Origin of the sequence: Streptosporangium longisporum (assembly GCF_039534895.1) — a bacterium.
In the GTDB taxonomy this organism is placed as follows: domain Bacteria; phylum Actinomycetota; class Actinomycetes; order Streptosporangiales; family Streptosporangiaceae; genus Streptosporangium; species Streptosporangium longisporum.
Genome location: NZ_BAAAWD010000015.1, coordinates 687,888 through 744,287, shown reverse-complemented (window position 1 = coordinate 744,287; position 56,400 = coordinate 687,888). Strand labels below are relative to the sequence as shown.

General features: G+C 72.4%; 51 protein-coding genes and 2 pseudogenes (2 of these 53 running past the window's edge). 32 read left to right on the top strand and 21 right to left on the bottom strand.

All coding sequences use genetic code 11. The features are described from left to right. The 3 genes from ABD832_RS29560 to ABD832_RS29550 all read right to left on the bottom strand — a co-directional run. Positions 1–955: the start of a DEAD/DEAH box helicase gene (locus tag ABD832_RS29560; protein WP_344901374.1), read on the bottom strand. 1,976 nt of this gene lie to the left of the window's left edge; only the first 955 of its 2,931 coding nucleotides appear in the window; its start codon is at positions 953–955; its stop codon lies beyond the left edge, outside the window. 791 nt (positions 956–1,746) lie between these two features. Further along, a complete protein-coding gene (locus tag ABD832_RS29555) occupies positions 1,747–2,556 on the bottom strand; it encodes an ABC transporter permease (protein WP_344901371.1) in 810 nt (269 codons plus the stop codon). Continuing rightward, positions 2,553–3,521 carry an ATP-binding cassette domain-containing protein gene (locus tag ABD832_RS29550; RefSeq protein ID WP_344901368.1) on the bottom strand — a complete coding sequence of 323 codons (969 nt, stop codon included), beginning with the start codon at positions 3,519–3,521 and terminating at the stop codon, positions 2,553–2,555. The genes ABD832_RS29555 and ABD832_RS29550 overlap by 4 nt, the downstream gene beginning before the upstream one ends. Before the next feature lie 270 nt (positions 3,522–3,791). Between ABD832_RS29550 and ABD832_RS29545 the strand changes: the two genes are divergently transcribed. Together ABD832_RS29545 and ABD832_RS29540 are read left to right on the top strand one after the other, a co-directional pair. Next, a complete protein-coding gene (locus tag ABD832_RS29545; RefSeq protein ID WP_344901365.1) occupies positions 3,792–4,400 on the top strand; it encodes a PH domain-containing protein in 609 nt (202 codons plus the stop codon). Further along, positions 4,397–6,445 (top strand): PH domain-containing protein, encoded by a 2,049-nt coding sequence (locus ABD832_RS29540; protein ID WP_344901362.1) that lies wholly within the window; start codon positions 4,397–4,399, stop codon positions 6,443–6,445. Before ABD832_RS29545 ends, ABD832_RS29540 begins: the two co-directional genes overlap by 4 nt. 1,114 nt (positions 6,446–7,559) lie before the next feature. Here the strand turns inward: ABD832_RS29540 and sepH are convergent. Together sepH and ABD832_RS29530 are read right to left on the bottom strand one after the other, a co-directional pair. After that, a pseudogene (gene sepH / locus ABD832_RS42335) lies at positions 7,560–8,636 on the bottom strand (septation protein SepH); the annotation flags it as partial. A 743-nt stretch (positions 8,637–9,379) separates the two neighbouring features. After that, on the bottom strand, positions 9,380–10,708 hold the full coding sequence (locus ABD832_RS29530; RefSeq protein WP_344901356.1) for a D-arabinono-1,4-lactone oxidase: 1,329 nt from the start codon (positions 10,706–10,708) through the stop codon (positions 9,380–9,382). A gap of 276 nt (positions 10,709–10,984) precedes the next feature. On the opposite strand from ABD832_RS29530, the gene ABD832_RS29525 reads away from it, so the two are divergent. After that, complete coding sequence (locus ABD832_RS29525) at positions 10,985–12,223, top strand: lytic murein transglycosylase (RefSeq protein ID WP_344901353.1); 1,239 nt, start codon at positions 10,985–10,987, stop codon at positions 12,221–12,223. A 32-nt stretch (positions 12,224–12,255) separates the two neighbouring features. Here ABD832_RS29525 and ABD832_RS29520 read toward each other — a convergent pair whose 3' ends face one another. Beyond that, a complete protein-coding gene (locus tag ABD832_RS29520) occupies positions 12,256–13,218 on the bottom strand; it encodes a ferrochelatase (RefSeq protein WP_344901350.1) in 963 nt (320 codons plus the stop codon). Between the two features lie 76 nt (positions 13,219–13,294). Between ABD832_RS29520 and ABD832_RS29515 the strand changes: the two genes are divergently transcribed. Both ABD832_RS29515 and ABD832_RS29510 read left to right on the top strand, forming a co-directional pair. Beyond that, positions 13,295–15,334 (top strand): S9 family peptidase, encoded by a 2,040-nt coding sequence (locus ABD832_RS29515; RefSeq protein WP_413224690.1) that lies wholly within the window; start codon positions 13,295–13,297, stop codon positions 15,332–15,334. Between the two features lie 145 nt (positions 15,335–15,479). Then, complete coding sequence (locus ABD832_RS29510; RefSeq protein WP_344901345.1) at positions 15,480–16,304, top strand: inositol monophosphatase family protein; 825 nt, start codon at positions 15,480–15,482, stop codon at positions 16,302–16,304. Between the two features lie 86 nt (positions 16,305–16,390). Here ABD832_RS29510 and ABD832_RS29505 read toward each other — a convergent pair whose 3' ends face one another. After that, positions 16,391–16,555, bottom strand: a complete 165-nt coding sequence (locus ABD832_RS29505) for a hypothetical protein (RefSeq protein ID WP_344901342.1) — start codon at positions 16,553–16,555, stop codon at positions 16,391–16,393. Positions 16,556–16,774: 219 nt separating this feature from the next. On the opposite strand from ABD832_RS29505, the gene ABD832_RS29500 reads away from it, so the two are divergent. From ABD832_RS29500 to ABD832_RS29480, 5 genes are all read left to right on the top strand, one after another. After that, positions 16,775–17,428: a response regulator transcription factor gene (locus ABD832_RS29500; protein WP_344901340.1), complete on the top strand. Its 654-nt coding sequence runs from the start codon at positions 16,775–16,777 to the stop codon at positions 17,426–17,428. Further along, positions 17,425–18,837 carry a sensor histidine kinase gene (locus ABD832_RS29495; protein WP_344901338.1) on the top strand — a complete coding sequence of 471 codons (1,413 nt, stop codon included), beginning with the start codon at positions 17,425–17,427 and terminating at the stop codon, positions 18,835–18,837. Before ABD832_RS29500 ends, ABD832_RS29495 begins: the two co-directional genes overlap by 4 nt. Positions 18,838–19,109: 272 nt before the next feature. Further along, positions 19,110–19,409, top strand: coding sequence for a DUF4193 domain-containing protein (locus tag ABD832_RS29490; protein WP_344901336.1), 300 nt, complete (start codon positions 19,110–19,112; stop codon positions 19,407–19,409). 82 nt (positions 19,410–19,491) lie between these two features. After that, on the top strand, positions 19,492–20,301 hold the full coding sequence (locus tag ABD832_RS29485; RefSeq protein ID WP_344901334.1) for a hypothetical protein: 810 nt from the start codon (positions 19,492–19,494) through the stop codon (positions 20,299–20,301). Positions 20,302–20,356: 55 nt separating this feature from the next. After that, entirely contained in the window at positions 20,357–21,733 is a 1,377-nt protein-coding gene (locus ABD832_RS29480; protein ID WP_344901331.1) for an alpha,alpha-trehalose-phosphate synthase (UDP-forming), read from the top strand. Positions 21,734–21,888: 155 nt separating this feature from the next. Here the strand turns inward: ABD832_RS29480 and ABD832_RS29475 are convergent, their stop codons facing one another. Then, positions 21,889–22,185: a DUF4235 domain-containing protein gene (locus ABD832_RS29475; protein WP_344901328.1), complete on the bottom strand. Its 297-nt coding sequence runs from the start codon at positions 22,183–22,185 to the stop codon at positions 21,889–21,891. Positions 22,186–22,264: 79 nt separating this feature from the next. On the opposite strand from ABD832_RS29475, the gene valS reads away from it, so the two are divergent. The 7 genes from valS (at position 22,265) to ABD832_RS29440 (ending at position 29,778) form a co-directional block, all read left to right on the top strand. Further along, positions 22,265–24,901, top strand: a complete 2,637-nt coding sequence (valS, locus tag ABD832_RS29470) for a valine--tRNA ligase (protein WP_344901325.1) — start codon at positions 22,265–22,267, stop codon at positions 24,899–24,901. 488 nt (positions 24,902–25,389) lie between these two features. Then, positions 25,390–26,730, top strand: coding sequence for an AI-2E family transporter (locus ABD832_RS29465; protein WP_344901322.1), 1,341 nt, complete (start codon positions 25,390–25,392; stop codon positions 26,728–26,730). Between the two features lie 40 nt (positions 26,731–26,770). After that, the gene (locus tag ABD832_RS29460) at positions 26,771–27,322 is read left to right on the top strand and encodes a PaaI family thioesterase (RefSeq protein ID WP_344901319.1); all 552 of its coding nucleotides are present in this window, start codon (positions 26,771–26,773) and stop codon (positions 27,320–27,322) included. Beyond that, positions 27,319–27,762 carry a dUTP diphosphatase gene (dut, locus tag ABD832_RS29455; RefSeq protein WP_344901316.1) on the top strand — a complete coding sequence of 148 codons (444 nt, stop codon included), beginning with the start codon at positions 27,319–27,321 and terminating at the stop codon, positions 27,760–27,762. The genes ABD832_RS29460 and dut overlap by 4 nt, the downstream gene beginning before the upstream one ends. A gap of 202 nt (positions 27,763–27,964) precedes the next feature. Then, the gene (locus tag ABD832_RS29450; protein ID WP_344901313.1) at positions 27,965–28,642 is read left to right on the top strand and encodes a DUF3710 domain-containing protein; all 678 of its coding nucleotides are present in this window, start codon (positions 27,965–27,967) and stop codon (positions 28,640–28,642) included. 50 nt (positions 28,643–28,692) lie between these two features. Continuing rightward, complete coding sequence (locus ABD832_RS29445) at positions 28,693–29,085, top strand: OB-fold nucleic acid binding domain-containing protein (RefSeq protein ID WP_344901310.1); 393 nt, start codon at positions 28,693–28,695, stop codon at positions 29,083–29,085. 30 nt (positions 29,086–29,115) lie between these two features. Beyond that, a complete protein-coding gene (locus tag ABD832_RS29440; protein ID WP_344901807.1) occupies positions 29,116–29,778 on the top strand; it encodes a DUF3159 domain-containing protein in 663 nt (220 codons plus the stop codon). Between the two features lie 62 nt (positions 29,779–29,840). Here the strand turns inward: ABD832_RS29440 and ABD832_RS29435 are convergent, their stop codons facing one another. Beyond that, the gene (locus ABD832_RS29435; protein WP_344901307.1) at positions 29,841–30,515 is read right to left on the bottom strand and encodes a potassium channel family protein; all 675 of its coding nucleotides are present in this window, start codon (positions 30,513–30,515) and stop codon (positions 29,841–29,843) included. Beyond that, positions 30,515–31,180: a potassium channel family protein gene (locus tag ABD832_RS29430; protein WP_344901305.1), complete on the bottom strand. Its 666-nt coding sequence runs from the start codon at positions 31,178–31,180 to the stop codon at positions 30,515–30,517. The genes ABD832_RS29435 and ABD832_RS29430 overlap by 1 nt, the downstream gene beginning before the upstream one ends. Before the next feature lie 114 nt (positions 31,181–31,294). Here ABD832_RS29430 and ABD832_RS29425 point away from each other — a divergent pair, with 114 nt between their 5' ends. Together ABD832_RS29425 and ABD832_RS29420 are read left to right on the top strand one after the other, a co-directional pair. Further along, positions 31,295–33,334 carry an APC family permease gene (locus ABD832_RS29425; RefSeq protein WP_344901302.1) on the top strand — a complete coding sequence of 680 codons (2,040 nt, stop codon included), beginning with the start codon at positions 31,295–31,297 and terminating at the stop codon, positions 33,332–33,334. 65 nt (positions 33,335–33,399) lie between these two features. Next, positions 33,400–34,653 carry a class I SAM-dependent RNA methyltransferase gene (locus ABD832_RS29420; protein ID WP_344901299.1) on the top strand — a complete coding sequence of 418 codons (1,254 nt, stop codon included), beginning with the start codon at positions 33,400–33,402 and terminating at the stop codon, positions 34,651–34,653. Between the two features lie 95 nt (positions 34,654–34,748). Here ABD832_RS29420 and ABD832_RS29415 read toward each other — a convergent pair whose 3' ends face one another. Continuing rightward, positions 34,749–34,958 (bottom strand): hypothetical protein, encoded by a 210-nt coding sequence (locus tag ABD832_RS29415; RefSeq protein WP_344901296.1) that lies wholly within the window; start codon positions 34,956–34,958, stop codon positions 34,749–34,751. Between the two features lie 228 nt (positions 34,959–35,186). On the opposite strand from ABD832_RS29415, the gene ABD832_RS29410 reads away from it, so the two are divergent. The 5 genes from ABD832_RS29410 (at position 35,187) to ABD832_RS29390 (ending at position 38,854) form a co-directional block, all read left to right on the top strand. Then, positions 35,187–35,552 (top strand): YbaB/EbfC family nucleoid-associated protein, encoded by a 366-nt coding sequence (locus ABD832_RS29410; protein ID WP_344901293.1) that lies wholly within the window; start codon positions 35,187–35,189, stop codon positions 35,550–35,552. Beyond that, positions 35,549–36,457, top strand: coding sequence for a WXG100-like domain-containing protein (locus ABD832_RS29405; protein ID WP_344901290.1), 909 nt, complete (start codon positions 35,549–35,551; stop codon positions 36,455–36,457). Before ABD832_RS29410 ends, ABD832_RS29405 begins: the two co-directional genes overlap by 4 nt. 7 nt (positions 36,458–36,464) lie before the next feature. Next, positions 36,465–36,824 carry a hypothetical protein gene (locus ABD832_RS29400; protein WP_344901287.1) on the top strand — a complete coding sequence of 120 codons (360 nt, stop codon included), beginning with the start codon at positions 36,465–36,467 and terminating at the stop codon, positions 36,822–36,824. An 83-nt stretch (positions 36,825–36,907) separates the two neighbouring features. Further along, entirely contained in the window at positions 36,908–37,687 is a 780-nt protein-coding gene (locus ABD832_RS29395) for a TRADD-N-associated membrane domain-containing protein (RefSeq protein ID WP_344901284.1), read from the top strand. Positions 37,688–38,239: 552 nt separating this feature from the next. After that, entirely contained in the window at positions 38,240–38,854 is a 615-nt protein-coding gene (locus tag ABD832_RS29390; RefSeq protein WP_344901281.1) for a dihydrofolate reductase family protein, read from the top strand. 39 nt (positions 38,855–38,893) lie between these two features. Here ABD832_RS29390 and ABD832_RS29385 read toward each other — a convergent pair. Next, positions 38,894–39,942: pseudogene (locus tag ABD832_RS29385) on the bottom strand (IS630 family transposase). A 154-nt stretch (positions 39,943–40,096) separates the two neighbouring features. Beyond that, the gene (locus ABD832_RS29380) at positions 40,097–40,303 is read right to left on the bottom strand and encodes a hypothetical protein (RefSeq protein WP_344901278.1); all 207 of its coding nucleotides are present in this window, start codon (positions 40,301–40,303) and stop codon (positions 40,097–40,099) included. 743 nt (positions 40,304–41,046) lie between these two features. On the opposite strand from ABD832_RS29380, the gene ABD832_RS29375 reads away from it, so the two are divergent. Continuing rightward, a complete protein-coding gene (locus tag ABD832_RS29375; RefSeq protein ID WP_344901275.1) occupies positions 41,047–41,403 on the top strand; it encodes a VOC family protein in 357 nt (118 codons plus the stop codon). Positions 41,404–41,465: 62 nt separating this feature from the next. Then, positions 41,466–42,377, top strand: coding sequence for an oxidoreductase (locus tag ABD832_RS29370; RefSeq protein ID WP_344901273.1), 912 nt, complete (start codon positions 41,466–41,468; stop codon positions 42,375–42,377). 219 nt (positions 42,378–42,596) lie between these two features. Here the strand turns inward: ABD832_RS29370 and ABD832_RS29365 are convergent, their stop codons facing one another. Then, a complete protein-coding gene (locus ABD832_RS29365; protein ID WP_344901270.1) occupies positions 42,597–43,256 on the bottom strand; it encodes a response regulator transcription factor in 660 nt (219 codons plus the stop codon). A gap of 13 nt (positions 43,257–43,269) precedes the next feature. Continuing rightward, positions 43,270–44,496: a sensor histidine kinase gene (locus tag ABD832_RS29360; protein WP_344901267.1), complete on the bottom strand. Its 1,227-nt coding sequence runs from the start codon at positions 44,494–44,496 to the stop codon at positions 43,270–43,272. Between the two features lie 157 nt (positions 44,497–44,653). Between ABD832_RS29360 and ABD832_RS29355 the strand changes: the two genes are divergently transcribed. After that, positions 44,654–44,893: a hypothetical protein gene (locus ABD832_RS29355; protein WP_344901263.1), complete on the top strand. Its 240-nt coding sequence runs from the start codon at positions 44,654–44,656 to the stop codon at positions 44,891–44,893. Positions 44,894–44,936: 43 nt separating this feature from the next. Here the strand turns inward: ABD832_RS29355 and ABD832_RS29350 are convergent, their stop codons facing one another. Further along, the gene (locus ABD832_RS29350; RefSeq protein WP_344901260.1) at positions 44,937–45,983 is read right to left on the bottom strand and encodes a helix-turn-helix transcriptional regulator; all 1,047 of its coding nucleotides are present in this window, start codon (positions 45,981–45,983) and stop codon (positions 44,937–44,939) included. 63 nt (positions 45,984–46,046) lie between these two features. Here ABD832_RS29350 and ABD832_RS29345 point away from each other — a divergent pair, with 63 nt between their 5' ends. After that, the gene (locus ABD832_RS29345; protein WP_344901257.1) at positions 46,047–47,162 is read left to right on the top strand and encodes an epoxide hydrolase family protein; all 1,116 of its coding nucleotides are present in this window, start codon (positions 46,047–46,049) and stop codon (positions 47,160–47,162) included. 149 nt (positions 47,163–47,311) lie between these two features. Here ABD832_RS29345 and ABD832_RS29340 read toward each other — a convergent pair whose 3' ends face one another. Both ABD832_RS29340 and ABD832_RS29335 read right to left on the bottom strand, forming a co-directional pair. Next, complete coding sequence (locus tag ABD832_RS29340; protein WP_344901255.1) at positions 47,312–47,746, bottom strand: DNA-binding protein; 435 nt, start codon at positions 47,744–47,746, stop codon at positions 47,312–47,314. Positions 47,747–48,378: 632 nt separating this feature from the next. Then, entirely contained in the window at positions 48,379–49,302 is a 924-nt protein-coding gene (locus ABD832_RS29335; RefSeq protein WP_344901253.1) for a hypothetical protein, read from the bottom strand. A 226-nt stretch (positions 49,303–49,528) separates the two neighbouring features. Here ABD832_RS29335 and ABD832_RS29330 point away from each other — a divergent pair, with 226 nt between their 5' ends. Further along, a complete protein-coding gene (locus ABD832_RS29330) occupies positions 49,529–50,182 on the top strand; it encodes a C39 family peptidase (protein WP_344901250.1) in 654 nt (217 codons plus the stop codon). A 60-nt stretch (positions 50,183–50,242) separates the two neighbouring features. Here the strand turns inward: ABD832_RS29330 and ABD832_RS29325 are convergent, their stop codons facing one another. From ABD832_RS29325 to ABD832_RS29315, 3 genes are all read right to left on the bottom strand, one after another. Then, positions 50,243–50,482, bottom strand: a complete 240-nt coding sequence (locus ABD832_RS29325; protein ID WP_344901247.1) for a hypothetical protein — start codon at positions 50,480–50,482, stop codon at positions 50,243–50,245. After that, positions 50,479–51,303: a Clp protease N-terminal domain-containing protein gene (locus ABD832_RS29320; protein WP_344901244.1), complete on the bottom strand. Its 825-nt coding sequence runs from the start codon at positions 51,301–51,303 to the stop codon at positions 50,479–50,481. Before ABD832_RS29320 ends, ABD832_RS29325 begins: the two co-directional genes overlap by 4 nt. 186 nt (positions 51,304–51,489) lie before the next feature. After that, the gene (locus ABD832_RS29315; protein WP_344901241.1) at positions 51,490–52,560 is read right to left on the bottom strand and encodes a glycoside hydrolase family 18 protein; all 1,071 of its coding nucleotides are present in this window, start codon (positions 52,558–52,560) and stop codon (positions 51,490–51,492) included. Positions 52,561–52,706: 146 nt separating this feature from the next. Between ABD832_RS29315 and ABD832_RS29310 the strand changes: the two genes are divergently transcribed. The 3 genes from ABD832_RS29310 to ABD832_RS29300 all read left to right on the top strand — a co-directional run. After that, on the top strand, positions 52,707–53,630 hold the full coding sequence (locus ABD832_RS29310) for an LLM class F420-dependent oxidoreductase (protein WP_344901238.1): 924 nt from the start codon (positions 52,707–52,709) through the stop codon (positions 53,628–53,630). A 95-nt stretch (positions 53,631–53,725) separates the two neighbouring features. Beyond that, positions 53,726–55,426 carry a 3' terminal RNA ribose 2'-O-methyltransferase Hen1 gene (locus tag ABD832_RS29305; RefSeq protein ID WP_344901235.1) on the top strand — a complete coding sequence of 567 codons (1,701 nt, stop codon included), beginning with the start codon at positions 53,726–53,728 and terminating at the stop codon, positions 55,424–55,426. Beyond that, positions 55,419–56,400: the beginning of a polynucleotide kinase-phosphatase gene (locus ABD832_RS29300; protein WP_344901232.1), read on the top strand. 1,547 nt of this gene lie beyond the right edge of the window; 982 of the gene's 2,529 nt are visible here — the first part of the coding sequence; its start codon is at positions 55,419–55,421; the stop codon falls past the right edge of the window. The genes ABD832_RS29305 and ABD832_RS29300 overlap by 8 nt, the downstream gene beginning before the upstream one ends.

The window sequence follows — 56,400 nt, the reverse complement described above, 5'->3', positions numbered from 1 at the left end:
GGGTGGTGAGCTTGAGTCCCAGCCCCTGGCGACCGGCCCAGGCGGGCAGCCGCACGCCGTACCCCGCCGCCCGGAGCATGGGCGCGCCGTGACGGAGGAACGAGAACGCCCAGGCGGTCTCGACCGTCAGACCGGTCGGCAGGGGAGCGCGCAGCGCGATGTGCAGATCGGGGTGGAGCCGCACGGCCCGGGCGAGGCCGGTACGGAGCACCTCCTCGGGTCGCCCGGGGAGCCAGGGCGCCCGCTCCCCGGCCCGGATGCGCTCGGCCGACAGGTAACGGGCGGGACCACGCGCGTCGCGTCCTTCGCCGGACCCGCCGATCCGGCCGGTCCCGGGAGTTTCGCGAAGGCCGTCGGACGCCGGGGAACCACCGCTCTCGCCGGTCTCGTCGGCTCCGCTGGACGAGGTGTCCGCGTCGCCCGCGTCGCCCGCGTCGTTCGAGATGCTCGTGTCGCTCGCCGGAGCGAGGCCGAACTCGACGTGCCAGGAGTCCTCGTCCTCGGCGGGCTCGATCAGCCGGAAGCAGACCCGCACCGGGCCCTCCAGCTCGTGTGCGGAGTCGAGCCAGCCGGTCAGGGCCTCGCCGAGCGCCGCGACCTCGGCCGGTCGCGCACCGGGGAGCAGGGCGTCATCGCCGGTCAGCGCGTACAGCCAGCGGTCGGGCAGGGCCGTCCTGAGTCCGGGACGGGAGCCGAGGATCAGGCGGCCGGGCAGTGACAGCCGTACCGCGCCGTCGGTCAGGTCGTCCAGCAGTTCGCCCAGCACCTGCGCCGACGACCTCTCGTGCGCGACCGCCCTGCAGACCGGCGGCATCGCGGCGGTCAGGCCGGGCAGGACGGACCGGTCGGCGCCGGTGAGCACCGGCCGCCATCGGGCGGCGTGCACGTCGCCCTCCATGACGAGCTGCGGCAGCACCCGGCCGCGCCGGACCAGGTCCCGCGCGTGCTCGGCCACCACGGCGAGATAACGGAGCGAGAGAGCGGGCTCCCAGACCGGGTCGTCGGCGTCGCCCTCGTCCTCGGAGGGGCGGGGGGGAGGTGCTTCCCGAGGCGAGGGCCGGTAACGAGCCGAGCAGCCGGAGCGCGTCGGCCGGCCGGAACAGCAGCGCGGGGATCCGCCAGGGGGAGATCTTCGGCTTCCGTGCCCTGCTGGACAGGCCGGACTCCGGGGAGGGAAGCGGGCCGGAGGCCGAACCGGGGAGCAGGACGGTCAGCTCCCGCTCCTCGACGACGCCCACCATGCCCGTGAAACCCGCAGGGAGCCCGACGCCCCTGACGCCCCCGACGCCCCCGACGCCCGCGAGGCCCCCGATGTCCGCGGCACCCGTACCGTTCAGGCCGGCCGTGCCGCCGGTGATCGCTGAGGCGATCGGGACGGCCGGGGCGGGGGAGGAACCCGAGACGGCAGGGGAGCCCTCCTGAGGGGTCACCCGGCCCTCGCGGGGTGTCCCCGGGGCGCCGGGGAGGACCCCACCGGAAACTTCGCTTAGCGTCCCATCTGGGGTCTCTTGTGAGGAATCACCCAGAATCAGGTTCACGGTGGCGGCGAGCGCGGCCGTGGACGCGGCGAACGGGTGCCCGCGGAGCAGGGCACGGGAGGCGGACGCCGGCGCCCGGGAGGTGTCCTCCGCCCAGATTCCGAGCGACCCGTCCACCCACACCCCGTGAACCACGAGCACGTGACCACCCCTGCTGCAGAATCGCCTGTGATGGACGGGTCCGGCCCCCGTTCCGCCCGCGAACAGACTAGACGTGGCTGCGGAAGGCCCGGATCGCCAAGGGAGCGAACACCACGGCGAACGCGACGGCCCACAGCAGCGAGAAGAGCGTGGCGCTGCCGACGTCACCGCCGATCAGCAGACCGCGGATGGCGTCGGCCAGGTGCGTGACCGGGTTGATGTCCGACCAGGTCTTCAGCCAGGAGGGGAACGTGTCCGAGGGCACCAGCGCACTGCTGGTGAAGGTCAGCGGCATCATGGTGGAGAAGCTGATCATCTGCACCTTCTCCGGGTTGGAGGCCTTCAGCCCGATCAGCACCGCCATCCAGGACATGGCCAGGGCGACCACGACCAGCAGGGCGAGAGCTCCCAGCAGGCCGAAGACGCTGGTGGTAACCCGGAACCCCAGCACCATGCCGAAACCGATCAGCAGGGCGAAGGCCCACACCTGTTTGACGGTGTCGGCGATGATCCGGCCGGACAGCGGCGCGGTGCGGGCGATGGGCAGGCTGCGCAGCCGGTCGAAGACGCCCTTGGTGATGTCGGTGTTGAGGCCGATCGCGGTGGACAGCGTGTAGAACAGGGCGTTCTGCACGAGCAGGCCGGGCAGGGCGAACTGCAGGTAGTCGCCGGTGGAGCCGGAGATGGCGCCGCCGAAGACGTAGGTGAACAGCAGCAGGAACATGATGGGCTGGATGCTCAGGTCCAGCAGTTCCCACGGGTTGTGCTTGATCTGGACCAGGCTGCGCCAGGCCAGCGTCATGGTCTGCTGCAGGGTGGCCAGCGGGGTGACGCGCTTGGCGGCCACCTGCGGGATGGTCGTCGTCAGCGTGGTCATGCGAAGGCCTCTTCCTTCTCGGTGGTGTCCTCGTCCTCGGGCCGGTGACCGGTGATGGAGAGGAAGACCTCGTCCAGGCTGGACTTGCGCAGCGCGAGCTCGGACGCGACGACCCCCTGGTCGTCCAGGCGCCGCACGATCACCGGGACGGCGGCCGGGTCGTGCACCGACGCGGTCGCCCTGCCCCCGCTGAGGTCGGGCGCCTCGCCCAGCACGTCGGTCAGCACCTCGCCCACCAGGGGCAGGTGCTCGGGCCGCAACGGGCGCACCTCGAGGACCTGGGCGCCGGTGGTGGCCTTGAGCTCGTCGGAGGTGCCGGAGGCGATGACCTTGCCGTGGTCGAAGACGATGATGTCGTCGGCGAGCTGGTCGGCCTCCTCCAGGTACTGCGTGGTGAGCAGCACGGTGACGCCGTCGGCCATCAGGCCGCGCACCACGCTCCACAGCTCGGTGCGGCTGCGCGGGTCGAGGCCGGTGGTGGGCTCGTCGAGGAAGAGCACCTGCGGCCGACCGACCAGGCTCGCGGCCAGGTCGAGACGCCGCCGCATGCCGCCGGAGTAGGTCTTGGTGGCCCGTCCACCGGCGTCGGAGAGGTCGAAACGCTTGAGCAGCTCGCTCGCGCGGGCCCGGGAGTCGGCACGGGGCATGCCCAGCAGGCGGCCGATCATCATCAGGTTCTCGAAGCCGGTGAGCATCTCGTCGACGGCGGCGTACTGGCCGGTCAGGCCGATCATCGAGCGCACCTGGTGGGCCTGGCGCGTCACGTCGTACCCGCCGACGGTGGCGGTGCCCGCGTCGGGGCGGAGCAGCGTCGCCAGGATGCGCACCGCGGTCGTCTTGCCGGCCCCGTTGGGCCCCAGCACGCCCAGCAACCGCCCCGGGGGCACGAGGATGTCCACCCCGTCCAGGGCACGGGTCTTCCCGTAGTGTTTCACCAGGCCTTCGGCCTGTATGGCATATGTCATCGTCTGAGCCCTTCCGTCGTGATGGACCTCACAGCATGTACCGTCCCACCGACATTTTCCGGCCTTCGGTTCGTCCGCCCCAGCCCTGTTCGCGCCCCGGCCGCGATCCGTCCTCAGCCTGTTCACGCTCGGTTCCGTCCGCTCCGCGGGGAGCCGGGAGGCGAGGCGTCCGGACGGGCGCGGCGTCCGTGGTTCCGGGACCGTTCCAGCGGCCGTCGTCCGGGACCCGGCCGGGCCGTCCGCCGGGACAAGACCGTTTAGGCTGGCAGCGTGAGTGACCGAGCCGATGAGCACAGCACCGCCTCGCAGGAGGCGCGGGCGTCCGAGCGTTCGGTCGAGCGCCGCCGGGGCGGCCCCGGACGTGACCGCTTCTCCCTGCGGGATCCCGCCAACCCCGTCTCGCGCAAGGCCATCGCCATGTGGCTGCTGGAGGGGTTGTTCTGGTCCGTCGTGCTGGCCGTCGGCTCGTACATGCTCGCCCGGTGGATCGACGGGGATCGCTGGTCATGGCTGCCCGCCTGGGTGCTCGACAACATCTGGTGGCTGCCGGGGGTGATCGTGGTGCTGCTGATCCCCGGGCTGTTCATCGAGCCCTTCTGGCGGTACGCCGTGCACCGGTGGGAGTTCAGCGAGGACGTGGTCTACGCGCGTTCCGGCTGGATCAGCAGGGAATGGGTGTTCGTCCCGGTCAGCAGGATCCAGACGGTCGACAAGGCGCAGGGCTGGATCGAACGCATGCTCGGCCTGGCCACGGTGGAGATCCGCACCGCCTCGCACGCGGGCTCGTCCACGATCAAGGGCCTGGACTACGCGGTCGCCGCCGAACTGGCCGAAGGGCTCGCCCGTCGTGCGGAAGAGCTCAGGGACGACGCGACGTGACCGGATCCGACGCCGACCACCCCCCGATCCGGCAGCCAGGCCCGGACGTGCCCGCCGATCGTCCCCCGGCCGAGAACTCCGGCCCGGCCGTTCCGGCCGATCGCCCACCGGCCGGGAACGCGGGCCCGGATGCGTCTGCGGATCGTCCCCCGGCCGGACGTCCCGGCCCGGACGTGCCCGCGGATCGCCCTCCGGCCGAGAACTCCGGCCCGGGTCTGCCCGCTGATCGCTCACCGGCCGAGCCTCCTGTTCCGGACGTCGCCGCCGGTCGCGTTCCTGCCGGGTCCTCGGGTCCGGACGTCACCGCGGGCCACGGGCTCGCCGCCCCGCCCCCCAGGGCCGCCTTCGCTCCGGCACCCGGGCCCGGCGGCCTCCCGCAGGGGCCGCAGGGGCCGCAGGAGCCAGGTGGGCCGGAGACGGAGAACCTGGAACCGCCGACCGGCGCGCCGTTGCGGCTCAGCCCGAAGGTGCTGCTGACCGACCCCATCCGGATGCTGCCCTCGCTCCTGTTGCCGCTGGCCGGAGTCCTGTTCATCGGCGGGTTCTCGCCGGGGTCGTTCGTGTGGGCGTCTCTGGGCGTCGTCGGCTCCGTCGCGTTCGCGGCCGTGCGCTGGGCGACCTTCACGTACCAGATCGTCGGCGATCGGCTGGAGCTCACCCGGTCGCTGATCAGCAGGTCGGTGCGGACCATCCCGCTGGAGCGGATCCGCGGTGTCGACGTCAGTGCCCCGCCGCTGCACCGCCTGCTCGGCATCTCCGTCCTGCGGATCGACACCGGCGCGGGCGGCGAGGACAAGCAGGAGGGCGAGCTCGACGGGGTGACCGTCGAGGAGGGGGAACGCCTCAAGGCCGTGCTGCTCTGGCACGCGCGTGCCCGGACGGCGAGACGCGCGCAGGCGCGCGGGACGGTCCAGGCGACCGGTCAGGCGGGCGCGGAGGCGCTCACGGCCGACGTGCCCGCGGGGCCGGGAACGTCCGCCGGGGCCGGGACGGTCCATCACGAGGTGGGGGACACCACTCCGGAACGGGTCTTCTTCGTCCTGCCCCGCAAATGGCTCGCCTACGGACCGCTCTCCGGCTCCTACCTGCTGACCCCCTTCGCGCTGGTGGCCGGTGCCGTGGGCCTGGCGTTCCAGTGGGGCACCGAGTTCGGGATCGACAGACGGGTCGTGGTCGGCGCGGGGGAGTGGCTCTGGGAGCATCCGCCCCTGCTCATCGCGGCCCTGGTCCTGCTCGTCCTGGCCATGCCGGTGGTCGGGGTGATCATGTACGCGGTGTTCAACTGGGACTTCAGCCTCCGCGCCAGGGAGGGATACCTGGTCGCCGGTCGCGGCCTGATCACGCGCCGGAGCGTGTCGCTGGAACGGCGCAGGGTGCGAGGGTTCGAGTTCGTCCAGGGGCCGGCCGAGCGCGGCGCCGGGCTCGGCCGCGCGTGGGCGATCGTGACCGGTCTCGGCGACTCGGAGACCCGGGGACAGCTGCTGCCGGTGGCACCCAAGGACATCGTGCTCGACGTGGTGGGCGAGGCCATCGGCTCGATCACCACCGACCTGAGGCCGCACCCGATCGCGGCGCGCAGGCGCAGGCTGTTCCGGGCGATCTTCCCCTGGCTGCTGATCGCCGCCTGCGCGGTGACGGCCGCCGTGCTCTGGTCCGGGTTCTGGTGGGTGCTCGGGGTGCCCGCGCTGATCCTCACGGTGCTGGGCGTCCCGCTCGGCCTCGACCGCTACCGCTCCCTCGGCCACACCTACGACGGTACCCGGCTGTCGGTCAGGTCGGGGTCGCTGCGCCGTTCCCAGGCGGTGATCGAGGATCGGGCCGTGGTCGGCTGGACCCTGAGTCAGACCTGGTTCCAGCGCCGCGTCGGCCTGCTGACCGTGACCGCGGGCGTGGGAGCCGGCAGCGGCGGCTATGCCGCCATCGACGTCGGGGAGGCCGAGGGGCCGGCCTTCGCCGCCGAGGTCACCCCCGTCTGGATCACCCCGTTCCTCGTTCCCGGTACGCCGTCGCCCGCCGAGCGGACCGGGTCGTCCGGACCGCTCTGACGTCCGTGCCGACCGTCCACGCCGCTCCCGCCGCCGTCCGGCGCTCCCCGGAACGGCCGGTGTACGCGAGAGGGGGCGACCGGACCCCGGCCACCCCCTCCCGCACGGCGCGTCAGTCCTGGCGCCGGGCGCCGAACATGATCTCGTCCCAGGTGGGCACCGAGGCGCGCCGTCCCCGGGACTTCTTGGCCGGTCGAGCCGGTGCCGGGGCCGGCTTGGGCGGCTCCGCGGGCTTGGGCGGCTCCACGGGCTTCTCCGCGGCGGGCTTGTCGGCCTTGGTCTCCTGGGTTCCCGCGGGGTCCGCCTCCGGTGTCTCCGGGTCGGTCCTGGCCGGTTCGTCCACGCTGACGCGCGCCGCGGGTACGGCGATCGGGCCCTCCTGGACGGCCGGAGCGGCCGGTGCGGGGGAGTCCTTGGTGGTGACAGGACGCTCCGCGACGGGCTCGGACACGACGGGTTCGGGCTTGACGGGCTCGGCCACGGCGGGTTCGGGCTTGACAGGTTCGGGCACGACGGGTTCGGCCGCGGGAGGCGTGGGAGAACCGGACGCGGCGGCCTCGGACGTACCGGGACGTTCCCCGGCGGTCTCGGACACGGCAGGCTCGGACGGGGTGGGCTCGGACACGGCAGGCTCGGACGGGGCGGCCTGTTCCGCCGGGGTCACCGCGGCGGACGGCGTGTCGCCGGTGCCCTCGGCGCCCCCGGTGGCCTTGGCGTCCCCGGTGACCTCCGGAGCCCGGACGGTCTCCTCCCGTCTCGGAGCCTCCTCCTGCCTCGGAGCCTCCTCCTGCCTCGGAGCCTCTGCCTGGTTCGGGGCCTCCGTCGCCGGGCGCGGCGCGGTCTGCGGTGTGACGACCGGAGCCGGTACGGTCTCCGGCGCGGCGGGCGCCTCGGCCACGGGAGGCCGCGCGGGCGCGGCGACGGTGTCCCGCGAAGTGGCCGCGGGCGGACCGGTCACGGGCGACGCCGTGGACGGCCCGGCCACCGGTGACGGCGCGGGCGAGCCGGCCGCAGGTGGTGCGGTCACGGGCGCCGCGGCCGGGGAGGGCCCTGCCACAGACGGCCCTGCCACAGACGGCGCGGCCGCCGTCACGGCGGCCTGAGGAACGAACGGTGGGGAAACGGGCGGCGTGAGGTCCGGCTCCGGGGACGCGGGCGGCCCGTACACGGCCGGCTCGTACGGAGCCGGCTCGGGCGGGGCGACCGGCTCGGGCAGCACCGGCTCCGGGGGCCGCACCTGGGTGACGGCGTCGGTGCCCTGGGCGGCGGCGGAGGCACGCTCCGCGGTCCTGTCCGGAGGCTGACCGGCGCCGTCGGGGGCGCGCAGCGGCGGCACCGAGACCCGCGGCGCCTCGTAACCGGCCGGGAGCGGGGGCATGGGCGGCTGCTGGTAGGCCGCGGGCGGCGTCGCGGGGGCCGGCGCCGGGGTCGCCGGCGCCGTCGGGGGCTCGACCTGGGCGTAGGCGGGCCGGGCCGGCGGCTCGTGCCGCAGGACCGAGGGGAAGGCCACCGGTGGCTGCTGGTGCAGCGACTCCGACGCCAGCGACGGCACCGGGGCGAGCTTGGCCACGCGCGGCACGAACGGCGTGACCGTGCTGTCCTCGACCGGATCGGCGTCGTCCCCGCTGGAGAGCCGCAGGGCCTCGTCGTCGTGGGGCGTGATGTGGCGCCGGCGCGGGTCGAAGATCCACTCGGCGTTGCGCGTGTGACCGTTCCACACGAAGCCGAGCTTGATGCGCCACATGTTGTCGTCCCGCTTGGCGGAGTCCCACTCGATCTCGTCGGCGGGGACGCCGCGGCGGGTCAGCCGCTCGACGACCAGGTCGCCGAGGGTGGGACCGGGAGCGGAGTCGCCGGGCAGGCGCACGGCGCAGCGCTGCGCCTGCTGTGCCATGTACTCACGTTCCTGGAGCACGGGACCCTCGAACCATCGCACGCGCTCGACCGGGATGCCCGCCGTGTTGGCGATCTCCTCCGCGGTCTCGCCGGCACGGATCCGGGCCTGGATCTCCTTGGGGCGCAACGGACTCTCCACTTCGATCTCGTACTGGCCGAGACGGGAGAAGTTGCCGCGGACGGCAGCACGGAGCCGGTCGTCGACGGGCAGCGTGAACCGGGTACCCCGGCCGGCCGTCGCCAGCACGAGATAGGTCCCGTCCTCACTCACCGCGACGAGTCGGAGCTCCTGCATGCGAGTCCCTTCGTCGTCGTGCTCAATCTTCCCCCGGACCCTTGAGTCTCTCGCGTGTGCCGGTTGCCTGCCAGCACCGTACCCGGCATGTCCGAACATCGCCTTCCTGGATGGGGCTCGCAGCGATGTGACGCCGGTCACATTTGCTCCATTCATCTGATTACAGGGCACCTGTCTGGAGCAGCGACTTCGGGGTCCTGCAGGGATTCTCACGGATAACTCCGGGAACCGCTGCGGACTTCCGCCAATAACCGGAAGACGGCCGAGACGCCGGTCCGCCGATCCGGGCGGGACGGGACGGGGTCGCGGCGTCGCGGCAGGGCCCGTCGTCGCGCTCCGTGACGACGGACCGTGACGGGGACGGCGGGCATGGGCGGGGGGAGGGCGGGCATGGGCGGCGGGAGAGGATCATCTCCAGCGGACTCCCTCGGGGTCGAGTGGCGCGGGCCCCTGCGAATCTGCCCCCCGCGCGGGCCGGGGCAACGACGGACACGCGGACGCGTCGTTCTTCGAGCGAGCCTTTGCGCCGCCCTTTACCGAGACCTTGTGGGAGGGGCCGGTCCGCCCCGGACGCGAGCACCGATCCGCCCCGGGCACGAGCACCGGTCCGCCCCGGGCACGAGCACCGGTCCGTCCGGACCCGGGCACCGGTCCGCCGGAGGTGAACGTGCCGGTCCGCCGGGGAGAGCGCCGCTCCGCGCGGGGTGGGAGCACCGGTCCGCCGGAGGCGGGATCCGGCCCCGCTACGCTGCCGGGACCCGGCCCAGGACGGTGTCGAGATGGTCGTTGGCGAACGTGCCCGCCGGGTCCAGGGTGTCCCGTACCGCCAGGAAGTCGGCGAAGCGGGGGTAGACCGTGGCGAGGTAGGCGGCGTCGCGGGTGTGCAGCTTGCCCCAGTGCGGCCGTCCCCCCAGCGCCGTCATGATCTCCTCGACGCCCTCGAAGTAGGCCGGGTTGGGCGTCGGCCGGTAGACGTGGCAGGCGATGTAGGCCGACCGCCTGCCGTAGGCGGTGGACAGCCAGGCGTCCGAGGCCGGGGAGACCCGGACCTCGACCGGGAAACTGATCCTCCAGTCGCGCCGTGCCAGCAGGTCGCGGACCTCGGCGAGGGCCTGGCCGAGGTGCTCGTACGCGATGGCGTACTCCATCTCCAGGAAGCGCACGTCCCGCACGCTGGCGAAGACCCGGTGCGAGGCGTCGGTGTGGGTGGAGGCCGACAGCGCCGCGGCCGAGAGGGCGTTGAGCCGGGGGATGGCGCCCGGGAAGCGTGCGCCGATCCCGCAGAGCGCGCCGAACAGGGTGTTCTCCATGAGGTGGTTGTCGAGCCAGTACTTCAGCGCGCCCGGCGGCCGGGCCGGTCCGGGGCTGCGGTTGTTGCGCTTGGTCAGGCAGGTGTCGGTGTGCGGCAGCCAGAAGAAGTCCAGGTGCTCGTTGCCGTCGACCAGTTCCTCCAGCGAGGCGAGGATCGAGGTCAGCGTCCTCGGCTCCCGGGTGCTCCGCAGCAGGAAGGACGGTTCGGTCCGGAACGTCACCGAGGTCACCACGCCGAGCGCGCCCAGGCCCACCCTGGCCGCGTCGAACAGGTCCCGCTCGGGCACCCCCCGGATCACGCCGTCGCCCTCGGCGCGGACCGTGACGATCTCCCCGTCGGCCAGCACCAGCTCCAGGGCCAGGATCTGGTCGGCCAGGCCGCCGGCGTCCCGCCCGGTGCCGTGGGTGCCGGTCTGGACGGCCCCGGCCACGGTCTGGGCGTCGATGTCGCCCATGTTGGCCAGGGCCAGGCCCCGGCGGTGCAGCTCCGCGTTGAGCGCGCGGATCGTGGTGCCCGCCCCGGCCGTCACCCGGCCGTCCCCGGCGACGCGGATCCCGGTCAGCGCGCCGGGACGCAGCAGCAGGCCGTCGGTCAGCGCCACCCCGGTGAACGAGTGCCCGCTGCCGATCATCCGCACCCGGCGGCCCGCCGCCGCGGCGTCGCGGACGGCTTGCGAGACCTCCGCGGCGTCGGCCGGGGTGCGGATCTCCGCGGGGGTGGCGGACTGGTTGCGGGCCCAGTTGCGGAAGGTCTCGGGCATGCTCGCTCCTGCCCCGCGGGTCTGGCCGGGCCCGGGGCGCGGGGGCTCCCGGACGCGAGACGACCCGCCCGCGGCACGCGGGTCGTCGCCGGTCCACCGGCTCCGTCAGCGAATATGAAGAGTACTCACGATTGACGGCGGACGACAGGGGGACGCGGCCGGACGGGACCCCGGGCCGGCGGGTGATTTTCCCGGCAACGGTCTCTCCGGCGGCGCACGGGAACTAGTGTGAGCGCAGTGTCACGTCTTTCCGGGTTGCGGTTCTTCGTCCCTGCGATGGTGATCCTTACCGCTCTCGTCGCTCTCGGCGCGGTCGTGCTCCTGCTGATCGTCCCCGGTGTCCCCCCGGCCCCCCACGCGGCCGAGGCCGGTGTCCGGGACCTGGCGGCGATCGAGCCGATCGCCACCGCCGCCCCCTCCACCCCGGCCGCCGAACCGAGGACCGAGCCCGCCTCCGAGCCCGCCTCCGAGCCCGCCTCCGAGGTCGTCCCCACCCCGCCCCGGCTGATGGTCGTCTCCCGCTCGACGCTGACCGAGCGGACCCGGACCGGCATCTCCCGGCTCAGGCACGTCCGCAAGATCGACGTCTTCGACGGGGGAGTGGTCAAGGTGGCCGGGGTGGGACTCAACCTCATCGCGGTGGACCCCGCCCGCTTCCGGGCCTGGACCCCCGACGGCGTCGCCGCCCAGCCCGCGCTCTGGAGCGCCCTCACGGCCGGGGACCTGGTCGCCGACAGCTCGGCGGTACGCCGCCTCGGCCTGGTCCTGGGCTCGCACTACCAGGTGGACGGCGGTCCTCGGCTGCGCGCCGCGGCCGCGGCGTCCTTCGGGCTGCCCGGCGTGGACGGCATCGTGGCCGAGGAGACCGGTCGCCGCCTGGGCCTGCTGCCGGGAGTGGCGATGCTCGTGCACGGGCCGCAGAAGGCCACCGCCCTGCTCAGGAAGCGGGTGGGCAGGCTGCTGGGCCCCGGCTCCCAGGTGGTCGCCGTCGGCCGCGCGACCGGCGCCGCGACCACCCGCAGGACCGGCGGCGAGAAGGCCGCGAGCAGCGACGGCGGGACCGGGCCCACCCGCGGCGACACCGGCACCGGCCCGGCCGCGACCGGCGAGAAGGCCAGGCGGGTCGCGGTCGGCAGGCCCGCGAGCTACCTGGAGCTCTACCGGAAATCGGCCGGGGTCTGCCCGGGGCTCTCCTGGACGGTCCTGGCCGCGATCGGGCAGGTGGAGAGCTCGCACGGGCGCAACAACGGCCCGTCGTCGGCGGGCGCGCAGGGCCCCATGCAGTTCATGCCCGCCACCTGGAAGGCCTACGGGGTGGACGGCGACGGGGACGGCGTGGCCGACATCTGGAGCCCCTACGACGCGGTCCCCTCGGCGGCCAACTACCTGTGCGCCAACGGGGCCGGCCAGGGCGGCAGGAAACTGGAGAAGGCCATCTGGTTCTACAACCACTCCTGGTCCTACGTGGCCAAGGTGATGGCCGTCTCCCGGGGGTACGCAGCCGCGTACCCCTGAGAGGCCGCCCGGGTGCGGAGTCCTCCCGCGCGTCAGCCGGGACGGCGCCGGGGCGCCGGGCAGCAGGTGGCCGGGCAGGCCAGGGGCTCCGGCTCGGCGACCAGCTCGCCGACCATCGAGACGAACCTCGGGTGGACGCCCGCCGTGGCCGCCCGCACCAGCGGCAGGCCGATCCGCTCCGCCGTCTCGGCGGCCTCCACGTCGAGGTCGTAGACGACCTCCATGTGGTCGGAGACGAAACCGATCGGCACCAGCACCACCGCCGGGGCGTCGATCTTCTCCAGGTGGTCGCAGACGTCGGGCTCCAGCCACGGGATGTGCGGAGCGCCGCTGCGGCTCTGCCAGACCAGGTCCCAGGCCCGGTCCCCGCCCACCGCTTCGGTGATCAGCGCGGCCGCCCGGCGCAGCTGCGCCTCGTACAGCCCGCCCTCGGGCCCGGCCGTCTCGGCCATCGAGACCGGGATGCTGTGCGCGGTGAAGACCAGCCGCGCACCCTCGCGCACCCCGGCCGGAAGGCGGTCCAGCGCCTGGCGGGTGTGGTCGGTCATCGCCGCGAGGAACCCGGGATGGTCGAAGTAGTGACGGAGCTTGACGATCTCCGGCGCCCCCTCCACCGCGGCCCGGGCACGCGCGATGTCGTCGCGGTACTGACGGCAGGCCGAGTAGGAGCCGTAGGCCGAGGTGACGAAGGCCGCGGCCCTGCGCACACCGTCGTCGGCCATCCGGCGGACCGTGTCCTCCAGGAACGGGTGCCAGTTGCGGTTGCCCCAGTAGATCGGCAGATCGACGGTGGGCCGCACGGCCTCGATCAGGTCACGGCACTGGTCGTTGATCGGGCTGGCGCCGCCGAGGCGCTGGTAGTGCTCCTCGACCTCCAGCAGCCGCTCGCGCGGGACGCCGCGGCCCCGCACCACGTTCTCCAGGAACGGCATCACGTCGTCCGGTTTCTCCGGTCCCCCGAACGAGACGACGAGAAGTGCGTCGTAATTCCCCATGGCATTCATCAAACCGCATGCCGGGGTGTCCTCTCGCATGCTCACCATGGGTAGTTCGTCACCCGGTGCCCGACGGATGCATGCCCGGAGATCCGAGGTTGAAGAACGATCGCCGGGTAGGTTCAAATCCGTGACTCCATTCAATGACATTCATGACTATGTCGGTGTACCGCGGCTGGTGTCCCTGCGGCTCTCCCCCGACGGCACGCGCCTGGCGGGCGTGGTCCAGGCGCTCAACCCCGACGGGAAGTCGTACGGAACCTCGCTGTGGGAGATCCCCCTGGGAGACGGCGGGCCGCGCAGGCTGACCCGGTCGGTCAAGGGCGAGGCCGGGGCGGAGTTCACCGGAGCCGGTGACCTGCTCTTCGGCTCCCGCCGGCCCGACCCCACGGTCAAGGACGCGGACGAGGAGGTCCCGGCCCTCTGGGCGCTGCCGGCGGGCGGCGGCGAGGCCCGGCAGATCGCCTCCAGGCCGGGCGGCGTGACCGGGTTCGCCACCGGCGGGCGGACCGTGGTCTTCGGCTCCGACGTGCTCCCCGGTGACGAGGCCGACGAGGCCGGGCGGCGCAAGGCACGCAAGGAGGGCGGGATCAGCGCGGTCCTGCACGAGGACTACCCGGTGCGCTACTGGGACCACGACCTGGGGCCAGGCGAGACCCGGCTGTTCGCGGGCACCCTGGGGGACGGCGAGCGGCTGACCGAGGTCAGGGACCTCACCCCGCAGCCGGGCCGGGCCCTGACCGACGAGGCCTCCTACGCGGTGACGCCGGACGGTTCCACCGTGGTGACCACCTGGAGCGTGCCCCTGCCGCACGGCGAGCGCCGGTCGGAGCTGGTCGCGATCTCCACGACCGCGGACGGCTCCCGGCGGGTCGTGGCCGGGCAGGACGGCCACGACTTCGAGGGCCCGGTCAGGATCTCCCCCGACGGCCGGATGGTCGCGTGCGTCCGCAGCAACCACGCCACCGTCGACCGGATCCCCGAGACCGTCCTGTGGATCGTCGACCTGGCCACCGGCGAGGGGCGCCCGGCCGCGGGGGCGCTGTGGCCGGGCGACCTCGTCTGGGCCCCCGACTCCCGCTCCCTGTTCGTCACCGCCGACCACCGGGGACGGCGGCCGGTCTTCCGGGTCGCGGCCGACGGCTCCGCGCCGGAACGGCTCACCCCCGACGACGCCGCGTACTCCTCGCTGAACGTCGCGCCCGACGGCGCCGTCTACGCGCTGCGCAGCGCCGTGGACGCGCCCGCCGCCCCGGTCAGGATCACCGCGGACGGCACGATCGAGACGCTGGCCTCTCCCGTCCCGCGGCCCGAGACGCCCGGCACCCTCACCGAGGTCACCACGACCGCCGACGACGGTGCGGAGATCAGGGCCTGGCTGGTGCTGCCCGAGGGGGCCTCGGGCGAGGACCCGGCCCCGATGCTGCTCTGGATCCACGGCGGCCCGCTGGCCAGCTGGAACGACTGGTCCTGGCGCTGGAACCCGTGGATCATGGCCGCGCACGGGTACGCGGTGCTGCTGCCCGACCCGTGCCTGTCCACCGGCTACGGGCCGGAGATGATCCGGCGCGGCTGGGCCGACTGGGGCCCGCGGACCCACGCCGACCTGATGGCGATCACCGACGCCGCGCTGGAGCGGCCCGAGGTCGACGCCACCAGGACCGGCGCCATGGGCGGTTCCTTCGGCGGCTACATGGCCAACTGGCTGGCCGGGCACACCGACAGGTTCAGGGCCATCGTCACCCACGCCTCGCTGTGGAACCTCGACCAGTTCGCCGGCACCACGGACGCGTCCATGTACTGGCAGCGCGAGTTCGGCGCCCCGGGGAGCGAGCTGTACACCAGGCTCTCCCCGCACCTGTCACTGGAGAAGATCACCACCCCCATGCTCGTCGTGCACGGCGACAGGGACTACCGGGTGCCCATCGGCGAGGCGCTGCGCCTGTGGTGGGACCTGAGGCGTTCGGAGGTGGAGTCGAAGTTCCTCTACTTCCCCGACGAGAACCACTGGGTGCTCAAGCCGGGCAACGCCATCGTCTGGTACGAGACCGTTCTGGCGTTCCTGGGTCAGCACGTCCTGGGCCGCGAGTGGAAACGGCCGGAGTCGCTCTCGTGAGCCTCGCCCCTCGGATCGGGTGGGACGATGGTGATCCGCGGGGCGGGTGTCCCGGCGGATCCGGCGTGGCGGAACGTTCCGCCACGCCGGACCCGCCGGGGCGTGCGGGAGACGGGAGATCGCGGCGGGTGCCGTGGTGAACCCGGTGGAACGAGCGAGGAGCGGTGAGCGGATCGTGGACAGTGCCGTGACCTTCGGCCGGCTGGCGGAGGAGATCGCCCGGGAGGCCGGTGAGATGCTGCTGGCCAAGCGGCCGGCCCGGCCCGAGGTGCTGGTCACCAAATCCAGCCCCACCGACGTGGTGACGGCCCTGGACCGGGCCTCGGAGGAGCTGATCAGGGACAGGATCAAGGCGGTCAGGCCCGACGACGCGATCCTGGGCGAGGAGGGCGGCACCACCGGCGACGGCAGGGTCCGCTGGATCGTCGACCCGATCGACGGGACGGTCAACTTCCTGTACGGGGTGCCGGAGTGGGCGGTCAGCATCGCCGTGGAGGTGGACGGCGAGGTGATCGCCGGAGTGGTCAACGTCGTGCCCCGCGCCGAGGTGTTCACCGCGGTCAGGGGCCGGGGGGCGTGGCTGGCGGGGGAACGGCTGAGCTGCAACACCGGCGTGCCGCTGGAGCGGGCCCTGATCGCCACCGGGTTCGGCTACGGGAGCGGGCGCAGGGCGGTGCAGGCCGAGGTGCTGCGCCACGTGCTGCCCCGGGTGCGCGACATCCGCCGGGGCGGCTCGGCCGCCTCGGACCTGTGCGCGGTGGCGGCCGGGAGGCTGGACGGCTACTACGAGCGCGGCCCCCAGGAGTGGGACTACGCGGCCGGGGGCCTGATCGCCGCCGAGGCCGGGGCCCGGGTCGGCGGGCTGGAAGGACGACCGGCCAATCCGGGCCTGACGCTCTGCGCGGCACCCGGCCTGTTCGAGGAGCTGCACGACCTGCTGCTCGGGCTCGCCCCGGAACGCGACGCCTGACCGGGCCGGGAGCTCGATCGGGCCGGGTATGGGCCGGGCCGGGCATGGAAGAGCCCCCCGGCCCGGCCGGGGGGCTCTTCCCGCCATCAGCGCTGGAGGGGAACGCCGTTGTCTGTCGCCAGACGTTGGAGATCCTCGATCTCGGCGGTGAAGGTGTCGGCGAGGTAGTCGTCCCCGCTGGACCGGGCCTCCTGCAGGTTCCTGTAGGCCTGGTCGAGGCGGTGTTCGATTGTGGAGGTGAACTCGCCCATCTCACCTTCTTTCTCACGGGCTCAGGGGATGGAAAGTAGCGCGGTAGAGACTGGATCCGGCTGTACCCACGGTGAACAGCGCGCTAAACCTCCGTGTTCCCGACATCACGCGCAGTGCTCACATCGGGGACCCTTACCGTGTGCTTACAGGGGATGGAGCGACAATGGGGAGCCGTTCCAGCGGCTGTCCAGGAAATGTGACGGGAGGTGCCATAGGCCGTGCGAGTGCTTGTGGTTGAGGACGAGCGGGTGCTCGCCGACGCGATCGCGACCGGGCTCCGGCGCGAGGCGATGGCCGTGGACGTGGCCTACGACGGTGCCGGAGCGCTGGAGCGGACGGGCTACATCGACTACGACGTCGTCGTCCTGGACAGGGACCTGCCCAAGGTGCACGGGGACGAGGTCTGCCGCCGGCTGGTGGCCTCCCGTACCGCGTCGCGGATCCTGATGCTGACCGCGTCCGGCGACGTGGACGACAAGGTCGAAGGGCTGGGCCTGGGGGCCGACGACTACCTGGCCAAGCCCTTCGTGTTCATCGAGCTCGTGGCGCGGGTGCGCGCGCTCGGCCGCCGCTCGGCCCCGGCGCTCCCGCCGGTGCTGGAGCGCTCCGGGGTGCGCCTGGACCCGGGCAAGCGGCTGGTCAGCAGGAACGGCGAGGAGATCGCGCTCACCAAGAAGGAGTTCGCGGTCCTGGAGGAGCTGATGCGCGCCGAGGGGGCGGTCGTCAGCCAGGAGGACCTGCTGGACAAGGCGTGGGACGAGAACATCGACCCGTTCACCAACGTGGTGCGCGTCACCATGATGACCCTGAGGAAGAAACTGGGCGAGCCCCAGGTGATCGAGACGGTTCCCGGGGTCGGGTACAAGCTGTGAGCGCTCCGGCAGGCGGGGAACAGGACCGCCCGACCTTCGTCCCGACGGGCCAGGGCGGCGAGTCCGTGCCGACCCACCCGATGATCAGCCCGCACTCCGAGCGGAGCGGGTGGAAGAGCGAGCAGCTCGGCTCCGGGCCGGTGGATCCGCAGGGCAAGGGGCTCGCCGGCCACCCCCCGCCGCCGACCGGCCCGCCCGCCTGGGACGGGCCGCCCCCGGCCGGTGCCTCCCCGGCGCCGCGCAGCCTCCTGGACAGGGCGCGGTCGATCATCGACCGGGTCAGCATCCGCTGGCGGCTGACCATCACCTACGCCGTGCTGTTCTTCACGGCCGGGGCCCTGCTCGTGGTCGTGATCTACCTGATGGTGGGCTGGTCGCTCTACTCGGCCTGGCCGGAGTTCCCCATCACCGACCTGGACCAGCTCGTCGGGCCGGAGCTGGCGAGCAACATCAAGCAGGAGTGGCGCTGGCAGCAGCACGTCACGACCACCGTGACCCAGCGGGAGCTGCTGGCCCGCTCGCTGCTGGCCCTGCTCGGCGTGGGCATCCTGGCCGTGATCATCGGCTACATCGTCGCCGACCGGGCGCTCAAGCCGATCCAGCAGATGACCGCCACCGCCCGCAAGCTGTCGGGCAGCACCCTCGCCCACGAGCGGATCGACCTCAAGGGCCCCGACGACGAGCTCAAGGAGCTCGCCGACACCTTCGACGCGATGCTCACCAGGCTCAATGTGGCCTTCGACACACAACGACGGTTCGTGGCCAACGCCTCGCACGAGCTCCGCACCCCCCTGACGATCAACCGGACGGTCCTGGAGATCGCCCTGGGCGACCCCGAGGCGTCGGGTGACCTCAAGGCGCTGGGCCGCACCCTGCTGGAGGTCAACGCCCGCAACGAGCGCCTGATCGAGGGCCTGCTGCTGCTGGCCCGCAGCGAGCGCGAGCTGAGCGTGCGCAAGCCGGTGGACATGAAGGACGTGGCCGAGACGGCCGTCGACCAGCTCGCCGCGCGGGCCGAGGAGGCCGGGGTCACCGTGACCGCCGAGCTCCAGTCGGCCGAGACCGTCGGTGATCCGGTCCTGCTGGAGCGGTGCGTGGCCAATCTCGTGGAGAACGCCATAAAGCACAACGTTCCCGAGTCCGGACGTTTGTGGGTGAGGACGGGAATGGTGGAGGGGGCCCTGGTTGTTCAGGTGGCCAACACGGGGCTGCACGTCCCCGCGTACGAGGTGAACAGCCTTTTCGAGCCGTTCCGGCGGCTCAACGCCGACCGGGTCGACTCGGACAAGGGGGCGGGGCTCGGGCTCTCCATCGTCCGCGCGGTCGTGCGGGCCCACGGGGGCAACGTGACCGCTCTACCCAGGGACGGAGGAGGGCTGGTGGTCACCGTGCGACTCCGGCCACGTTGATCCGGCGGGGGGCGTCTCGTTCACGCCGTACATGTGGTTGGATGTGCCGTCGAACACGGTGGTGCATGCCGCCGATGCTGTGGTTTACGCCATATTTGGCTAACCGTGGCCATTGGCAGTACGTCCCTCACGTGTAGGGAGGTTCAGTGACCATTCCGGCGGGGTACCCAAGCAGGAATCTCTCTGGCGGATCGGGCACAAGCCGTGCCTCTCGAACGTTACACACGCGCGAGTGAGCGCAGACAGATAGATGAGGGGGATGGAGCAGACCGATGGCTACCGACTACGACAGTCCACGCAAGACCGACGACGACCTCAGCGAGGACAGCCTGCAGGAACTGCAGGCACGCCGTACCGACAAGTCCTCGGGCAGCATCGACATCGACGAGACCGATCTCGCCGAATCGCTCGAACTGCCGGGCGCGGACCTGTCCAACGAGGAGCTCTCGCTCCGGGTGATTCCTCGCCAGGCCGACGAGTTCACCTGCGCGCGCTGTTTTCTGGTGCACCACCGCAGCCAGCTCGCCGTGGAGAAGAACAACCAGCAGATCTGCCGGGAGTGCGCGGCCTGACGATGATTCCGACGGCCTGTCCGAGGTGTGTCCCTCCCCTTGGGGGTAGGGCCTTCGGACAGCCTTGAGGAGGTTCCGAGACATGACGTCAGAGAACAGGCAGACCGGTGCCGCGCCGGACGACTTCACGGCCGAGAAGTCGGCCGGCGCGCATGAACGAGAAGTCGCGGAGATCGTCGGCAGGCTCGCAGAACCGGGCGACATGGACGGGGCCGAGCGGCGCAGGCTGCTCGGCCGTCTCACGAGATCGCTCGCCCAGGGGGCGAGGAAGGCCAAGGCGTCCGGGGCAGGCCGGGGCCGCTGGCTGACCGACGTCTTCATGGCGGTGGCGCCGCGCATCCCCATCCGCGACCTCGCCACCCTCTCCGACCACCACCACGGCCTCACCTCCGAGGCGCTCGCCGACGACCTGGTACGCACCGCGACCAAGGCCACCATGGCGGTCGGCGCCATCGGCGGGGCAGTCGCCGCGGCCGAGTTCGCCGCGCCGCCCCTGCTGCTGTCCGCCCCCGCCCAGCTGGTCGCCGAGACCCTCGTCGTCGCCGCGATCGAGGTCAAGCTCATCGCCGAGCTGCACGAGGTGTACGGCCTCCAGGTCCCCGGCACCGGCTCCCAGCGCGCCATGGCCTTCGCGATGGCCTGGTCCAAGCAGCGCGGGGTCGACCCCATGGCCCCCGGGACGATGACCGTGGCCCTCGGCACCGCCGCCAAGACCGCGCTCCGCAACCGGCTGATGCGCACCATGGGACGTCACCTCACCACCTTCGGCCCCTTCCTCACCGGAGCCGTGGCCGGCGGGTTCCTCAACCGCGCCGCCACCAACAAGCTCGGCGACGCCGTACGGGCGGACCTGAGGATCCAGCGCGGTGCCCTTCCACCTGGAAAGTCATAGAAGTTCGTTGAACGGGTAGTCCTTTACGTAAGCTCTCGACTACCTGGAGGAATCTGTGCTGGGCCGCAGCGCGTTCGTGATCGTCGCCAACCGTCTTCCCGTCGACCGGGTCGGGGAGGACATGTGGCGGCGCAGCCCCGGCGGCCTCGTCACCGCGATCGCCCCCGTCCTGCAGCGCAGGGAGGGGGCGTGGGTCGGCTGGCACGGCGCCCCGGACGAACGGCTGGAGCCCTTCGAGCACGACGGCATGCAGCTCGTGCCCGTCCCGCTGTCGGAGGAGGAGGTCGAGCTCTACTACGAGGGCTTCTCCAACGGCACGCTCTGGCCGCTCTACCACGACGTGGTCGCGGCCCCGATCTACTCGCGCGTGACCTGGGAGTCCTACCGCGCCGTCAACGAGCGCTTCGCCCAGGCCGCCGCCGAGGAGGCCGCGGAGAACGCGGTCGTGTGGGTCCAGGACTACCAGCTCCAGCTGGTCCCGGCCATGCTCCGCAAGCTCCGCCCCGACCTGCGCATCGGTTTCTTCCTGCACATCCCGTTCCCGCCGGTGGAACTGTTCTCCCAGCTGCCGTGGCGGCGCGAGCTCGTCGAGGGCCTGCTCGGCGCGGACCTGGTCGGGTTCCAGCGGCCCGGCGGCGCGTCCAACTTCATCCGGCTCTGCCGGATCCTGCTCGGCTACCAGCACCACAAGAACGACATCCAGGTGGGGGACCGGCTGGTACGGGCCGCGGCCTTCCCGATCTCCGTCGACTTCGGCGAGCTCGACTCGCTGGTCAGGGAACCGCACATCATCGCCCGCGCCAGGGAGATCCGCGCGGAGCTGGGCGACCCGGAGTGCATGCTGCTCGGCGTGGACAGGCTCGACTACACCAAGGGCATCGGCCAGCGCCTCAAGGCGTTCGGCGAGCTGCTCTCGGAGGGGACGATCAAGCCCGGCGAGGCGGCGTTCGTGCAGATCGCCACCCCGAGCCGGGAACGGGTCGAGGAGTACATGCGGCTGCGCGACTCGATCGAGCTGCAGGTCGGGCGGATCAACGGCGAGCAGGGCGAGCTGGGGCAGCAGCCGGTGCAGTACATGCACCAGTCCTACGGCCGCGACGAGCTGGCCTCGCTCTACCTGGCCGCGGACGTGATGGTCGTCACGCCGCTGCGCGACGGGATGAACCTGGTCGCCAAGGAGTACATCGCCTGCCGCAACGACCTGCGCGGCGCGCTGGTGCTCAGCGAGTTCGCCGGGGCGGCCGACGAGCTGCGCCAGGCGTTCATGGTCAACCCCTACGACGTCGACGGGCTCAAGCGGGCCATGCTGGCCGCGATGCGGGCCACCCCGCACGACCTGTCGCGCCGGATGCGCTCGCTGCGCCGCAGGGTCTCCACCTACGACGTGGACCGCTGGGCCAAGGAGTTCCTGGCCGCGCTGGAGGCGTCCTGACGCCGTCGTGACGTCGTGACGCCGTCCTGACGTCGTCGTGACGCTGCCCCGGCACTGCACCGACGCCTGCCCCGGCACCGCTCCGGCGGCTCGGCCCGGGATCGCGTCCGTGGTGGACGCGGCCCCGGGCCGGTGTCGTTCCCGCCGGTCGGCCGTCAGCCGGTGACGTCCTTGGCGGCGGCCTTGACGGCCCTCCAGGCGTCGTAGCGCTTCCTGGCGGTGCGGGCCACCACGATCTGCGTCACCTGCATGCCGACGCCCATCACCACGGCGTAGCCGATCGCCTCACCGAGGTCGACCTCCAGCGACTCGTTGTCGACCGGGGCCTTCCTGCCCGTCGCCTTCTCCCAGGCGAAGCCGACGATCTTCCTCACGCCCCAGGCCGTGGCCAGGCCCAGCAGGCCGCCGATGGCCTTCCACGCCATGTCCTGTTTCTCGGTTGTGTCGGCCATGTGGTCCTCCCGTTCGCGGTCGCTCAGAACCCTAGTCTCTCCGAGCGCCGCCCTGTTCGAAGCCATACCATAGGGAGGCATGACACAACAGCGACCGCGCCCCGCGCCCATGCCCGAGAAACCCACTCTCGACGGCCTGGAGTCGGTATGGGCGAGCCGCTGGGAGGCCGAGGGGACCTACCGTTTCGACAGGTCGCGCACGCGCGAGGAGATCTACTCGATCGACACCCCGCCGCCGACCGTGTCCGGTTCCCTGCACGTGGGACACGTCTTCTCCTACACCCACACCGACACGATCGCCCGCTTCCGGCGGATGCGCGGGCGCGAGGTCTTCTACCCCATGGGCTGGGACGACAACGGCCTGCCCACCGAGCGCCGGGTGCAGAACCACTTCGGCGTGCGCTGCGACCCCTCCGTCCCCTACGACCCCTCGTTCTCACCGCCCGCCCGGCCCGACGCCAAGCGGCAGGTCCCGATCTCGCGCGGGAACTTCATCGAGCTGTGCGAACGCCTCACCGCCGAGGACGAGAAGGCCTTCGAGGAGCTGTGGCGCCGCCTGGGCCTGTCGGTCGACTGGTCGATGACGTACGCCACCATCGGCACCGACGCGCGTGCCGCCTCCCAGCGCGCCTTCCTGCGCAACCTGGCCCGCGGCGAGGCGTACGTGGCACAGGCGCCCACCCTGTGGGACGTCACCTTCCGCACCGCCGTGGCCCAGGCCGAGCTGGAGGACCGCGAGTGGCCCGGGGCCTTCCACCGGCTGGGCTTCACGCTCTCGCAGGAACAGCGGGCCAGGGGGTTCGGCGACCGGGTCTGGATCGAGACGACCCGTCCCGAGCTGCTGCCCGCCTGCGTCGCCCTGGTCGCACACCCCGACGACGAGCGCTACCGGCCGCTGTTCGGCACCACGGTCAGGACGCCGCTGTTCGACGTCGAGGTGCCGGTGCTGGCCCACCACCTGGCCGAGCCCGACAAGGGGTCCGGCATCGCGATGATCTGCACCTTCGGCGACGTCACCGACGTGGTGTGGTGGCGCGAGCTCGGCCTGCCCACCCGCCCGGTCGTCGGCTGGGACGGCAGGCTGCTGCCGGACGCACCCGAGGGCGTGCCCGCGGAGCCGTACGCGGAGCTGGCCGGCAGGACCGCGCACGGGGCCCGCGAGCGGATCGTGGAGCTGCTGCGGGCCTCGGGCGGCATGGAGGGCGATCCCCGGCCGGTGCGGCGCGCGGTGAAGTTCTACGAGAAGGGCGACCGCCCGCTGGAGATCGTCACCACCCGGCAGTGGTACCTCCGCAACGGCGGGCGCGACCTCGCGCTGCGCGAGGCGCTCCTGGAGCGGGGCGCCGAGCTGTCCTGGCACCCCTCGTACATGCGGGCCCGTTACGACGCCTGGGTGCGCGGCCTGGCGGGGGACTGGCTGATCTCCCGGCAGCGGTTCTTCGGCGTGCCGATCCCGGTCTGGTACCCGCTGGACGGCGAGGGCGAGCCCGACCACTCCTCGCCCATCACGCCGCCGGAGTCCGCCCTGCCGGTGGACCCCGCCGGCGACGTGCCACCCGGCTACACCGAGGACCAGCGCGGCAAGCCGGGCGGTTTCACCGCCGACCCCGACGTCATGGACACCTGGGCCACCTCCTCGCTCACGCCGCAGATCGCCGGGGGCTGGGAGCGCGACCCCGACCTGTTCGGCCGGGTCTTCCCGATGGACCTGCGCCCGCAGGCCCACGAGATCATCCGGACCTGGCTGTTCTCCACCGTGGCCCGCAGCCACCTGGAGCAGGACACCCTGCCCTGGAGCGACGTCGCGATCTCCGGGTGGATCATCGATCCCGACCGCAAGAAGATGTCCAAGTCCGTGGGCAACGTGGTCACCCCGCTCGGGCTGCTGGAGCAGTACGGCTCCGACGCGGTCCGCTACTGGGCGGCGCACGGCCGTCCGGGCACCGACACCACCTTCGACACCGGCCAGATCAAGATCGGCCGCCGTCTGGCCATCAAGATCCTGAACGCCTCCAGGTTCGTCCTCGGCCTCGGCGAGGGCGGCGGCGAGGTCACCGAGCCGATCGACCTGTCGATGCTGGCCCGTCTGGCGGAGGTGGTCGAGGAGGCCACCGAGGCGATGGAGGGCTACGACTACACCCGCGCGCTGGAGCGGACCGAGCGGTTCTTCTGGGAGTTCTGCGACGACTACCTGGAGCTGGTCAAGGCCAGGGCCTACGACGGCGTGACCGGCGCCGGCCGCCCCGGGCGGGCGGGACGCGCCGCTGACGCGGGCTTCGGTGGCACGGCGGACGCGGGCGGGGCGGCGGGCCCGGGTGAGGCGAGCGCGGCCGCGCGTTCGGCGCACGCGGCCCTGCGCGAGGCCCTCGACGTCATGCTCCGGCTGTTCGCGCCGTTCCTGCCCTTCGTCACCGAGGAGGTCTGGTCCTGGTGGCGGGAGGGCTCGGTGCACCGGGCGTCCTGGCCCGGGCCGGGCCGGCGCGAGGGCGATCCCGAGCTGCTGCCCGCGGTGGCCGCGGTCCTCGGCCGGGTCCGCAAGGCCAAGTCCGACGCCCGCCTGTCCATGCGCGCCGAGGTCTCCCGGCTGACCGTCACCGGCGCGGGGGTCGACCTGGTGCGCCAGGCCCAGGACGACCTGTGCGGCGCGGGCGTCATCGACGAGTTCGTGCTCCACCCCGGCGAGGGCGAACTGCTGGTGGAGGTCGCCCTCACCTGACCGCGACGCCCGCGACTCTGTCCTTTCCGTCGGGCCGCACCGTCGTACGGTCGAGACACGACAGGTGAGGGGAGGACGGGTCATGCCGCCAGGATGTGGGAACTGCAGCTGCTACCTCGAGGACAGGGTGATCTCCCGCCCACCGGCCGAGCGCTGAGCCCGGCCGGGCGGGCGCGGGCCACCGCACGGACCGGCACCCGCCCCACCGGGCGGGTGCCGGCTCCAGGCGAGGGCCGGCCGCCTCCCGGTCGGCCTTCACGTCCCGGTCGGCCCCGGTTGCCTCCCGGCCGGGTCTCGGTCACGTCCCGGTTCGACCCCGGTCGCTCCCGGCCAGGCCCCGGTCCGCGTCCCGGTCAGGTCCCAGACGCTCCAGGCCTAGTCCCGACGCCGGGCGCGTCCTGGACCGGTCCCGGTCGTGTCCGGGTCGTCGCCGTGTCCGACCGGTAACCCACGCGCATTTTCCGTACCGGCGTGACAGGCTTGGATTCGTGATCTCCGATAGGGAACGCCTGACCAGCCTGGTGCCTCGCACGCTGCTCCGCCTCGCCCTGTGGAGCCTGTGCCTGATCATCATCGGCTGGGCCGTCTTCTACTTCGCGCAGTTCATCGCCACGCTGCGCATCGTGGTGCTGCCGGTCGCCGTGGCGCTGCTGCTGACCGCGTTGCTGTTCCCGATCACCCGGCGGCTGGGCGCGATGGGCATGCGGCCCATCTACGCCACCTGGATCACCATGCTCATCGCGCTCGCCGTGCTCGGCGGCACCGGCTGGATCATCGGGGTCCGAGCGAACGACGAGTTCCCCGGCCTCGTCGACCAGGTGCGCCAGACAGCCAAGTCCGTCGAGAACTGGCTCTACACCGGGCCCCTGCACCTGAAGCCGAACCAGCTGACCAGCATGGTCGACGAGGTCAGCAAGCAGGTCACCGCCCAGCGCAACCAGATCACCCAGACGGTCCTGACCGGCGCCACGGTGGCGGTGGAGGTGCTGGCCTCCATCGTGCTGCTGCTGTTCGTGACGTTCTTCCTGCTCAAGGACGGCGACCGGATCTGGTCGTGGTTCCTCAAGGGGTTCGGGAGCATGGCACCGCGCGTCGACCGGGCGGGCCGGACGGCCTGGGTGACGCTCTCGCAGTACGTGCAGGGCACGGTCGCGGTGGCCGCCGTGCACGGCGTGATCATGGGCATCGTGCTCGCGGGCATGGGGGTGCCGCTCTGGGCGCCGCTGGCGGTGCTGATCTTCCTGGCCAGTTTCATCCCGATCGTCGGCATCTTCTTCGCCGGGGCGGTGGCGACGCTGGTCACCCTGGGCGCCAAGGGCCCGATCTACGCCCTGATCTTCCTCGGCATCCTGCTGGTGGAGCAGCAGCTGGAGAACCACGTGCTGCAACCCCTGATCGTGGGCCGGGTGCTGCACTTCCACCCGCTGGCGATCATCCTGGCGCTGGCCGTGGGCGGCATCCTGGCGGGCATCGCCGGCGCGGCCGTGGCGGTGCCGGTCGCCGCCGTGATCTACCGGGCACTGCCCGAGCTCAGCGCCTCCCCGCCGCGCGCCCTGCCACCGGCCTCGCCCCACCCCGGCCCGGACCCCGCCGGCGGCCCGGATCCCGGCGGCCCCGGAGGCCCCGGAGGCCCGGACCCCGGTGGCCCCGCCTCCGAGGGGCCCGGTGGCGGCTCCAGCGGCCCCGGCGGCTCCACCGGCCCCGGCGGCCCCGGCGGTTCTGGCGGTCCGGATGGCCCCGGCCCGGAGGTGCCCGGTCCGGTGCCGCGCGGTCCCGCGGAGCCCGTCCCGGGCCCGGAAGGGCCGCCCGCCGGGCGGGAAAGCCGGTGAATGAGGAATCACCGCAGTCCAAGGGGTAACGTTCTGCCCCGTGACCCGTTCAAGCGTGACCACCCCCCCGCCGGACGCCGTCCGTCCGGGGCCGCTTCCCGGCGGGCCCGCCCCCGGTTCCCCGCTCGGTCCCCACTACAGCCGCTGTTTCGGCTGCGGGGACGACCACCCCACCGGCCTGCACCTGACCGCCACCACCCCTGACGGGATCACCGTCCAGGCCAGGTTCGTCGTGGGGGAGAGCCACCAGGGCGCACCGGGCCTGGCCCACGGCGGCGTGCTCGCCGCCGCGATGGACGAGGTCATCGGCATGTCCGTCTGGCTCTTCCGGAAGCCCTACGTCACCGGGCGGCTGGAGACCGACTACCTCAGGCCGGTCCCGGTCGGTACCGAGCTGTATCTGCGCGCCTGGTGCAACGGCATGTCCGGCCGGAAGGCGTACCTTGAAGCTGAGGGCCGGATCGGTTCCGCGGACGGCCCGGTCGCCGTGCGGGCCGCGGCGCTCTTCATCGAAGTGGGCATGGAGCACTTCGTGGAGCACGGCGGCCAGGCGATCATCGACGAGCACCACGAGTACGAGGTGAACCCGTGACCCACACCGTCGAGGTGTTGATCCACCGGCTCGACGCGGACCTGCCGCCGCCGTCGTACGCCCATCCGGGCGACGCGGGGGCGGATCTTCACGCGGCCGAGGACGTCGAGCTCCTGCCCGGTGAGCGGGCCGTGGTCGGCACCGGGGTGGCCATCGCGCTGCCGGACGGGTACGCCGCGTTCGTCCACCCCCGCTCCGGTCTGGCCGCCCGGCACGGGGTGACGCTCGTCAACGCGCCCGGCACCGTGGACGCGGGCTACCGGGGCGAGATCAGGGTGACGCTGCTCAACACCGACACCAAGGACGCCGTACGGCTGCGCCGAGGGGACCGCATCGCGCAGCTGGTGATCCAGAAGGTGGAGAGGGCGGTGTTCCACGAGGTGGACCGGCTGCCCGGTTCGGCGCGAGGCGCCGGCGGGTTCGGGTCCACCGGCCGATGAAGGCACCGACGCCGCCGTCGGTGCCGCCGGGGACGCCAGGGACGCCAGGGGTGTCCGGGGCGCCCGCGGTCCCGCGGGGAGCGGGGCCGGTGCGGTGGGTGCGGCGGATCCGGTGACCCGGGCCCGCACGGGCCCCGGCCCGGCGACCGCCCGCCGCCCGGCAGGATGAGTGACCAGTGAATCTTCAAGGAGCGTGAGGAAAGTGTTCCGACGTCGCCGTCGTGAGGAGTCCCCGGCCGTCAAGGCCGCGGTGGAGGAGGCCGAGCAGGTCCCGGCACGGGAGTCCGGCCCATGGGACTCCGAGGAGCCGTACCCGGAGCGGGAGAGGGTCGATCTCGGCGGGATGCGCCTGCCCGTCGACGCCGGTTTCGAGATCCAGCTCAACCTGGCCGGAGAGCAGATCGTCGGCGCGGTGGTGCTGTACGACGAGAGCGCCCTTCAGGTGCACGCGTTCGCGGCGCCCAAGCGGAGCGGCATCTGGGACGAGGTCAGGGCGGAGCTGGCCGAGGGCGTCAAGAGCGCCGGCGGCACCGCCGAGGAGCGGGAGGGGCCCTTCGGCGTCGAGCTGGCCGCCAGGATCCCGGCCGAGAGCGGCGGCGACCAGCCGGTCCGCTACATCGGCGTGGACGGGCCGCGCTGGTTCCTGCGCGCGGTGATCAGCGGCCGCGCCGCCCAGGGCGCCGACTCCGCGGCGACGCTGGAAGGTGTCGTCCGGGACATAGTCGTGGTACGCGGGGACGAGCCGATGGCGCCCAAGGAGGCGATCGAGCTCCGGCTGCCGCCCGAGGCCAGGCAGGGCGCGGAGCAGCAGGGAGGCGGCAGGGACAAGCCCGACCTGAACCCCTTCGGCCGGGGGCCGGAGATCGCCGAGATTCGCTGACGGGCCGGATCGCGTACGCTGATGCGACTCGTATGTGAAGGAGAGGGTCCGTGGGTTCTCAGGAACCGCATAAACAGGGCGGCCTGCGGGGCTTCCTCCGCCGCCTGACCGCCGGTCAGGCGGAGCTGGAGGCCGACGAGCTTCAGCAGGACCTCGACCGTCACGGCGCCACCGCCATCGTCTCGTGCGGCGGGCGCCGCCGGTTCTGCGTCACCGGCACCCTGCGGACGGTGACGCTGCGCCCCCGCGGGGGCGCCCCGGCGCTGGAGGCCGAGCTCTACGACGGCTCCGACGTGATCGACCTGATCTGGCTGGGCCGCAGGAGGATCGCGGGCATCGAACCCGGCCGCCTGGTGCTGGCAGAGGGACTCGTCAGCATGCAGGATGGACGCAAGGTCATGTTCAACCCCAGATACGAGCTGCGCCCGGCCGCCGGTGCGTGAGCGATCGACCACGAGACGGTGAACGAAGAGATGACCACCAGCGAGGAGACCGCCGCGCACGACACGGTGGAAGCCGTGCTCCGCAGCCAGCTCGCCAAGGCGTTCGGCGGGATACGCGGTGTCGTGGAGGCCGCCGTCCCGACCATCGCCTTCACCGGCATGTGGATCGCCACCTCGGACCTGAGGCGCTCCCTCATCGTCAGCGTCGGGACGGCGGTGCTGCTGCTCGTCGTGCGGCTGCTGCAGCGCTCGACGCCGCAGTTCGTGATCAACAGCCTGATCGGCATCGGCATCGGCGCGTTCTTCGCCTCGCGGACCGGCCAGGCCGAGGACGTGTTCCTGCCCGGCATCCTCTACAACGCGGGCTACTCGGTGGTCATGCTGCTGTCGATCGTCACCCGCTGGCCGGTGGTGGGCTTCATGATCGGGTCCGTCACCGGTGATCCGACCGCCTGGCGCTCCGACCCGGCCGTGGTGAAGCTCTGCACCAGGCTGACCTGGCTGCTGATGATCCCGTGCGTGGTCCGGGTGGCGGTGCAGCTGCCCGTCTACCTGATCGGCCGGGACCAGGCCGTCGCCGAGCTGGGCATCCTCAAGATCGTGATGGGCTGGCCGCTCCAGATCGCGGCACTGGCCGCCATGGTGTGGCTGCTGGCCCGCGGCCGGACCCCGGTGCAGCCCACCGCCTCCTGACCGGGCCTCCCGGCACAGGGCCGAGCGGGCCTCCCCCCGGCGGCACAGGGCCGGGAGACGGCTCAGCGCGGCGTGCGGTGGTGCGGGGACAGCAGCTCCGCCAGCTCCTCCTCGACCTCCTGGCTGGCGACGAACATCAGCTCGTCCCCGGCCTCCAGGGGGTCGTCGGCGGTGGGCACCAGCACCCGTCCCTCGCGCAGGATCGCCACCAGGGCGGTGTCGTTGGGCCAGGGCACCGAACCGGCGCGCTGGCCGACGACCGGCGCGTCCTCGGGCAGGGTGAGCTCGACCAGGTTGGCCTGGCCCTGGCGGAAGGTCATCAGGCGCACCAGGTCGCCGACGCTGACCGCCTCCTCGACCAGGGCGCTGAGCAGGCGCGGGGTCGAGACGGCCACGTCCACCCCCCACGACTCGTTGAACAGCCACTCGTTCTTGGGATGGTTGATCCTGGCCACCACCCGGGGCACCCCGTACTCGGTCTTGGCCAGCAGCGAGACCACGAGGTTGACCTTGTCGTCACCGCTGGCGGCGACGACCACGTGACAGTCGGCCAGGCCCGCCTCGTCCAGCGAGGAGATCTCGCAGGCGTCCGCGAGCAGCCACTCCGCCCTCGGCACGGTGTCGATCTTGATGGCCTTGGGGTCGATGTCGACCAGCAGGACCTGGTGGCCGTTCTCCAGGAGCTCGGCGGCGATCGAGCGGCCGACCGCTCCCGCGCCGGCGATGGTGACGCGCATCAGTGCTCCTCTTCGGGGCCCGAGGACAGCACCTTGTTGATGCGGTCCATGTCGGTCTCGACCGCCAGGACGTGCAGCACGTCGCCCTCCTGCACCACCGAGTCGGTCCGGGGCAGCAGGGTCTCGCCCATCCGGTTGATGAACGCCAGGCGGCTGCCCGCCGCCGCCTCCAGGTCCCGTGTCGGCGTACCGACCCAGCCCGGATGGTAGGCCACCTCGGCCAGCACCACGCGTCCGCTGGGGTCGCGCCAGAGCGGCTCGGCGCCCTCCGGCAGGACGCGGCGCAGGATCTGGTCGGCGGTCCAGCGGACCGTGGCCACGGTGGGGATGCCCAGCCGCTGGTAGACCTCGGCGCGCCGGGAGTCGTAGATCCTGGCCACCACGTTGTCCACGCCGAACGTCTCGCGGGCCACCCGGGCGGAGATGATGTTGGAGTTGTCGCCGCTGCTGACCGCCACGTAGGCGCCGGCGGCCTCGATGCCGGCCTCCTCCAGGACGTCCCGGTCGAAACCGATCCCGGTCACCCTGCGCCCGCGGAACCCCGCCCGCAGCCGCCGGAACGCCTGCGGGTCACGGTCGATGATCGCGACCGAGTGGCCACTGTCCTCCAGGATGTGCGCCAGAGTCGAACCCACCCGGCCACACCCCATGATCACGATATGCATGCTCCCCCGCCGGTCGCTGTAGGCGGATCTTGCTCCCGATGTATTCAGCCAGTATGGCCCGCTCCGGGAGTGCCGCGTCAGCCGCCCCGAGATTAGGGGCTAGCATCGGCAGACGTGTCGAAGGTGACGGACCTTGTCAAACGCCTTTTCATCGGGCGAGCGCTGCGCAGCACGCAGCTGAACGAGCAACTGCTGCCCAAGCGCATCGCGCTGCCGGTCTTCGCGAGCGACGCGCTCTCCTCGGTGGCCTACGCCCCCCAGGAGATCCTCGTCATCCTCTCGCTCGCGGGGGTCTCCTTCTACCACTTCAGCCCCTGGGTCGCCCTGGCCGTCGTGGTGGTCATGCTCACCGTGGTGGCGTCGTACCGGCAGAACGTGCACGCCTACCCCAGCGGGGGCGGCGACTACGAGGTCGCCACCGTCAACCTCGGCCCCAACGCCGGCCTGACCGTCGCCAGCGCCCTGATGGTCGACTACGTGCTGACCGTCGCGGTGTCGGTCGCCAACGGCGTCGACTACGTGGGCGCCACCATCCCCTACGTCGCCGAGCACAAGCCGCTGGTCGCGATCGTGATCGTGGTGCTGCTGACGCTGGTGAACCTGCGCGGCATCCGGGAGTCGGGGGCGGCCTTCGCCATCCCCACCTACGCCTTCATGTTCTCCGTCCTCGGCCTGGTCCTCTGGGGCGGCTTCCGGGTGCTCGTCCTGGGCGACGAACTGCGCGCTCCCACCGCCGACTACGAGATCATCGCCGAACAGTCGAACGTCACCGCCTTCGCCGCGGCCTTCCTGATCCTGCGCGCGTTCTCCTCGGGCTGTGCCGCGCTCACCGGCGTCGAGGCGATCAGCAACGGCGTGCCCGCCTTCCGCAAGCCGAAGAGCAAGAACGCCGCGAGCACGCTGCTGATGATGGGCCTGGTGTCGGTGACGATGTTCATCGGCATCATCACCCTCGGGCTGGCCTCGGGGGTGAAGGTCGCCGACCCCGCCGTGGCCTTCCGGGACGTGCTCATCGAGGGCCGGCCGGCCGGGCCCGACTACTACCAGCAGCCGATCATCGCCCAGGTGGCCGACGCGGTCTTCGGCGGCGGCTCGCTCCCCTTCTTCGCCATCTCGGCCGTCACCGCGCTGATCCTGTTCCTGGCGGCCAACACCGCCTTCAACGGCTTCCCGGTGCTCGGCTCGATCCTGGCCCAGGACCGCTACCTGCCCCGCCAGCTGCACACCCGGGGCGACCGGCTGGCCTTCTCCAACGGCATCGTGATCCTCGCCGCCGCGGCCTGCCTGCTTCTGTGGGGGTTCGACGCGGACGTCAGCCGCCTGCTCAACCTCTACATCGTGGGCGTCTTCGTGTCGTTCACGCTGAGCCAGATCGGCATGGTCCGGCACTGGACCCGGCACCTGGCGACCGAGGAGGACCCCAGGGTCCGGCACCGGATGCACCGCTCGCGGACCATCAACTTCTTCGGCGGCGTGATGACCGGCGTGGTGCTGGTGGTCGTTCTGGTCACCAAGTTCACCCACGGGGCCTGGATCGTCTGCGTGGCCATGCCGGTGCTGTTCCTGATGATGAAGGGCATCCACGGGCACTACGAGAACGTCGCCGAGGAGCTCTCCGTCGACGAGGACACCGAGCTGACCGAGTCGATGCTGCCCGCCCGCAACCACGCCATCGTGCTCGTCTCCAAGATCCACAAGCCGACCCTGCGTGCCCTCGCCTACGCCCGCGCCACCCGCCCCTCCAAGCTGGAGGCGATCACCGTGGGGGTGGAGGGGCCCGAGGCCAGGGCGCTGCAGGAGGAGTGGGAGCGCCGCGGCATCCAGGTCCCGCTCAAGATGCTCGACTCGCCCTACCGCGAGATCACCCGGCCGATCCTGGAGTACGTCAAGTCGCTGCGCCGCCGCTCCCCGCGCGACGTGGTGAGCGTCTACATCCCCGAGTACGTCGTGGGCCACTGGTGGGAGCACCTGCTGCACAACCAGAGCGCGCTCCGGCTGAAGGGCCGCCTGCTCTTCCAGCCCGGCGTCATGGTCATCAGCGTGCCCTGGCAGCTGCACTCCTCCGACCGGCTCAAGGGCCGTCCCGAGCCCTTCGCGCCCGGTGCGGCCCGCCGGCCGGCGCGAGGGGCTCGGGACGAGGACGTCAAGGCATAACCTTTCGTATGCGCTCTCGGGCGCGAGGAGGACCGACCGACGACGAATTCTGGGGGCAGCGGGCAATGGCGATCGAACTGACGGTGGGACCGGTTGCGCACGGTGGCTGGTGCGTCGCCCGTCACGACGGCCGGGTCGTCTTCGTACGGCACGCCCTGCCCGGCGAGCGCGTCATGGCCGAGATCACCGAGGAGACCTCCCGGTTCCTGCGGGCCGACGCGGTGGAGATCCTGGAGCCCTCCGCGGACCGGGTGACCCCGCCGTGCCCGTTCGCCGGTCCGGGCCTGTGCGGCGGCTGCGACTGGCAGCACGCCTCCCTGGACGCCCAGCGCCGCCTCAAGACCGACGTGGTGGCCGAGCAGCTCTCGCGCCTGGCCGGGATCGACTGGAAGGGGACCGTCGAGGAGGTCCCCGGGGCCCCCGACGGGCTCGGCTGGCGTACCCGGGTCCAGTTCGCCGTCGACCGCGAGGGCGGCCTGGGCCTGCGCCGCCACCGCTCCCACGACATCCAGCCGGTGGACCTGTGCCTGATCGCCCACCCCGAGGTGGAGAACGTCGGCGCCGAGGTCATGAACTGGCGCAACGCCTCCTCGGTCGAGGTCATCGCCTCCTCCGCCGGCGACCAGGCCGTCGTGATCGCCCCCAAGCCCCGGCGCACGGTGGCCGTACCCGACCTCGACACGAGCGTGGCGGTCTTCGTCGACGAGGGCAAGGGCCGCAGCCGCGTCGTCCACGGCCGTAACCACCTGGTCGAACGCGTCGGTGAGCGGGACTTCCAGGTGACCGGCAGCGGTTTCTGGCAGGTGCACCCCGGGACGGCGGCCACCCTGCTGGACGCGGTCCTGGAGTTCGCCGCCCCGCAGCCGGGGGAGTGGGCGCTCGACCTCTACTGCGGCGTCGGCCTGTTCGCCGCCGGGCTGGCCGAGGCGGTCGGCCCCGAGGGGGCGGTCTTCGGCGTCGAGTCCGAGTCCGTCGCCGTCCGCGACGCCGAGCGCAACCTGCGCGACCTGCCCCAGGTCCGCTTCGCCCGGGGCCGGGTGGAGAACGCCCTGGAGCGCTTCGGGATCGAGCGCGCCGACCTGGTCGTGGTCGACCCGCCCCGGGCGGGGCTCGGCCGCGACGTCATCGCCGGCCTGACCGGCCTGCAGGCCACCCGGATCGTGTACGTCTCCTGCGACCCGGCCACGCTCGCCCGGGACCTGGCCTGGTTCGCCGAACGCGGCTACTCCCTCGCCGGCCTGCGCGCCTTCGACGCCTTCCCGATGACCCACCACGTGGAGTGCGTGGCGCACCTGGTCAAGGAGCCGGTCCAGGCCTGACCGGCGGCGGATCGGCTCTTCGGGGAGGGGGGCGGGCCGCCGAACACGAAGGGCCCCCGCCGTACGGCGGGGGCCCTTCTCGCGTGAGCGGCAGGCTACGAGCCGACGCCCTCGAGCCGCGTGACGACGCGGGCGAGCAGGTCGCGGATCTCGACCTGGCCGGCTTTGAGCTCGGCGACGTCTTCGGCGACCCGGTTGAGCTTGGGTTCCATGGTGCCGAGGGTGCGTTCGATGACGCCGAGCCGGTCCTTGATCTCGGCGATGTCGGTCTCGACGGTGGAGACGCGCTCCTCGATGTACGGCATGAGGTCAGGATAGGACGACCCCCGCGAACGCGGGGGTGAACGGGCCGTCGTCGCAGGCCGCTTTCCTGGCCGGATCAGGACGTTTCCCGCTCCTTGCGATCCCCTGCGGCCGGACCGTCGCCGTCCCGGGCTCCAGATCACGTCTCTGCTCATCGACGGATGAAAACCGTTATTTCCTACTTATTATGTGTATATTACGGAGATCACGTGAGTGACTCAGGAGACAGGATGACATCACCGGCAGATCCGTTCGCCGTCACCGGCGACCAGGAGCTGGGCAGGCTTTTTCACGGGTTTCAGCAGGATCTGGAGGCGCTGGAAGGGCTGCGCGATCGGATCGACTCCGTCAGGGGCCGGGGCGAGGCGGCCGACGGGCGGGTCGTGGTGAACGTGACGCAGGCCGGGACGCTCGTCGGGCTCACGATCGACCCGCGCGCCATGCGGCTCGGCTCCGACCGGCTCGCGGCGGCGATCATCGAGGCCGCCGCACGGGCGGCACGCGACGCCGAGCAGGAGGCGGGCGACCTGGTGGCGCCGTTCGTCGCCGGCACGCTGCTGGACGGCGACCGTACCGATGAGGCCCGGCGGCGTTGAGGATCAGTCCCGGCCGCGCGAGCATCTACGGGTTCGGCACCCTCGGCATCGCCGCCTTCGTGTTCGAGATGCTCGCCGTCGAGTACCCGGCGGGCGATCCGGACAAGGCGCGCCAGGCCGCCGCGGTCTGGGCCCGTCTGGCCGACCGCATCGAGAAGAGCCCCGACCGCACCTACCCGGCCGCGGAGTCGGTGTGGCGCAGGAACAGCGGGGGCGGGGTGGAGGAGTTCAAGTCGGCGGTCACCACTGAGCTGTACCCGCAGGCCGAGGAGAACGGGTACGCCGCCAGGCTCGCGAAACGGTGCCGCGACAACAGCGCGGCCTGCACGGAGTTCGCCACGACGATCGAGTCGGCCCGGGACGCGTACTGGACGCTGGCGCTGGCGAACCTGGCCAGTTTCGTCTTCATCACCACCTTCCCCTGGCAGGCCGGGGCGGCGTACCAGATCACGCAGATCCTCATCCGGCGGGCGCAGGCCCGGCTGCTGGCGAAGCTGCTGCAACACAGCATCGCCAAGATCGTGCTGAGCAAGCTGACGGAGTACACGATCGGCAGTATCTTCTTCGCCGTGGGCGACGTGGCGGTCGTGGCGGGCGTCAAGGCGGCACGCGGTGAGTCACCCGGCTCGCTGGAGGAGAACGCCACGCAGGCGCTGAAGGAGTTCACCGCCTCGGTCGCCTTCTACGGGGTGTTCGACGCGGCCGCGCCCCTGGCCCGGAAGGTGACCGCGAACGCGGACGCCCAGAACTTCCTCAACCGCATGGCCGGCGGGTCGATCGGATACGGCCCCTCCTACGACGTCATGAACGGGCAGTCGGGCGAGGAGCTCGTCCCCACCTGGAAGGAGACCCTGGGCCGGGCGCTCCTGTACTTCACCATGGCCCACAAACCGGCGGGAGGCTGAGAACGACATGGAGTTCGACAAACCACAGATCCGCTCGGCGGCGGCCGCGTTCGACGTCGAAAGGGACGACCTGGCCGCGTTCGTCGCCCAGGCCACCGAGGACCTGAACGCCGTCGGCGACTTCTGGGGCGACACCGCGGAGGGCGTGACGTTCTTCAAGGGCCAGGGCGGCGCCGGCGGCTACGAGGCGGTCACCGGCCAGATCATCGCGGGCATCACGGTGTTCCTCGACGCGCACCATGAGATCGCCGGACGACTGCGCCTCATGACCGACAACGTCGAGGTGACCGACTGGAACACCGTGGCCGCCGTCCTGTCGACGCTTCCCGCCGCCGATCCCGGCCGGCCGATCTGGGGCGCGGACTGACCGCGCGGCCGACCCCGGCGTTCCCGGACGAAGAAGGGCGGAGGGTCCCGAATGAATGATCTTGGAAGCCGATGTTCCTCGCCATGTACGATCACCCAGTGGTCGACCCGCCGGGCGAGGCGAACTCCCCCCGCCGCCGATCCCTTCTCCTCACCGTGCTCTTCACCGTCGTCACCGTGGCGGGAACCACGGCCGTCGCGGTCCTCACCGCCCGGGGCGGTCTGGAGAGAGCCGACCAGATCTCCTCTGTCATATCGTCATTCACCGCCCTGATCGCGCTCGCCGTCGCCCTTTACTACCTTGCCCGTAGCAGCGTTCTGCAGAGACAGGAGCTCCTTCGCGCCGAACGCGCCCGGCAAGCCCTGCGGCAGGCGGAGAACACCCTGGGCGAAGGCGACCGGCTGGCCCTGCCGGCGCTGTGGGACGTGACCCACAAGCGGCTGGACTACTACCACCAGATCGCCACCAGCCAGGCCCGCCAGAGCTTCCGCAACGCCCAGATCGCCATGACCGTGGGCTTCGTGCTGCTGGTCGTCTTCGCCGTGCTGGCCCTCAGGGCCGCCACCCCCACGGCCAGTGTCGTCACCGGTGCCCTGGGGGCGGCCGCGGCCGCGTTCGCCGCCTACATCGGCCGTACCTTCGTGCGTTCCCAGGAAAGCGCGGCCGGTCACCTGCGCGCCTACTTCGACCAGCCACTGGAGTTCTCCCGCTATCTGGCCGCCGAGCGCCTGCTGGAGGCGATGGACACCCTCGAGCCCGAGCAGCGCACCGCCATCGCCGGCGACCTGCTGCGCGCCATCGTCACCCCCGGCCAGCCCGCCGCCGGCCTCTCCGGCACCGACGGCGCCAAGGACCCCGCGTGAGCATGGACCGGCCCGCCAGAGGAGCCGGGGGTACGCGCTGCTCCGAGGCCCGGCGCATCGTCTCCGCGGGGTCCCCTCCGCCCGCGGAACGCGTCTAGTGCTGTGACCAGAAACGTCTGCCGGGTTGGCGTGTAGGGCGACTGGGCCGGTTGGATGGTGCTGATCACGTTCGATCGGCGCTCAGGAGGCTAGGTGACGCGACCGGTCAAGGTCCGCAGGCTCACAGATCAAGAGGGGCAGAAGCTACAGCGGATCGTGCGGCGCGGCACGGCCGGCACGGCCCGGTATCGGCGGGCGATCGAACCGGGGCCTCAGCGCGTCCAGGCTCTCGGATCGCTTACAACCGGCGTACCGGAAAATCTTCGAAAAAGTCCGGACGGCCGTGTCGGATCAGGGCTGGGCTGTTCGTAGCAAGGATGAGAGGTCGCCCACGAGGGACGCCCCTGAACCGCAGGAGATTCGGCCTGACGGACTCTGTTGCGACTGATCAGATCGGCGCCGCGGTCTGGCCGAGTAAAACGACGACAAAACCTGGCGAAAGGAACTGCGATCATGAAACTGACGACCGTCACGCACATCTCCGTCGACGGCGTGATGCAGGGACTCGGTGGGCCGAACGAGGACCGCAGAGGTGGATTCGAGCGCGGTGGATGGGCCTTGCCGCTGCTCGACGACGAGAGCGAGATGTTCCTCGGCCAGATCTTCCAGCGCGCTGACGCGTTCCTGTTCGGACGGCGGACTTACGAGATCTTTGCCGGCTCCTGGGGAACCGGCTCCTGGGGGACGGATCAGGGCAGCAACCCGATCTCGGCGGCGTTGAACGCGCAACCCAAGTACGTGACATCGACCACGCTCACCGACCCGCGATGGGCGGACACGACCGTCCTTTCCGGTGACGTCGCGGGCGCCGTCCGCGAGCTGAAGGCCACACCGGGAGGTGAGCTGCAGGTGCACGGCAGTGGCGGCCTGGTTCGCTGGCTGTTCGACAAGCAGCTTGTCGACGAGATCACCCTGCTCACCTATCCCGTGGTCGTCGGCCAGGGCACGCGGCTGTTTCCCGCCACGGGCCCGGACACAGCACTTGAACTGTTCGACTCGCGAGCCACCTCAAATGGCGTGACGATTCAGGTTTACCGGCCCAGCGGGCGCCCACAGTACGCAACCTAGTGCTGTGACCCGGAACGTTTGCCGGGTCGGGTGAGGGTTTCAAGCTGCCGGTGCGAGGGGCCGACCGCCCCAGCGGATGCCCTTTTCACTGCGGATGCGGATGCGGACGCGTTCGCGACGTTGAGCCGCCAGGAGGGCGGGGTGGCGGGTGTGGGCGTTGCGCTGGCGCAGGTAGGCGTGCAGGGCACGGGTTTGGGCCGTGTGGTTGGAATGGTCGGAGTTGGCGATGGTGAACTGGCGCAGCGGGCCGAAGTGCGCCTCGATCGGGTTGGCCCAGGAGGCGTAGGTCGGGGTGAACAGCAGTCTGACCTTGTTCTTCTTGGCCCAGGTGCGGATGCGCCAGTTCTTGTGCGCCGACAGGTTGTCCAAGATGACGTAGATCGGGGCGCCGTCGGGTCGGGCGGCGCGGATCGACTTCAGGGCGGCCCAGGTGGGGTCGATGCCTTTGCGGGCCCGGTTGATGCCCCACAGCAGGTCATCGCCGACCGCATAGCAACCGTGGAAGTAGGTGACGCCCTGGGTGCGGTGGTAGGTGGCCGGCAGCCGGTCCGGTTTGCATTGTGGTGCCCAGCTCGTCCCGGCGGTGGGCCGGATGCCCAGGGGGCCGAACTCGTCGAAGACGAAGGTGCGCTCGGGCCGGTGGGTGAGGGCGTACTCGATTGCGTCGAGTTTGGTGTCGAAGTCCAGGTCTTGGTGCGCTGGAAGGTGATGCTGTGGCGGGCCGGCAGGGTGCGTAACGTCTCCCGGCCGAGGGTGAGGGCACGGCCGGGCAGACGGCGCAGGTAGTCCAGGAGTTTGCGGATGGACCAGCGGGTGAAGGGCCGGCCGAGTTTGGCTGGTCGTGTGGTGGCCGTCTGCGCGATGAACGCCTCATCGTCAGAACTCAGCAGGCGGGGACGGCCTCCCGCCCGCTGAGGGTCCGGGCAGGCCAGCCCGATCTCGTTGAAGCGATGAATGACATCGCGCACGGTGTCCTCATCTGCGGCCACCAAGCGGGCGATGACCGCCACCGTGTTGCCGCCGGCCGAGGCCAGCAGGATCATCGCCCGCCGATACCGGACCGTGCCGGCCGTGCCGCGCCGCACGATCCGCTGTAGCTTCTACCCCTCTTGATCTGTGAGCCTGCGGACCTTGACCGGTCGCGTCACCTAGCCTCCTGAGCGCCGATCGAACGTGATCAGCACCATCCAACCGGCCCAGTCGCCCTACACGCCAACCCGGCAGACGTTTCTGGTCACAGCACTAGACGTCGGCCAGGTCGGCCAGTACCTCGGCGGCGTGGTCGCTGCCTGCCTCGGCGAGCCTGCGCAGCTCGGTCACGTCGCCGCGCTCACCGGCGATCTCGACCAGCTCCGCCACGGCGTCGCGGTTCCCGGCCTCGGCGAGGCGGCGCAGCTCGTCCAGGTCATGGAGTTCGCCGGCCCGTCTGACACGGTCGTCGTTCGTCATGCCGTCATCCTTCCACTGATCGGCGAAGCCGGGGTCTCACTCCTGGTCAGTCGAATCGGTACGGGACATCGACCCGGGCCCGCGCGTCCGGACGTTCCCGTCAAGGTCCTCACACGGTGAACGCCAGTGCGGTCACCACGGCGGCCAGCAGGAACAGGCCGGCGGCGATCGGGACCGAGCGTGGCTGCACGCGTTCGGCACCGAGACGCTCGTACACCCGCTGCAGGCGCGACGTGATCTGCGCGCCAGGTGAGGCCCGCGAACAACAGCAGCAGGCACGGCAGGCAGTAGACAAGGGCGTAGAACGACGATGCCGGCGCCTGTCGGTATGTGAGCGGCGTTAAGTCGTTCGATGGCGACCAGGTACGGGAAGGCGTTGGGCAGGTCCGCTCCGGTGACCAGCACTCCCAGCGGGGCGGCGGTCCACGGACCGAGCCGGCGCGGGAGTACGACCGCCGCGCGCCTGCGCGTCCGCAGCCGCCGGATTCCGCTGACGACGAGGATGACGGCGGCCAGCAGCAGTGCGCCGCGGCGCACCAACGCCGCACCGCCCTGCACGGCCTCCCCGAGTTCTCCGCTGCCGCCGAACAGCGCGGCCCCCGCGCCGAGCACGGCGGCGTAGGCGCCGGCCACGTAGGCCAGCGCGATGAGCCCCGGGCGGCGCAGTAGCCGGACACAGCGCCGGCACGTCGCCGCGAAAGCCGGACGCGTGATCGGCCGCAACCGTCGATATCCTGGCCGGCATGGCCGTTGCCCGCATGCCTCTCCTCGCCGTCGACTGCCCCGACCCCGGTGCGCTCGCCAGGTTCTACGGCGCGATGCTGGATTGGAAGATCGACGTCTCCGCCGACCGGGCCTCGGTGTGCGCCGAGGACGGCCGGTGCATCTCCTTCCATCGGGTGGACGATTACACGCCGCCGACGTGGCCGACCCAGGAACGGCCCCAGCAGATGCACCTCGACATGCTCGTCGACGACCTCGATGCCGCCGAGGCGGCAGTGATCGCGCTCGGTGCGACCAAACCTCCGGACCAGCCCGGTACGTCATTCCGGGTCTTCCTGGACCCGGCGGGTCACCCCTTCTGTCTCTGCCTGAACTGATCCGGACGGGAGCTCAGGCGTACGCGAAGATGTCACCGTCGATGGGTGGCAGACTCTGATGGATGACCTCGGAGGCGATCACCGCGGCGGCCGCGGGCACCTGGAAGCTCGGTGACCTGACGGTCAACCGGATCGGATTCGGCGCGATGCGCCTGACCCAGAACGGCGGGGCGTTCGGCGACGGCACCCCGAGCGATCGCGGCCGGGCGATCGCCGTGCTGCGCCGCGCGGTCGAGCTGGGCGTCAACCACATCGACACGGCCGCGTTCTACTTCTCCCCGCTGCGCTCGGCCAACGAGCTGATCAACCGGGCGCTGGCCCCCTACCCCGACGACCTGGTCATCGTCACCAAGGTCTGGCCGGGTCGGGACCCGTCGGGAAAGTGGTGGTGGGCCACGCCGGAGCAGCTGCGCGGACAGGTCGAGGAGAACCTGCGCCAGCTCGGCCGCGACCACCTCGACGTGGTGAACCTGCGCATTCCGCCCAGCCGGGCGGCCGGTTCGATCGCCGAGCACTTCGGCGCGCTGGCCGGGCTGCGCGAGGCCGGGCTCGTCCGCCACCTGGGCCTGTCCAACGCCACGCCCGCACACCTGGTCGAGGCCCGCTCCATCGCCCCGGTGGTGTGCGTGCAGAACCCTTACGGCATCGGCCTTCGGCCCGACGGGCTCGTCCGGCCGCGTACCTGCGCGGAGCAGGGCATCGCGTTCGTCCCGTTCTTCGCGATCGCCGGCATCGGGCAGGAGGCGGGAACGAGCGGCGCCGACAGCGAGGAGGTCGTGGCCGTCGCCCGCACGCACCGGGCGACGGCCGCGCAGGTCCGGCTGGCGTGGACGCTGCAGCAGGGGCCGAACATGCTGGCCATCCCCGGCACCGGAAACCCCGGCCACCTGGCCGACAACGTCGCCGCCGGTGCGCTGCGGCTCTCACCACAGGAGCTGGCCCGTCTCGAGTCCGCCCACCGGTCAGGAGCGTGACCGGCCAGGCGGTGCTGTCACTGGTAGACGATCGACGACTCCTCGGCGCCCTCGCGCACCGCCCGTGACCCGTCCGGCCCCATGGAGCCACATCCTCACCACCCGCGACCACCTGGTGTACTGGCGGGAGCAGGCGGGGTCCGTATAGACGATCACCAGCGAAGGCGGTCACAGGGCGCCCTCGGAGCTCCGTGTCGATCACCGGCTCGACGCGGGACCTCAGCGATCCCCCGGCGCGCTCGCGTCGTGGACCAGCAGGGCGATCTGGACGCGGTTGTTGAGATCCAGGCGGGTCAGGATCCGTGACACGTGCGTCTTCACCGTCGGCAGCGCCAGATGCAGCTCCCGTGCGATCTCCGCGTTCGACAGGCCGCGCCCGACGGCCAGGGCCACCGCCAGCTCCCGCTCGCCCAGCAGCGCCAGCCGGGCACGGGCGGCGGCCCGGTCGTCCTGCCCCGAACCGTCGGTCACCTGCTCGATGAGCCGGCGGGTGACGGCGGGGGAGAGCACCGGGTCCCCGCCGGCCACCGTCCGGATGGCCGTGACGATGTCCTGCGGGGAGGTGTCCTTGAGGAGGAATCCGGCCGCGCCGGCGCGCAGTGCCCGCAGCACGTGCGCGTCGGTGTGGAAGGTGGTCAGGACCAGCACCTCCGGGGCGCCGGGCCGGGCCCGGAGCGCCCGGGTGGCGGTCAGCCCGTCCACGCCCGGCATCCGGATGTCCATCAGCACCAGATCGGGCCGGTGCGCGGAGACCAGCGCGGGCACCTCGGCCCCGTCCGCGGCCTCCGCGACGACCTCGACGTCCGGGGCGCCGCCCAGCATCAGGCGCAGCCCGGCCCGCACGAGCGCGTCGTCGTCGACCAGCAGGACACGGATCATCCTCCCCCCCTCCTCAGCCCTGGCCCGCGACGGCCACGGTGCCGGACCCCTGGCCCGCGGCGGTCGCGGTGCCGGTCGTGGGCCACGGAAGCCAGGCGTGGACCCGGAACCCGCCGTCGGCGGGCCCGGCCGTCAGCTCACCGCCCGCCAGGCGGGCCCGTTCGGCCAGCCCGATCAGTCCCTGCCCGCCGCTCCCGTTCCCACCCTCGCCTTCGCCCTCGCCGGGGATCGGGGCCGGTCCTGGCGGGGGCGTGTTGCGGACCTCCACCGCCAGCCTGCCCGCGGGCTCCCCGGTCACCTTCACCGCGACCGCCGCGCCGGGCGCGTGCTTGCGCGCGTTGGTCAGCGCCTCCTGCACGATCCGGTACGCCGTACGCCCCACCACGGCAGGCGGCCCCGGCCCGTCCGGTGGCCCGGTCAGCTCGATCCGGCCGCCCGTCGCCCTCGCCTCCGCCACCAGCCGGGCCAGGTCCGCCAGTTCCGGCTGAGGCCGCTCACGCTCCTCCGGCCCGGCCCGCAGCACCCCGATCACCTCGCGCAGGTCGCGCAGGGCCAGCTGGGTGCTCTCCCGGATCACCTCGGCGGCGCGTGCGATCTCCTCCCTGGGCGCGCCCGGGTTGAACTCCAGCGCCCCCGCGTGCAGGCTCAGCAGCGACAGCCGGTGACCGAGCACGTCGTGCATCTCGCGGGCGATCTCCTCCCGCGTCTCCCTCCGGGCCCGTTCGGCGCGCAACTCCGCGCCCGCCTCGGCCAGTTCGGCACGCTCGCGCAGCGAGGCGATCAGCTGCTGCCGGGAGCGCCGGAACAGCCCCCACCCGATGGCCCCGGCGATCAGCGCGAAGTACGTCAGCGCCGAGCTCGCGCGGTCCTCGGGCAGTTCCGCCAGCCCCCACAGGAAGACGGGCAGCGGGGCGAAGGCCAGCGCCGCCACCCAGGCCGTGACCCTCCACGGCCGGGTCGCGGCCACCGTGAACACCGCCACCATCGTCGGGCCGACCAGGTAGTGCGCCCGGGTGCCGGCCAGCAGCACCACCACCGCCAGCGCCACCGGCCAGCGCCGCCGCAGCAGCACCGCCGCGCACCCCAGCGCGCCGACCACCTGGTCGACGTCCCGCCACAGGGGGTCGAGGTCCGCGGGGATCGGTACGGACTGCGCGCTGACGGCGGCGAAGCAGGCGGCGAAGAGGAACAGTGCCAGGTCGGCGGCCCAGTCGCGGGGGCTGCGGTGGATGCGGCGCATACTCCGGAAATCTACGTGCCCTCCGCTCGCGACCGGCTCCTCGCGCCGCGGCCGGATACTTAAGTACGACCCTCACGCCCCCACCCGCGACCTTGGTCACCGCCCGGCCGTCCTGAGCCCGATGCCGTGCCCTGCGCCGCGCGCCTACCGTCGGGCCATGACCTCCTTTGAACCCGCGTCCCCCCTGAGGGCCCTGTCCGGCCTGGTGTGCTTCGTCCTCGTCGTCTGCGGCGCGAGCGGCCTCCTGCACGAGTGGCTCGGCTGGACCCCCTTCATGGGCTTCTTCCGTTTCCTCGCCCCCGACGGCTACGAGATCTACACCTACGTCATCATGATCGTCCTCGGTCTCGCGATCGGCACGGCCGGTGACGTGGTCACCCGGCGGAGGCGCCGATGACCCGCCACGCGGAGTGCGCGGCGCACCCGGCCGGGGAGCCGGTCTAGTCCCCGGCCCGCGAGGACGCGACGGGTGGCCCGTCACCGGCCCCGGGAGCCCCGGGAGCGCCGGGAGCGTCGGGAGGCCCGGCGGAGGCGGTGGAACGGGCGTAGCGGGCCGTGAGGCCGCGGAGGTGCTCGACGAGCTCCGGGGGCTCGGTGACCTCGAAGTCGAGGTCGAGCATGCCGAGGTACACGGCGATCGTGTTCAGGCTGTCAGCGCCGGTGTCCAGCACGCAGGTGCGCTCGTCCAGCGCCTCCACCACGCCGACGGCCGGGTTGATCCGCTCGGTCACGACCTCGGCGGGCGCGTGGACGACGATCCGGGACCGGTGGCGCCAGGCCGCGGCCGAGACCCCTCGCGCGACGTACGCGGCCGCGCCGCCCTCGGGCGGATCCCGCGGGGGGAAACGCGGGCCGGTGGGCGTGCGCGGCTCGACGCGGTCGACCCGGAAGGTACGCCAGTCCCGGCGCTCGACGTCCCACGCGACGAGGTACCAGCGGCGGCCCCACGACACGATCCGGTGCGGTTCGACGATCCGCACGCCCGCGGACCCGTCGTGGGCGCGGTAGCCGAACCGCAGCCGCTCCCGGTCGCGGCAGGCCGCGGCGAGCACGGTCAGCACGCCCGGGTCGACCACCGGGCCGGGACGGTCCGCGGGCACGGGCTCGGTGTACGTCTGCAGCGCGTTGACCCGGTACCGCAGCCGGGACGGCAGCACCTGCTCCAGCTTGGTGAGCGCGCGCAGCGAGGTCTCCTCGATGCCCGCGACGCCGCCGCCGGCGGAGGTGCGCAACCCGACCGCCACGGCCACCGCCTCGTCGTCGTCGAGCAGCAGCGGCGGCATGGCGGTGCCGGCGCCCAGCCGGTAGCCGCCGTCGGTGCCCCGGGTCGAGCCGACCGGGTATCCGAGCTCGCGCAGCCGCTCGACGTCGCGGCGCACGGTCCGCTCGCTCACGCGCAGCCGCTCCGCCAGGTCCGCGCCGGACCAGTCCCGCCTGGACTGCAGCAACGACAGCAGGCGCAGCAGCCGCGCCGAGGTCTCCAACATGGTCCCAAGACTGCCAGGACTTCAGGACAGAAGCTGACCGGAAGGGTCCGTAATGTTCTCTTCATGAGCGAGAACACCGAGGTCAGGCCCTTCCGCATCGACGTCCCGCAGGCCCGGCTGGACGACCTTCACGACCGGCTCGACCGCACCCTGTGGCCCGACGAGCTCCCCGGCACCGGCTGGGACTACGGCGTCCCGGTGTCCTACGTGCGCGAGCTCGCCGCGTACTGGCGCGACGGATACGACTGGCGCGCCCACGAGGCCGGGATCAACCGGTACCCGCAGTTCACCACCGAGATCGACGGGCAGAACATCCACTTCCTGCACGTCCGCTCGCGGCACGAGAACGCCCTGCCGCTGATCCTCACCCACGGCTGGCCGGGCTCGATCGTGGAGTACCTGAAGATCATCGATCTTCTCACCGACCCCGAGGACCCGGCTCAGGCGTTCCACCTGGTGATCCCGTCGCTGCCCGGCTTCGGCTTCTCCGGCCCGACCCGGCAGAAGGGGTGGAACCGGTACCGCACCGCCAGGGCGTGGGCGGAACTGATGCGCAGGCTGGGCTACGACCGCTACGGCGCGGCCGGGAACGACGGAGGTTCGTTCGTCTCGCCCGAGGTCGGGCGGATCGACCCCGAGCACGTCGTCGGGGTGCACGTCACCCAGATCTTCTCGTTCCCCTCAGGGGACCCCGCCGAGTTCGAGAAGATCACCCCGGAGGACCGGAAGGCGCTGGAGTCGCTGCAGTGGTTCTACGACAACAAGATGTCGTTCAACATCCTGCACTCGCAGCAGCCGCAGACGCTGTCGTACGCGATCTTCGATTCGCCGGTCGGGCTGCTGGGCTGGAACGCGCAGCTCTTCGGCGACACCGTCGACGTGGACGCCGACTTCGTGCTGACCAACACGATGCTCTACTGGCTGACCGGCACCGCGACGTCGGCCACCCGCTTCTACTACGAGGACGCGCACGCCGAGCATCCCGCGGAGCCCACCACCGTCCCGATCGGGCTCGCGATGTTCGGCGGCGACTTCGTCTCCATGCGCACGTTCGCCGAGCGCGACCACCGCAACATCGTGCACTGGAGGTCGTACGACCACGGCGGCCACTACGCCGCCCACATCGTGCCCGACGTGCTCGCCGGTGACCTGCGGACCTTCTACGGCGCCCTGCGCTGACCGTTCGCGCGCCGGGGAGGCGGGGTCGCGCCGGGGGAGGACGGGGCGCGACGGTGGGGGACGCGGCGGTGGGCGGGGGCGACCCGGCCGGACCCTCGGGCCACCCGGGCCAGCTGGGCCACCCGGGCCACCGCCGCGGCTCCATGAGGTCAGGCGGTGGCGGGGGAGTCCTGCTCGGAGCGCGTCTCCAGGCGCTCGTACCGCTGCCGGGCCGCCTGGGGCGTGCTCAGGCCCAGGCTGAACGCGATGTCCTGCCACGTCATCCCGCGCCCACGCGCGATCTTCATCAGGGCGAGCTCCGTCGTGTCCTGTTCCGCGCGCACCTGCGGCAGGAGGGTCAGGGCGGCCATCAGATCGGTGGTGTCGATCTCCGGCTCTCCCGGTTCGGCGGGGACGGAGCCCCCCGCCATGACGGCGACCAGCCGCACCACCTCGTGCGGCGAGGGCACCGACGGGTGGACGTGCCGGGCTCGGCGCTCGGGGGTGCCCGCGTGCCGGTCGGCGAGACGCATCAGGGCGGTGTAGGTGCGCTCCGAACGCTGCGCGGCCGGATCGGGACGGGTGAAGGGGTTCGCATCGGACATGGAAGCATCATGTCGAGAAAACACTTTGTTTTCAACTTTTTGTTCAACTCGGATGGCGCGCATCGGCCGGGCGGGGGTGGGCGGGACGGTGGCGGGCCCTCCGGGCCGGTCCCTGTGGCGTCACGACGCCGGACCCGGTGGGCGTCTCCCGCAGAGGCCTGCCCCCGGTCCGTGGCCCGGTACCGGCCGGGCCCGAGGGCGGGGGTCGGCTCCAGCGGGAGGCGTTCATCGCCCCGTCAGTCCTTGTGTCCCAGGAATCGCGCACCCCATCGGACGGAATGCCCTTTTCCATTGCATGCCCGACATTTGCCGAAGGCACCCTTGAAGGTCGTCGAGTGGGATTCCTTGGATTTGTTGCAGGCCTTGCATTTCATGTACGGATGGAACTTGCAGGAGGCGAGATAGAAGACGATCGCGATGACGGCGACGATCAGAACGGGGTGTACGGCCAGGTCGGAGCCTGCCTCGCCTACCGGGGCGGCGATGGGGAGAGGTGGGATCGAGAGCACGCGACCAGATTTGCACGGGAGACGGCGGCGCATCAGCCGTTTCCGCGCGCCGGTCCTTCGGAAGGGGCGTTTCCTGTGCCGATGTGCCGGTACTCCCGGCGGATCCCCTCCGTCGAACCAGGTTCAGAGCGGGGCCGTGCATTCTTCCGTGTATGTGGAGGAACTCGCCCACAGGCATATTCTGATCGTGACCGGAACCCCGCCGATCACCTTCCTGACGGCAGGGGTGCGCGCCTTGCCGTCGCCGTCGGCCGCCGTGACGGGTACGTCGCAGGTGTGCCAGGGGCCGTTCCCCCGCCGCCAGTCGAGCCGGATGCCGCCCTGCCCGGTGCCCGCGAGGCCGCGATCGCGGTAGCCGCGACCCCAGTAGTACATCTCTCCCCGGTGGAGGCGGTACCAGGCCGAGCCGCGCAGGTGACCGAAGTCGAGAACCGGATCGACGCGCCGGGCCTCGTCACCCGGCAGCGGGGCGGAGTCGATGACGTCCCCCTCGGAGACGCCCGCCCGGCAGGGCAGCGCGGAGTCCCCGCCCCCACCCCCGGCGGGGGAGACGGTACCGGCGTCCGGGGGACGCGAGGAGCGCGAGACCGCGACGGTCACCAGCACGGCGACGACGGCGAGTACGACGACGAGCACCGCGCCGCCGATCACCGGCACGGACGGCCGGCCACGATCCCGCGGGGTGAGGCCGGGGACGGGCGGAAGGTGGCCGGGGTCGGGCGGAAGGCGGTCGAGAGCGTCCCATGCCGCCAGCCAGACCTCCACCTCCTCCGGACGGCAGGCGCAGGGGCGCGTGGGACATCGCTCCAGGGCGCCGGCGACGACGACCCGCTCGACGTAGTCCCGCTGGGGCAGCGTGTCCTGTCTCGCGGCGTCCTGGAAGACGCGTCCGATCACGGCGCGGCTCAGCGCGCCACCGTGGCGCTGGACCCTCCTGGTGAGCTCGTTCAGGGACAGGCCGGGTCTCGCGGCCCGCCACTCCTTCAGGTGCTCGCGGAACTCCCGGGGGGTGCGGGCGGTTCGCGGATCCGGCTCGCCGGCCGTCATCGACCTCTCGCCCTCCTTCGTCGGTGTGCGGAAGGACCTTATGGGCGCGGCGGTCCGGGTCGCACCTCCCGCGCCCGGGCCTCAAGGCACCCGGGACGTCTCCGGGACGTCCCGGAGACGTCCCGGAGACGCGTCACGCCTGGTGGAGGGGCCGGTGAGCCGGTTGGCTCGGAATCGTTCGCGGCACGACCCGCCGCGATCCCCCGACCGCACAGGAGGCGGCCCCATGTCCTTCGCACTCTCCCGGCCCACCGCCGGGATCCTCACCTCGCTCACCGCGGTGGCGGCGCTCTGCGCGGCACCCGCCGTCCCCGCCGTGGCGGCCCCGGTACTCACCGCCGCGGCATTCGGCGCGCCCAACGAGACCGTGCACGGCATCGACTTCTGGACCCAGCCCTACGGCAACTACTGCGGGCCCACCACGGCGGCGATGATCCTCTCCCAGGGCGACGCCAAGGCCCCGAGCGTGTACGGCCTGGCCGCCCGGATCGGGCTGAGGCGTGATGTCGGCGGTACGTACCGGACCGAGATGAAGACCATGCTGGAGACCGGTGGTCACCGGTGGCAGGTGACCTCCAGCGGTGACCCGGGCCGGCTCCTGGACACCGTCCGCCGGAACATCTCGGGGAACCAGGCCTGGCGTTCCGCCGTGGCGGTGGGGTTCAGGGGCAGGATCACCGGCCACGTCAACGGCAGGTACTTCACCTACCCGCAGAGCGTGGACCACTGGATCGCGATCACGGGCTGGGACACCGCCGGCCGTAACGTCCTGGTGCACGACCCGGTGGCCGGACGTCCCGGCTGGGGGAACGTGCCGTCCAGTTACTGGATCGGAGTCGACCGGATCCCCGGGCTCAAGACCTGGGTGCACCGCGCCTGACGCCGGCCGCGGCGCCGGTCCCGGTGCTCCCTCTCCGGGACCGTCCCTCGCCGCCGTTCCTCACGGGCGGCGGCGGGAGGAGGCGCGCACGATGATCCCCACACCGGCGCCCACGGTGATCCCGGCGACCAGTCCCGCGGGCACCCCGGAGCCCATGCCCACCAGGACTCCGGTGACCAGGCCCGCGAGCAGGCGCGCGAGCGCGCCCGCCACGGGCCGCGCCGTCACGCGCACGCCGGAACCGAGGGGGTGCGCGTCGCGCCCCGGGATCGCGGCCCCTCGCGGGGGCGGGCCGCTCACGGCCGCTCCTCCTCCTCTTCCGTCTCCTGCGCGCCGAGGCGCTCCTCCAGCCGTTCGAGCCTCAGCACGATGGGGCGGAGTTCCTCGCGCACGGCCGCCGACAGGGCGCTCGCCGCGCCCGCGGGCAGGGTGAAGGGGGCGGGGGAGGCGGGGGGAGCGATGGGGGTTCCCTGGGTCTGCGCGCGCAGGTGGACGTACCCGACGAGGGCGGCCGAGACGGCGTGGCGGGTCAGCCGGTGCTCGGCGCCCAGCTCCCGGAGCACGCGCCCGGCCGTCCCGTCGGGCTCGGCGATCAGGCCGAGCAGCAGGTGCTCGCATCCGACGTAGTTGTGGCCGAGCGAGGTGGCCTCGGTGACGGTCATCTCCAGCGCCGCCGCCGCCGACGCGCCGAAGGCGAGCCTCGACGCGGCGGTCCCGGCGTCCCCGGCCGAGGAGGGCGCGTTCCCGGCCGCGGGGCCCGACCGGTCGAGCCTGCGCCGTACCTCCTCCAGGCTGATCTCCAGAACGCCGAGGACATGGAGGGCCAGGTTGGTGCCCTCGGCGAGCATTCCGCCCAGCAGGTGCTCGGTGCCGACCTCGGCCGCGTCCAGTGCACGTGCCTGGTCCACGGCCAGTTTGATCACCTCGCGCGCGCGGGGGGTGAAGTTGGGCAGCCTCGTCAGATCGTCGAGGTCGGAATCGCCGAGCGCCGTCTCGCGGATGGCGGTCACCCGCCGCACCGCCTGCTCCAGGGCCCGCTGGCAGACGGCCGAGACCGGCACGCCCGCCTTCTTCACGGCCTCGGCGAGCTCGTCGGGCAGATACACGTTGATCTTGGGCATCGTTTCCTCTTGGGGTTAGGAGAGGGTTATAACCCATTCATAACCCCAGAGGGGGGTGCTTGTCCAGCGCGACGTCCGGGTCACTGGCGCAGCGCTACCGGTCGCCGGCGCGTCGCCCGGGGTCGCCGACGCGGCGCCCCGGGTCGCCAGTGCAGCGCTCGGGTCGCCAATGCAGCGCCCGGGTCGTTAGCGCAGCGCTCCGGTCAGCAGGCGGGTCAGCTCGGGGGTGAGGGCGACACCCCGGGTCGAGAGCCAGGCCAGCCGGTTGCGGCTGGTGAAGGCGGCGAGCCTGCGCGCGTCGAGCCGGGTGAGCCGCCCGTGCCCGGCCAGCACCGGGGTCAGCGCGATCCGGTCCCAGGCGGTGGCCCGGCCGAGGGAACGGGCCACCTGCGGGTGCGCGGCGCGTACGGCCGAGGCGACGGGACGCAGGCGGGCCCCGGCCGCGGGGGCGCCGACGGGGGCCAGGAGGTTGACGGTGGAGATCTCGGCCCCCGCCGCCCGGGTGGCGCGGAGCATCTCCTGGTCGTGACGGGCCAGGCCCGCCCCGGTGACCGGCAGGGTGAAGCTCACCGCCAGGGAGCGGCCCTCGCGGGCGGCCTCCCGCTGCAGGACGGTGATCGCCCGGGCGCGCCGCCGCACGGTGGCCGTGGCGGCCGGGCCGTGAAGCTCGAAGTCGATGTACGCGGCGCCGAAGGCGGTGATCGCGCGGCGGTAGGCGGCGGCGAGCCGTTCCGGGTCGGTGCAGGCCGAGGCGAGCTCGCGCCCGGACGGCCCGCCGAAGGCGAGCCCCGCCTTGCCCCCGGCGGCCCGCAGGCGGCCGAGCCGGTCGGCCACCGGGGCGCCGTCCCGATCCCGGAGCCCGCCCCAGGTGGGGACGCAGCCCTTCTGCCCGGCGGTGAGATGGCCCAGCGTGAACCAGCGCACGTGGTCCGTCCTGACCGCCCTGGGCAGGTCGAAGCGCGGGTCGCGCGCGGCGTCCACGAACGTCACGAACCCCGACGGGCGGGAGACGGCCGCCTCGCGGTCCACCGCGGGCCTCCTCCCGGACGCGGCCGGACGCGGCGTACCGGAGGGGGGGGCGGCAGCGGCGCGGTCGCCGCGCGCGCTCCACTCGCCGGTCGCGCCGGAGGGCAGCAGCCAGATCGCGGTACCTGTGCCCGCGACGAGCGCGACCGAGGCGAGCACCACCAGGGAGCGGGGCGGGGTGCCGGGCTCGCGGGCCCGCAGGGTGTCGGGGCGGTCGGTCGCCACGGGCATGAGCTCCCCTCCTCGACGGCGGGGGCGATCGCCGAGCGTGTTCGACCCGCTACCCGATGCGTCAGAGGGCAGAACGTTAGCAAGCGCCCACGCCACGGCGCGGGCTTTCTGCGGATGCCGTCCGTAGTGCCCGGATAATGGTCTGCATGAAGTTGAGGATCTTCACTGAACCGCAGCAGGGCGCCACCTACGACGAGCTGCTCGCGGTCGCGCTGACCGCGGAGCGGCTGGGGTTCGACGCGTTCTTCCGCTCCGACCACTACATGCGGATCGGCAAGGGCGACCCCGGGCCCGGCCCCACCGACTCCTGGATCACCCTGGCCGGCCTGGCCCGGGAGACCTCCACGATCCGTCTCGGCACGCTGGTCACCCCGGCCACCTTCCGGCTGCCCGGGCCGCTGGCGATCAGCGTCGCCCAGGTGGACCGGATGAGCGGCGGACGGGTGGAGCTGGGGCTGGGAACCGGCTGGTTCGACGCCGAGCACACCGCGTACGGCATCCCCTTCCCGCCGATCGCCGAGCGCTTCGGCAGGTTCGAGGAGCAGCTGGAGATACTGGTCGGGCTCTGGACCACGCCGGTGGGGGAGACGTTCTCCTTCGAGGGGGCCCACTACCGGCTGGCGGACTCCCCGGCGCTGCCCAAGCCCGCGCAGAGCCCCAAGCCGCCGATCATCATCGGCGGTACCGGCGCCACCCGGACCCCGCGCCTGGTCGCGCGGTTCGCCGACGAGTACAACGTGCCGTTCCGCACCGTGGAGGACACCGCCGAGGCCTTCGACCGGGTCAGGAAGGCGTGCGAGGCCGAGGGCAGGGAACCGGTCACGCTCTCCGTCGCGCAGACCGTCTGCGTCGGCTCCAACGACGCCGAGCTCGCGCGGCGGGTCGAGGCGGCCGGGCAGGACCTCGCCGCGCTGCGGGTGGCCGGGCTGGCCGGGACCCCCGCCGAGGTGACCGAGAAGATCGGCCGCTTCGCCGAGCTGGGCGTCGAACGGGTCTACCTGCAGATCCTGGACCTGGTCGACCTCGACCACCTGGAGCTCATCGCCGAGGAGATCATGACCGACGTGTAGTCCGGGACGGTCCCGGCTGTGGCCCGGGGCGGTCCCTGCACCGGCGGGCCGGTTAACCCGTGGCCGTCCCGCCGGTCGTGCGGCACACTGAGCCGGTGCTGCTGACGATATCCACCACCGTACGGCCGGCCACGGACCTCGGATTCCTGCTGCACAAGCATCCGGACCGGGTCCAGGAGTTCGACCGCTCCTACGGCGTGGCCCGCGTGCTGTACCCGGAGGCGGGCGAGGAGCGCTGCACGGCCGCGCTGATGCTCGAGGTCGACCCGGTCCGGCTGGTGCGCTCGCGCGACCGCTCCACCGCGGACCACGCGCTGGGCCAGTACGTCAACGACCGGCCGTACGTGGCCTCGTCGCTGCTGGCCGTGACGCTGGCCGACGTGTTCCGCACGGCGCGCACCGGGCGCTGCGACGCCCGTCCCGGCCTGGCCGCCGGGCCGATCCCGCTGGAGCTCACGCTGCCGGTGCTGCCCTGCCGCGGCGGGCCCGAGCTCGCGCACCGGCTCTTCGAACCGCTGGGCTGGCGGGTCGAGGCACGGGCCCTGCCGCTGGACGAGGGATTCCCCGAGTGGGGCGACTCCCGCTACGTCCGGCTGGTGCTGCGCGGGCAGGTCCGCCTGGCCGACGCGCTCAACCAGCTCTACGTCCTGCTTCCGGTGCTCGACGACGCCAAGCACTACTGGGTGGCCCCCGACGAGGTGGACAAGCTGATCAGGGCGGGCGAGTCGTGGCTGGGCGCCCACCCCGAGCGCGGCCTGATCACCCGCCGCTACCTGGGCCGCCGTCTGGCGCTGACCCGCGCGGCCTTCGCCCGGCTCGCCGAGATCGGCGACGACGTCGAGGACGAGCTCGACCCGCCGATCGAGCAGGAGCCCACCGTCCCGCCCGTGGAGCCCGCGGTGGTCGCGGACCCTGCAAAGGCCGCGGAACCCGCGGAGCCCCTGGAGCCCAAGGACACTCTGGAGCCCAAGGACCCCGTGGAGCCCGGTGCCCCTTCTCCCGAGCCGCCGGTCCGGCGGCCGTTGAACGTCCTGCGGCTGGAGGCCGTGCTCGCGGTGCTGGAGCGGGTGGGCGCGAGCAGCGTCATCGACCTCGGCTGCGGTTCCGGCCGCCTGGTCGGGGCGCTGCTGGAGCGGCCCGGCTTCACCAGGGTGACCGGGACCGACGTGTCCTCGCAGGCCCTGGCGGTCGCCGCCCGGCGCCTGCGGCTCGACCGGATGCCCGAACGGCGGCGGGAGCGGCTGGAGCTGTTCCAGGGGTCGCTGACCTACACCGACGACCGCTTCGCCGGGTACGACGCCGCCGTGCTGATGGAGGTCGTCGAGCACGTCGACCCGGCGCGCCTGGAGGCGCTGGAGCGGGTGGTCTTCGGCAGCGCCCGGCCGGGCCACGTGATCGTCACGACCCCCAACGTCGAGTACAACGTCCACTACGCCTCCCTCGTGGGCCCGCGCCACTCCGACCACCGCTTCGAGTGGACCCGCGCCGAGTTCCGGGCGTGGGCGGCGAAGGTGTGCGGGGAGTACGGCTACCGCGTCGGGTTCGTCCCGGTGGGGGACGACGACCCGCTGGTGGGACCGCCCACCCAGATGGCCGTGTTCGGCCCGGTGGACGCGACCGGCCAGGGTGACGCCGCCGGCGCTGCCGGTGCGGACGCCCCGGTGGACGCGGGCGACACGGCGGACCCAGGCGACACGGCGGGCCCGGCCGGCACGGGGCCGGACGGCGTCGGCGTGAACGGTGCCGCCGTGAACGGTGCAGGCGTGGACGGTGGGGTGGGAGGTGGAGATGACTGAGATCGTCGTACCGGAGATGTCGCTGGTCGTGCTCGTGGGTGTGTCGGGGAGCGGGAAGTCGACCTTCGCGCGCCGGCACTTCGGGCCGACCCAGGTGATCTCCTCCGACTTCTGCCGCGGGCTGGTCTCCGACGACGAGAACGACCAGACCGCCACGGCCGACGCCTTCGCCGTGCTGAACTACATCGTCGGCACCCGCCTGCGGCGCGGGCTGCTGACGGTCGTGGACGCCACCAACGTCCAGTGGGAGGCCCGCAAGAAGCTCGTCGAGCTCGCCAAGTCGCACGACGTGCTGGTGGACGCGATCGTCCTGGAGGTGCCCGAGGAGCTCGCGGCCGAGCGCAACCGGAGCCGGCCCGACCGCGACTTCGGCGCGCACGTGATCACCCGCCAGCGCAAGGACCTGCGCCGCTCCATGGCCAGGATCTCCCGCGAGGGGTTCCGCCGGGTGCACGTGCTGCGCGGCCCCGAGGAGATCGAGGCCGCCACGGTCGTCACGGAGAGGGCGTGGAACGACCGGCGCGAGCTGACCGGCCCGTTCGACGTCGTCGGCGACGTGCACGGCTGCCGCTCCGAGCTGGAGACGCTGCTGCGCACCCTGGGCTGGGAGATCGAGCCCGGCGGCACCGGCGCGGTCCACCCCGGGGGCAGGACCGCGGTGTTCGTCGGCGACCTGGTGGACCGCGGGCCCGACTCGCCGGGCGTGCTGCGGCTGGTCATGGGCATGGTCGCGGCCGGGACCGCGCTGTGCGTGTCGGGCAACCACGAGCAGAAGCTGGCCCGCGCGCTGGGCGGGCGCAAGGTCAGGGTGGCCCACGGCCTGAAGGAGTCGCTGGACCAGCTCGCCGCCGAGCCCGAGGAGTTCCGGCGGGACGCGCTGGCCTTCATGGACGGGCTGGTCAGCCACTACCGGCTCGACGGCGGCCGGCTCGTCGTCGCCCACGCCGGGCTCAAGGAGGCCTACCACGGCCGCG

What these genes read in the sequence shown, in the direction of transcription:
- ABD832_RS29320 (WP_344901244.1), bottom strand. Translation starts at nt 51,303, where the DNA reads ATGCCCAAGATCAACGTGTATCTGCCCGACGAGCTCGCCGAGGCCGTG.
- ABD832_RS29315 (WP_344901241.1), bottom strand. Translation starts at nt 52,560, where the DNA reads ATGCCCGTGGCGACCGACCGCCCCGACACCCTGCGGGCCCGCGAGCCC.
- ABD832_RS29505 (WP_344901342.1), bottom strand. Translation starts at nt 16,555, where the DNA reads ATGGGCGAGTTCACCTCCACAATCGAACACCGCCTCGACCAGGCCTAC.
- ABD832_RS29530 (WP_344901356.1), bottom strand. Translation starts at nt 10,708, where the DNA reads ATGCCCGAGACCTTCCGCAACTGGGCCCGCAACCAGTCCGCCACCCCC.
- ABD832_RS29335 (WP_344901253.1), bottom strand. Translation starts at nt 49,302, where the DNA reads ATGACGGCCGGCGAGCCGGATCCGCGAACCGCCCGCACCCCCCGGGAG.
- ABD832_RS29515 (WP_413224690.1), top strand. Translation starts at nt 13,295, where the DNA reads ATGCATGCCCGGAGATCCGAGGTTGAAGAACGATCGCCGGGTAGGTTC.
- ABD832_RS29375 (WP_344901275.1), top strand. Translation starts at nt 41,047, where the DNA reads ATGGCCGTTGCCCGCATGCCTCTCCTCGCCGTCGACTGCCCCGACCCC.
- ABD832_RS29485 (WP_344901334.1), top strand. Translation starts at nt 19,492, where the DNA reads ATGACGTCAGAGAACAGGCAGACCGGTGCCGCGCCGGACGACTTCACG.
- ABD832_RS29415 (WP_344901296.1), bottom strand. Translation starts at nt 34,958, where the DNA reads ATGCCGTACATCGAGGAGCGCGTCTCCACCGTCGAGACCGACATCGCC.
- ABD832_RS29350 (WP_344901260.1), bottom strand. Translation starts at nt 45,983, where the DNA reads ATGTTGGAGACCTCGGCGCGGCTGCTGCGCCTGCTGTCGTTGCTGCAG.
- ABD832_RS29555 (WP_344901371.1), bottom strand. Translation starts at nt 2,556, where the DNA reads ATGACCACGCTGACGACGACCATCCCGCAGGTGGCCGCCAAGCGCGTC.
- ABD832_RS29360 (WP_344901267.1), bottom strand. Translation starts at nt 44,496, where the DNA reads ATGCGCCGCATCCACCGCAGCCCCCGCGACTGGGCCGCCGACCTGGCA.
- ABD832_RS29475 (WP_344901328.1), bottom strand. Translation starts at nt 22,185, where the DNA reads ATGGCCGACACAACCGAGAAACAGGACATGGCGTGGAAGGCCATCGGC.
- ABD832_RS29370 (WP_344901273.1), top strand. Translation starts at nt 41,466, where the DNA reads ATGACCTCGGAGGCGATCACCGCGGCGGCCGCGGGCACCTGGAAGCTC.
- ABD832_RS29390 (WP_344901281.1), top strand. Translation starts at nt 38,240, where the DNA reads ATGAAACTGACGACCGTCACGCACATCTCCGTCGACGGCGTGATGCAG.
- ABD832_RS29330 (WP_344901250.1), top strand. Translation starts at nt 49,529, where the DNA reads ATGTCCTTCGCACTCTCCCGGCCCACCGCCGGGATCCTCACCTCGCTC.
- ABD832_RS29310 (WP_344901238.1), top strand. Translation starts at nt 52,707, where the DNA reads ATGAAGTTGAGGATCTTCACTGAACCGCAGCAGGGCGCCACCTACGAC.
- ABD832_RS29340 (WP_344901255.1), bottom strand. Translation starts at nt 47,746, where the DNA reads ATGTCCGATGCGAACCCCTTCACCCGTCCCGATCCGGCCGCGCAGCGT.
- ABD832_RS29380 (WP_344901278.1), bottom strand. Translation starts at nt 40,303, where the DNA reads ATGACGAACGACGACCGTGTCAGACGGGCCGGCGAACTCCATGACCTG.
- ABD832_RS29490 (WP_344901336.1), top strand. Translation starts at nt 19,110, where the DNA reads ATGGCTACCGACTACGACAGTCCACGCAAGACCGACGACGACCTCAGC.
- ABD832_RS29365 (WP_344901270.1), bottom strand. Translation starts at nt 43,256, where the DNA reads ATGATCCGTGTCCTGCTGGTCGACGACGACGCGCTCGTGCGGGCCGGG.
- ABD832_RS29410 (WP_344901293.1), top strand. Translation starts at nt 35,187, where the DNA reads ATGACATCACCGGCAGATCCGTTCGCCGTCACCGGCGACCAGGAGCTG.
- ABD832_RS29400 (WP_344901287.1), top strand. Translation starts at nt 36,465, where the DNA reads ATGGAGTTCGACAAACCACAGATCCGCTCGGCGGCGGCCGCGTTCGAC.
- ABD832_RS29355 (WP_344901263.1), top strand. Translation starts at nt 44,654, where the DNA reads ATGACCTCCTTTGAACCCGCGTCCCCCCTGAGGGCCCTGTCCGGCCTG.
- ABD832_RS29550 (WP_344901368.1), bottom strand. Translation starts at nt 3,521, where the DNA reads ATGACATATGCCATACAGGCCGAAGGCCTGGTGAAACACTACGGGAAG.
- ABD832_RS29430 (WP_344901305.1), bottom strand. Translation starts at nt 31,180, where the DNA reads ATGCATATCGTGATCATGGGGTGTGGCCGGGTGGGTTCGACTCTGGCG.
- ABD832_RS29440 (WP_344901807.1), top strand. Translation starts at nt 29,116, where the DNA reads ATGACCACCAGCGAGGAGACCGCCGCGCACGACACGGTGGAAGCCGTG.
- ABD832_RS29420 (WP_344901299.1), top strand. Translation starts at nt 33,400, where the DNA reads ATGGCGATCGAACTGACGGTGGGACCGGTTGCGCACGGTGGCTGGTGC.
- ABD832_RS29525 (WP_344901353.1), top strand. Translation starts at nt 10,985, where the DNA reads ATGGTGATCCTTACCGCTCTCGTCGCTCTCGGCGCGGTCGTGCTCCTG.
- ABD832_RS29345 (WP_344901257.1), top strand. Translation starts at nt 46,047, where the DNA reads ATGAGCGAGAACACCGAGGTCAGGCCCTTCCGCATCGACGTCCCGCAG.
- ABD832_RS29520 (WP_344901350.1), bottom strand. Translation starts at nt 13,218, where the DNA reads ATGGGGAATTACGACGCACTTCTCGTCGTCTCGTTCGGGGGACCGGAG.
- ABD832_RS29395 (WP_344901284.1), top strand. Translation starts at nt 36,908, where the DNA reads ATGTACGATCACCCAGTGGTCGACCCGCCGGGCGAGGCGAACTCCCCC.
- valS (WP_344901325.1), top strand. Translation starts at nt 22,265, where the DNA reads ATGACACAACAGCGACCGCGCCCCGCGCCCATGCCCGAGAAACCCACT.
- ABD832_RS29435 (WP_344901307.1), bottom strand. Translation starts at nt 30,515, where the DNA reads ATGCGCGTCACCATCGCCGGCGCGGGAGCGGTCGGCCGCTCGATCGCC.